The sequence below is a fragment of the Streptomyces sp. NPDC005195 genome, assembly GCF_040608315.1.
GTDB classification, from domain to species: Bacteria; Actinomycetota; Actinomycetes; order Streptomycetales; family Streptomycetaceae; genus Streptomyces; species Streptomyces kaempferi.
On record NZ_JBEXHZ010000042.1, the window covers coordinates 1 to 53,081 of the forward strand.

Annotated in this window: 51 protein-coding genes; 22 read left to right on the top strand and 29 right to left on the bottom strand. The window is 70.7% G+C overall.

Annotation, left to right across the window (positions count from 1 at the left end; genetic code table 11):
* Nucleotides 1–156, top strand: a 156-nt coding sequence (locus ABZV34_RS29205; protein ID WP_356283085.1) for a biotin/lipoyl-containing protein, incomplete at its 5' end; no start/stop codon positions are given.
* A 547-nt stretch (nucleotides 157–703) separates the two neighbouring features.
* On the opposite strand, the gene ABZV34_RS29210 is transcribed toward ABZV34_RS29205, so the two are convergent.
* Together ABZV34_RS29210 and ABZV34_RS29215 are read right to left on the bottom strand one after the other, a co-directional pair.
* Nucleotides 704–1,666 carry a DeoR/GlpR family DNA-binding transcription regulator gene (locus ABZV34_RS29210; protein WP_356282945.1) on the bottom strand — a complete coding sequence of 321 codons (963 nt, stop codon included), beginning with the start codon at nucleotides 1,664–1,666 and terminating at the stop codon, nucleotides 704–706.
* 167 nt (nucleotides 1,667–1,833) lie between these two features.
* Nucleotides 1,834–3,456 carry an NAD(P)H-quinone dehydrogenase gene (locus ABZV34_RS29215; protein WP_356282948.1) on the bottom strand — a complete coding sequence of 541 codons (1,623 nt, stop codon included), beginning with the start codon at nucleotides 3,454–3,456 and terminating at the stop codon, nucleotides 1,834–1,836.
* Here ABZV34_RS29215 and ABZV34_RS29220 point away from each other — a divergent pair.
* From ABZV34_RS29220 to ABZV34_RS29235, 4 genes are all read left to right on the top strand, one after another.
* Entirely contained in the window at nucleotides 3,391–3,828 is a 438-nt protein-coding gene (locus ABZV34_RS29220) for a gamma-glutamylcyclotransferase (RefSeq protein ID WP_356282950.1), read from the top strand. The genes ABZV34_RS29215 and ABZV34_RS29220 overlap by 66 nt on opposite strands.
* 98 nt (nucleotides 3,829–3,926) lie before the next feature.
* Nucleotides 3,927–4,751 (top strand): purine-nucleoside phosphorylase, encoded by an 825-nt coding sequence (locus ABZV34_RS29225; protein ID WP_356282953.1) that lies wholly within the window; start codon nucleotides 3,927–3,929, stop codon nucleotides 4,749–4,751.
* A 244-nt stretch (nucleotides 4,752–4,995) separates the two neighbouring features.
* A complete protein-coding gene (locus ABZV34_RS29230; RefSeq protein WP_356282956.1) occupies nucleotides 4,996–6,633 on the top strand; it encodes a phospho-sugar mutase in 1,638 nt (545 codons plus the stop codon).
* Between the two features lie 200 nt (nucleotides 6,634–6,833).
* The gene (locus ABZV34_RS29235; protein ID WP_356282958.1) at nucleotides 6,834–8,057 is read left to right on the top strand and encodes a hypothetical protein; all 1,224 of its coding nucleotides are present in this window, start codon (nucleotides 6,834–6,836) and stop codon (nucleotides 8,055–8,057) included.
* Nucleotides 8,058–8,483: 426 nt separating this feature from the next.
* On the opposite strand, the gene ABZV34_RS29240 is transcribed toward ABZV34_RS29235, so the two are convergent.
* The 7 genes from ABZV34_RS29240 to ABZV34_RS29270 all read right to left on the bottom strand — a co-directional run bounded on the left by ABZV34_RS29240 (nucleotide 8,484) and on the right by ABZV34_RS29270 (nucleotide 17,744).
* On the bottom strand, nucleotides 8,484–9,365 hold the full coding sequence (locus ABZV34_RS29240) for a phosphate ABC transporter ATP-binding protein (protein WP_356282961.1): 882 nt from the start codon (nucleotides 9,363–9,365) through the stop codon (nucleotides 8,484–8,486).
* 21 nt (nucleotides 9,366–9,386) lie between these two features.
* Nucleotides 9,387–10,319 carry a sortase gene (locus tag ABZV34_RS29245; RefSeq protein WP_356282964.1) on the bottom strand — a complete coding sequence of 311 codons (933 nt, stop codon included), beginning with the start codon at nucleotides 10,317–10,319 and terminating at the stop codon, nucleotides 9,387–9,389.
* A 140-nt stretch (nucleotides 10,320–10,459) separates the two neighbouring features.
* Nucleotides 10,460–11,893, bottom strand: a complete 1,434-nt coding sequence (locus ABZV34_RS29250; protein WP_356282967.1) for an Ig-like domain repeat protein — start codon at nucleotides 11,891–11,893, stop codon at nucleotides 10,460–10,462.
* Nucleotides 11,894–12,083: 190 nt separating this feature from the next.
* Entirely contained in the window at nucleotides 12,084–13,073 is a 990-nt protein-coding gene (locus tag ABZV34_RS29255; RefSeq protein ID WP_356282970.1) for a hypothetical protein, read from the bottom strand.
* Nucleotides 13,074–13,243: 170 nt separating this feature from the next.
* A complete protein-coding gene (locus ABZV34_RS29260) occupies nucleotides 13,244–15,733 on the bottom strand; it encodes a hypothetical protein (RefSeq protein WP_356282972.1) in 2,490 nt (829 codons plus the stop codon).
* The gene (pstS, locus tag ABZV34_RS29265) at nucleotides 15,730–17,472 is read right to left on the bottom strand and encodes a phosphate ABC transporter substrate-binding protein PstS (protein WP_356282974.1); all 1,743 of its coding nucleotides are present in this window, start codon (nucleotides 17,470–17,472) and stop codon (nucleotides 15,730–15,732) included. The genes ABZV34_RS29260 and pstS overlap by 4 nt, the downstream gene beginning before the upstream one ends.
* Nucleotides 17,469–17,744 (bottom strand): hypothetical protein, encoded by a 276-nt coding sequence (locus ABZV34_RS29270; protein WP_356282977.1) that lies wholly within the window; start codon nucleotides 17,742–17,744, stop codon nucleotides 17,469–17,471. Before ABZV34_RS29270 ends, pstS begins: the two co-directional genes overlap by 4 nt.
* A 383-nt stretch (nucleotides 17,745–18,127) precedes the next feature.
* Between ABZV34_RS29270 and ABZV34_RS29275 the strand changes: the two genes are divergently transcribed.
* Entirely contained in the window at nucleotides 18,128–18,889 is a 762-nt protein-coding gene (locus ABZV34_RS29275; RefSeq protein WP_356282980.1) for a DUF5707 domain-containing protein, read from the top strand.
* Between the two features lie 407 nt (nucleotides 18,890–19,296).
* On the opposite strand, the gene ABZV34_RS29280 is transcribed toward ABZV34_RS29275, so the two are convergent.
* Entirely contained in the window at nucleotides 19,297–19,938 is a 642-nt protein-coding gene (locus ABZV34_RS29280) for a PH domain-containing protein (protein WP_356282983.1), read from the bottom strand.
* Nucleotides 19,939–20,070: 132 nt separating this feature from the next.
* Here ABZV34_RS29280 and deoC point away from each other — a divergent pair, with 132 nt between their 5' ends.
* Genes deoC through ABZV34_RS29295 form a run of 3 tightly spaced genes read left to right on the top strand, consistent with a single transcriptional unit; the run spans nucleotide 20,071 to nucleotide 23,400 of the window.
* Nucleotides 20,071–21,066 (top strand): deoxyribose-phosphate aldolase, encoded by a 996-nt coding sequence (gene deoC, locus ABZV34_RS29285; protein ID WP_356282986.1) that lies wholly within the window; start codon nucleotides 20,071–20,073, stop codon nucleotides 21,064–21,066.
* Between the two features lie 5 nt (nucleotides 21,067–21,071).
* On the top strand, nucleotides 21,072–22,508 hold the full coding sequence (locus tag ABZV34_RS29290) for an aldehyde dehydrogenase family protein (protein ID WP_356282989.1): 1,437 nt from the start codon (nucleotides 21,072–21,074) through the stop codon (nucleotides 22,506–22,508).
* The gene (locus tag ABZV34_RS29295) at nucleotides 22,501–23,400 is read left to right on the top strand and encodes an aldehyde dehydrogenase family protein (protein ID WP_356282992.1); all 900 of its coding nucleotides are present in this window, start codon (nucleotides 22,501–22,503) and stop codon (nucleotides 23,398–23,400) included. The genes ABZV34_RS29290 and ABZV34_RS29295 overlap by 8 nt, the downstream gene beginning before the upstream one ends.
* A 36-nt stretch (nucleotides 23,401–23,436) precedes the next feature.
* On the opposite strand, the gene ABZV34_RS29300 is transcribed toward ABZV34_RS29295, so the two are convergent.
* Nucleotides 23,437–23,844 carry a hypothetical protein gene (locus tag ABZV34_RS29300; RefSeq protein WP_356282995.1) on the bottom strand — a complete coding sequence of 136 codons (408 nt, stop codon included), beginning with the start codon at nucleotides 23,842–23,844 and terminating at the stop codon, nucleotides 23,437–23,439.
* Between the two features lie 127 nt (nucleotides 23,845–23,971).
* On the opposite strand from ABZV34_RS29300, the gene ABZV34_RS29305 reads away from it, so the two are divergent.
* Nucleotides 23,972–24,604, top strand: a complete 633-nt coding sequence (locus ABZV34_RS29305) for a uridine kinase (RefSeq protein ID WP_356282998.1) — start codon at nucleotides 23,972–23,974, stop codon at nucleotides 24,602–24,604.
* 159 nt (nucleotides 24,605–24,763) lie between these two features.
* Here the strand turns inward: ABZV34_RS29305 and ABZV34_RS29310 are convergent, their stop codons facing one another.
* Nucleotides 24,764–25,537 (bottom strand): SigE family RNA polymerase sigma factor, encoded by a 774-nt coding sequence (locus ABZV34_RS29310; RefSeq protein ID WP_356283001.1) that lies wholly within the window; start codon nucleotides 25,535–25,537, stop codon nucleotides 24,764–24,766.
* Between the two features lie 307 nt (nucleotides 25,538–25,844).
* Here ABZV34_RS29310 and afsQ1 point away from each other — a divergent pair, with 307 nt between their 5' ends.
* From afsQ1 to ABZV34_RS29335, 5 genes are all read left to right on the top strand, one after another.
* On the top strand, nucleotides 25,845–26,522 hold the full coding sequence (gene afsQ1, locus ABZV34_RS29315; RefSeq protein WP_356283004.1) for a two-component system response regulator AfsQ1: 678 nt from the start codon (nucleotides 25,845–25,847) through the stop codon (nucleotides 26,520–26,522).
* A complete protein-coding gene (locus tag ABZV34_RS29320) occupies nucleotides 26,519–28,096 on the top strand; it encodes a HAMP domain-containing sensor histidine kinase (protein ID WP_356283007.1) in 1,578 nt (525 codons plus the stop codon). Before afsQ1 ends, ABZV34_RS29320 begins: the two co-directional genes overlap by 4 nt.
* Nucleotides 28,093–28,722, top strand: a complete 630-nt coding sequence (locus ABZV34_RS29325; protein WP_356283010.1) for a hypothetical protein — start codon at nucleotides 28,093–28,095, stop codon at nucleotides 28,720–28,722. The genes ABZV34_RS29320 and ABZV34_RS29325 overlap by 4 nt, the downstream gene beginning before the upstream one ends.
* Nucleotides 28,723–28,868: 146 nt before the next feature.
* Complete coding sequence (locus ABZV34_RS29330; protein ID WP_356283012.1) at nucleotides 28,869–29,420, top strand: VanZ family protein; 552 nt, start codon at nucleotides 28,869–28,871, stop codon at nucleotides 29,418–29,420.
* 93 nt (nucleotides 29,421–29,513) lie between these two features.
* On the top strand, nucleotides 29,514–29,714 hold the full coding sequence (locus tag ABZV34_RS29335; protein ID WP_266701008.1) for a PspC domain-containing protein: 201 nt from the start codon (nucleotides 29,514–29,516) through the stop codon (nucleotides 29,712–29,714).
* 115 nt (nucleotides 29,715–29,829) lie between these two features.
* On the opposite strand, the gene ABZV34_RS29340 is transcribed toward ABZV34_RS29335, so the two are convergent.
* A complete protein-coding gene (locus ABZV34_RS29340; RefSeq protein WP_356283017.1) occupies nucleotides 29,830–30,183 on the bottom strand; it encodes an ATP-binding protein in 354 nt (117 codons plus the stop codon).
* Nucleotides 30,184–30,324: 141 nt separating this feature from the next.
* Entirely contained in the window at nucleotides 30,325–31,479 is a 1,155-nt protein-coding gene (locus tag ABZV34_RS29345; protein WP_356283020.1) for an adenosine deaminase, read from the bottom strand.
* A 113-nt stretch (nucleotides 31,480–31,592) separates the two neighbouring features.
* Between ABZV34_RS29345 and ABZV34_RS29350 the strand changes: the two genes are divergently transcribed.
* The gene (locus ABZV34_RS29350) at nucleotides 31,593–32,354 is read left to right on the top strand and encodes a prolyl oligopeptidase family serine peptidase (protein WP_356283023.1); all 762 of its coding nucleotides are present in this window, start codon (nucleotides 31,593–31,595) and stop codon (nucleotides 32,352–32,354) included.
* On the opposite strand, the gene ABZV34_RS29355 is transcribed toward ABZV34_RS29350, so the two are convergent.
* Nucleotides 32,348–33,355, bottom strand: a complete 1,008-nt coding sequence (locus ABZV34_RS29355; RefSeq protein WP_356283026.1) for a LysR substrate-binding domain-containing protein — start codon at nucleotides 33,353–33,355, stop codon at nucleotides 32,348–32,350. The two genes, ABZV34_RS29350 and ABZV34_RS29355, sit on opposite strands and share 7 nt — an antisense overlap.
* A 62-nt stretch (nucleotides 33,356–33,417) precedes the next feature.
* Between ABZV34_RS29355 and ABZV34_RS29360 the strand changes: the two genes are divergently transcribed.
* Nucleotides 33,418–34,701, top strand: coding sequence for an MFS transporter (locus ABZV34_RS29360; protein WP_356283029.1), 1,284 nt, complete (start codon nucleotides 33,418–33,420; stop codon nucleotides 34,699–34,701).
* A 203-nt stretch (nucleotides 34,702–34,904) separates the two neighbouring features.
* Nucleotides 34,905–35,897, top strand: a complete 993-nt coding sequence (locus ABZV34_RS29365; RefSeq protein WP_356283032.1) for a sigma-70 family RNA polymerase sigma factor — start codon at nucleotides 34,905–34,907, stop codon at nucleotides 35,895–35,897.
* On the opposite strand, the gene ABZV34_RS29370 is transcribed toward ABZV34_RS29365, so the two are convergent.
* Nucleotides 35,799–36,185 (bottom strand): STAS domain-containing protein, encoded by a 387-nt coding sequence (locus ABZV34_RS29370; protein ID WP_356283035.1) that lies wholly within the window; start codon nucleotides 36,183–36,185, stop codon nucleotides 35,799–35,801. The genes ABZV34_RS29365 and ABZV34_RS29370 overlap by 99 nt on opposite strands.
* Nucleotides 36,186–36,332: 147 nt before the next feature.
* Between ABZV34_RS29370 and ABZV34_RS29375 the strand changes: the two genes are divergently transcribed.
* Nucleotides 36,333–37,253, top strand: a complete 921-nt coding sequence (locus tag ABZV34_RS29375) for an AEC family transporter (protein WP_356283038.1) — start codon at nucleotides 36,333–36,335, stop codon at nucleotides 37,251–37,253.
* A gap of 190 nt (nucleotides 37,254–37,443) precedes the next feature.
* On the opposite strand, the gene ABZV34_RS29380 is transcribed toward ABZV34_RS29375, so the two are convergent.
* The 6 genes from ABZV34_RS29380 to ABZV34_RS29405 all read right to left on the bottom strand — a co-directional run bounded on the left by ABZV34_RS29380 (nucleotide 37,444) and on the right by ABZV34_RS29405 (nucleotide 44,578).
* Nucleotides 37,444–38,727 (bottom strand): thymidine phosphorylase, encoded by a 1,284-nt coding sequence (locus ABZV34_RS29380; RefSeq protein WP_356283040.1) that lies wholly within the window; start codon nucleotides 38,725–38,727, stop codon nucleotides 37,444–37,446.
* A gap of 72 nt (nucleotides 38,728–38,799) precedes the next feature.
* Nucleotides 38,800–39,228 carry a cytidine deaminase gene (locus ABZV34_RS29385; RefSeq protein WP_356283043.1) on the bottom strand — a complete coding sequence of 143 codons (429 nt, stop codon included), beginning with the start codon at nucleotides 39,226–39,228 and terminating at the stop codon, nucleotides 38,800–38,802.
* Nucleotides 39,225–40,487, bottom strand: coding sequence for an ABC transporter permease (locus ABZV34_RS29390; protein ID WP_356283046.1), 1,263 nt, complete (start codon nucleotides 40,485–40,487; stop codon nucleotides 39,225–39,227). The genes ABZV34_RS29385 and ABZV34_RS29390 overlap by 4 nt, the downstream gene beginning before the upstream one ends.
* Nucleotides 40,484–41,614, bottom strand: a complete 1,131-nt coding sequence (locus ABZV34_RS29395) for an ABC transporter permease (RefSeq protein ID WP_356283049.1) — start codon at nucleotides 41,612–41,614, stop codon at nucleotides 40,484–40,486. Before ABZV34_RS29395 ends, ABZV34_RS29390 begins: the two co-directional genes overlap by 4 nt.
* The gene (locus ABZV34_RS29400; protein WP_356283087.1) at nucleotides 41,611–43,272 is read right to left on the bottom strand and encodes an ABC transporter ATP-binding protein; all 1,662 of its coding nucleotides are present in this window, start codon (nucleotides 43,270–43,272) and stop codon (nucleotides 41,611–41,613) included. Before ABZV34_RS29400 ends, ABZV34_RS29395 begins: the two co-directional genes overlap by 4 nt.
* A gap of 256 nt (nucleotides 43,273–43,528) precedes the next feature.
* On the bottom strand, nucleotides 43,529–44,578 hold the full coding sequence (locus ABZV34_RS29405) for a BMP family ABC transporter substrate-binding protein (RefSeq protein WP_356283052.1): 1,050 nt from the start codon (nucleotides 44,576–44,578) through the stop codon (nucleotides 43,529–43,531).
* A gap of 382 nt (nucleotides 44,579–44,960) precedes the next feature.
* Here ABZV34_RS29405 and ABZV34_RS29410 point away from each other — a divergent pair, with 382 nt between their 5' ends.
* Nucleotides 44,961–45,305, top strand: a complete 345-nt coding sequence (locus ABZV34_RS29410; protein ID WP_356283055.1) for a hypothetical protein — start codon at nucleotides 44,961–44,963, stop codon at nucleotides 45,303–45,305.
* A 149-nt stretch (nucleotides 45,306–45,454) separates the two neighbouring features.
* Here the strand turns inward: ABZV34_RS29410 and ABZV34_RS29415 are convergent, their stop codons facing one another.
* The 3 genes from ABZV34_RS29415 to ABZV34_RS29425 form a co-directional block, all read right to left on the bottom strand.
* Nucleotides 45,455–46,522: a BMP family ABC transporter substrate-binding protein gene (locus ABZV34_RS29415; protein ID WP_356283058.1), complete on the bottom strand. Its 1,068-nt coding sequence runs from the start codon at nucleotides 46,520–46,522 to the stop codon at nucleotides 45,455–45,457.
* A 394-nt stretch (nucleotides 46,523–46,916) separates the two neighbouring features.
* Nucleotides 46,917–48,167, bottom strand: coding sequence for a M20 family metallopeptidase (locus ABZV34_RS29420; RefSeq protein ID WP_356283061.1), 1,251 nt, complete (start codon nucleotides 48,165–48,167; stop codon nucleotides 46,917–46,919).
* A 576-nt stretch (nucleotides 48,168–48,743) separates the two neighbouring features.
* Nucleotides 48,744–49,184: an ATP-binding protein gene (locus ABZV34_RS29425; protein ID WP_356283064.1), complete on the bottom strand. Its 441-nt coding sequence runs from the start codon at nucleotides 49,182–49,184 to the stop codon at nucleotides 48,744–48,746.
* 240 nt (nucleotides 49,185–49,424) lie between these two features.
* Between ABZV34_RS29425 and ABZV34_RS29430 the strand changes: the two genes are divergently transcribed.
* Together ABZV34_RS29430 and ABZV34_RS29435 are read left to right on the top strand one after the other, a co-directional pair.
* The gene (locus ABZV34_RS29430; protein WP_356283067.1) at nucleotides 49,425–50,306 is read left to right on the top strand and encodes a DUF5753 domain-containing protein; all 882 of its coding nucleotides are present in this window, start codon (nucleotides 49,425–49,427) and stop codon (nucleotides 50,304–50,306) included.
* 3 nt (nucleotides 50,307–50,309) lie between these two features.
* Complete coding sequence (locus ABZV34_RS29435; protein WP_356283070.1) at nucleotides 50,310–50,507, top strand: DUF397 domain-containing protein; 198 nt, start codon at nucleotides 50,310–50,312, stop codon at nucleotides 50,505–50,507.
* On the opposite strand, the gene ABZV34_RS29440 is transcribed toward ABZV34_RS29435, so the two are convergent.
* Genes ABZV34_RS29440 through ABZV34_RS29455 form a run of 4 tightly spaced genes read right to left on the bottom strand, consistent with a single transcriptional unit; the run spans nucleotide 50,501 to nucleotide 52,875 of the window.
* A complete protein-coding gene (locus ABZV34_RS29440) occupies nucleotides 50,501–51,193 on the bottom strand; it encodes a contact-dependent growth inhibition system immunity protein (RefSeq protein WP_356283073.1) in 693 nt (230 codons plus the stop codon). The two genes, ABZV34_RS29435 and ABZV34_RS29440, sit on opposite strands and share 7 nt — an antisense overlap.
* A gap of 42 nt (nucleotides 51,194–51,235) precedes the next feature.
* Nucleotides 51,236–51,547: an RNase A-like domain-containing protein gene (locus ABZV34_RS29445; RefSeq protein WP_356283076.1), complete on the bottom strand. Its 312-nt coding sequence runs from the start codon at nucleotides 51,545–51,547 to the stop codon at nucleotides 51,236–51,238.
* Complete coding sequence (locus tag ABZV34_RS29450; RefSeq protein WP_356283079.1) at nucleotides 51,544–52,209, bottom strand: hypothetical protein; 666 nt, start codon at nucleotides 52,207–52,209, stop codon at nucleotides 51,544–51,546. The genes ABZV34_RS29445 and ABZV34_RS29450 overlap by 4 nt, the downstream gene beginning before the upstream one ends.
* A gap of 57 nt (nucleotides 52,210–52,266) precedes the next feature.
* The gene (locus ABZV34_RS29455; protein ID WP_356283082.1) at nucleotides 52,267–52,875 is read right to left on the bottom strand and encodes an RNase A-like domain-containing protein; all 609 of its coding nucleotides are present in this window, start codon (nucleotides 52,873–52,875) and stop codon (nucleotides 52,267–52,269) included.
* Between the last annotated feature and the right edge of the window lie 206 nt (nucleotides 52,876–53,081).

The window sequence follows — 53,081 nt, forward strand, 5'->3', positions numbered from 1 at the left end:
CAGGAGGTCCAGGAGGGCGACCTCATCGTGGTCCTGGAGGCCATGAAGATGGAACAGCCCCTCAACGCCCACCGCGCCGGCACCGTCAAGGGCCTGAGCGCGGAGGTCGGCGCGTCCATCACGTCGGGCGCCGCGATCTGCGAGATCAAGGACTGAGGCACCGTCGTGCGGACCGGTCCCGGTCCGCACGGCATCCGAAGCGCCCGGTGGACCGGAACGGTCGGTCTGCCGGGCGCTTTGCTGTGTACAGGTCCGGGTACAGGTCCGGGTACAGGTGGATGCCCGAGTCCCGGTGCGGGTCCGGATCCAGGTGCCGGTGCCGGTGCACGTGGTGGTCCCGGCCCGGTCCGATCCAGTCCGCGCGGACGGGTATCGCGCGGGTGAGTGGGGGCGCGGCGGAGAGGGTCGCCCGTTCGAGTGAACGCGCGCACCGGCGGGGCGTACCGCGCTCCCGGCGGGGGCCACGACGGGCCGCCAGGAACCGGCGGTCGGACGGGCGCAAGCGGTCACCTTCGGCCAACTGGGCCGCGCGTACCGTCGATGGTCACCACAGGCCGTCACGAACCGTCACGGCCGCGGTGGTCGATGCCTCGCTCGCTGCCGGACGGCGGCGGCTCGGCCTGCGCGTCGGAAAGCACCTCGGCCTGTACGTCAGCCTGTGCGTCAGCCCCTGCCTCGGGCTGTCCGTCGGTCCGCGCCTCGGTCAGCGGCGGCGTAAATCCGCCACCCGCGCCCGCTCTGCGGGGGACTGCTCCCCCAGGGAGGCCGCGCTGCGCAACTGGGGTCCGGCGCCCGGGACCTGACCGCGCCGCGGACCGGGGACAGGCACGTCCCGGCGCGGCTGACGCCCCGCCGGGGCCGTATCGCCTCCCGTACCACCGCCCGACTGCCCCGCCACCACGATCTGCACGCCCTGGTCCGCCAGCGCCTGCAGTTCGGTGACCGCGCGGTCGTCGTGCGCGGGCGGCTCGTCGGTCACCAGACGGGTGATCAGATCGGTCGGCACCGTCTGGAACATGGTGTCGGTGCCGAGCTTGGTGTGGTCGGCGAGGACCACGACCTCCGCGGCGGCCTGCACCAGCGCGCGGTCGACGGACGCCGACAGCATGTTGGAGGTGGACAGGCCGCGCTCGGCGGTGAGCCCACTGCCCGACAGGAAGGCCCGGGAGACCCGCAGCCCCTGGAGGGACTGCTCGGCACCGCTGCCCACCAGGGCGTAGTTGGAGCCGCGCAAGGTGCCACCGGTCATGACGACCTCGACACGATTGGCGTGGGCCAACGCCTGGGCCACCAGAAGGGAGTTGGTGACGACGGTCAGCCCGGGGACCCGCGCGAGCCGGCGAGCCAGCTCCTGCGTGGTGGTACCCGCGCCCACCACAATGGCCTCGCCCTCTTCGACGAGACCCGCGGCGAGATCGGCGATGGCCGTCTTCTCGGCGGTCGCGAGATGCGATTTCTGCGGAAAGCCGGACTCCCGCGTAAACCCGCCCGGCAATACCGCACCGCCATGCCGGCGGTCGAGGAGTCCTTCTGCCTCCAGTGCGCGCACGTCCCGCCGTACGGTCACTTCGGAGGTCTGGACGACACGGGCGAGCTCACGGAGCGACACGGCCCCGTTCGCTCGCACCATTTCGAGGATCAATTGGCGACGTTCTGCAGCGAACACGAAACTGACAGTAACCCCAACGACCGTCTGCTTTCAGCAGTTTGCGCCGAATAACAGAAGTTGTTCGCATCGCAGGGTACGAAGTGGTATACGCGTCTACTCGCGCCGCCTATGCCGCGGGAATGGGCGGCAACTCCCCGTGACCAGCGGGAAATCGCTTTCGCCCGTCAGCCCTCGTCGGTCAGCTTACGGGTGTGCAGCTGCCGGGCCACCTCGGCGATCGAGCCCGAAAGGGAGGGATACACGGTGAACGCGTTCGCGATCTGTTCGACCGTCAGATTGTTGTCGACCGCGATCGAGATGGGGTGGATCAGTTCCGAGGCACGCGGGGCGACGACCACACCGCCGACCACGATCCCGGTGCCCGGACGGCAGAAGATCTTCACGAAGCCGTCCCGGATGCCCTGCATCTTGGCGCGCGGGTTGCGCAGCAGGGGCAGCTTGACGACCCGGGCGTCGATCCTGCCCGCGTCGACGTCGGCCTGCGAGTAGCCCACGGTGGCGATCTCGGGGTCGGTGAAGACGTTGGAGGACACCGTCTTGAGGTTCAGCGGTGTGACCGCGTCGCCCAGGAAGTGGTACATGGCGATACGTCCCTGCATCGCCGCCACCGAGGCGAGGGCGAAGACGCCCGTCACGTCACCGGCCGCGTACACGCCCGGAGCCGTGGTCCTGGACACCTTGTCGGTCCAGATGTGCCCGGAGTCCCTGACCTTGACCCCGGCCTCCTCCAGGCCCATCCCGCTGCTGTTCGGAATGGCACCGACGGCCATCAGACAGTGCGAGCCGCTGATGACGCGGCCGTCGGAGAGGGTGACCTCCACCCGGTCGCCGACCCGCTTGGCGGACTCGGCGCGCGAGCGGGCCATGACGTTCATGCCACGGCGCCGGAAGACGTCCTCCAGCACCGCCGCCGCGTCCGGGTCCTCGCCCGGCAGCACACGGTCACGGCTGGAGACGAGGGTGACGCGCGAGCCGAGCGCCTGGTAGGCGCCGGCGAACTCGGCGCCGGTGACTCCGGACCCGACCACGATGAGCTCCTCGGGCAGCTCGTCCAGGTCGTACACCTGCGTCCAGTTCAGAATCCGCTCACCGTCCGGCTGGGCGTCGGCCAGCTCACGGGGGTGCCCGCCGGTGGCGATGAGGACCGCGTCGGCGACGAGCGTCTCCTCGGTGCCGTCCGCGGCGCGCACGACGACCTTGCGCGAGCCGTCCAGGGACTGCATGCCCTCCAGCCGGCCGCGGCCGCGCAGCACCCGCGCGCCTGCCCGGGTGACGGAGGCGGTGATGTCGTGCGACTGGGCCAGCGCCAGCCGCTTCACCCGGCGGTTGACCTTGCCGAGGTCGACCCCGACCACCCGCGCGGACCGCTCCGCCGGCGGGGTGTCGTCGGCGACGATGATGCCGAGTTCCTCGTACGACGAATCGAAGGTCGTCATCACCTCGGCCGTGGCGATGAGGGTCTTCGACGGTACGCAGTCGGTGAGCACCGACGCCCCGCCCAGACCGTCGCAGTCCACGACGGTCACCTCCGCGCCGAGCTGGGCGGCCACCAGGGCCGCCTCGTATCCGCCGGGTCCGCCACCGATGATCACGATCCGAGTCACGTACTCCATTGTCCCGCACGCTTCAAGGTGCTGGCGCCCCGGGGGCCGCCGACCGCGCATTCGAGCCGCTTCTGTTACGCGGGAGGCGCGCGTGTTCACTGCCGTACCCTCGACCACATGTCGCTCTACGCCGCGTACGCCGGCAATCTCGACCCGCGGCTCATGACGCGCCGCGCCCCGCACTCGCCGCTGCGCGCCACCGGCTGGCTGAACGGCTGGCGGCTGACCTTCGGGGGCGAGCACATGGGGTGGGAGGGTGCGCTCGTGACCCTCGTCGAGGCGCCCCGCTCGCAGGTCTTCGTGGCGCTGTACGACGTCGCCCCCCTGGACGAGGACTCCATGGACCGCTGGGAGGGCGTGGGTCTCGACATCTACCGCAGGATGCGGGTACGGGTGCACACGCTGGACGGCGAGGAACCCGCGTGGGTGTACGTGCTGAACGGGTACGAGGGCGGCCTCCCCTCCGCGCGCTACCTCGGTGAGATCGCCGACGCGGCGGAGTCGGCGGGAGCGCCGCACGACTACGTGATGGAGCTGCGCAAGCGCCCCTGCTGACGCGCGCGCGGCTTCGTTGGAAACGACAAGACAACGATCGCACGACCGTGAGCTCCGTCATCTACGCGCGTAGGCCCGGACCGGCTACGCTCATGCGCGTGAACGCATCTCTTCTTCCGGACGACATCCAGGGCGACCCCTACGCCGCTGCCGACGCCGCCGCCACCCGCCTGCGGGAGCTCACGGGCGCCGAGACCCACGACGTCGCGCTCGTGATGGGCTCCGGCTGGGCTCCGGCCGCGGACGCCCTCGGCACCCCCGAGGCCGAGTTCCAGGTCACCGAGCTGCCCGGGTTCCCCCCGCCGGCGGTCGAGGGCCACGGCGGCACGGTCCGCTCGTACCTGATCGGCGACAAGCGGGCCCTGGTCTTCCTGGGCCGCACCCACTACTACGAGGGCCGCGGGGTCGCCGCCGTCGCGCACGGTGTCCGTACGGCCGTCGCCGCCGGCTGCAAGACCCTCGTGCTCACCAACGGCTGCGGTGGCCTGCGCGCGGACATGCGTCCCGGTCAGCCGGTGCTGATCAGCGACCACATCAACCTGACGGCGACCTCCCCCATCGTCGGGGCGAACTTCGTCGACCTCACCGACCTCTACTCCCCGCGTCTGCGCGCCCTCTGCAAGGAGGTGGACGCCAGCCTGGAGGAGGGCGTCTACGCGCAGTTCACCGGGCCGCACTACGAGACGCCCGCCGAGATCCGGATGGCCCGCGCGATCGGGGCGGACCTCGTCGGCATGTCGACGGTGCTCGAGGCGATCGCCGCGCGCGAGGCCGGGGCGGAGGTGCTGGGCATCTCCCTCGTCACCAACCTCGCCGCCGGTATGACGGGCGAGCCGCTGAACCACGAGGAGGTCCTCCAGGCGGGCCGTGACTCCGCGACCCGCATGGGAGCGCTGCTCACCCAGGTCCTGGACCGGCTGTAGGAACCGCGCGCCCCGGTCCCCCCGTGCCGCCGTGCGACCGCGGGTGGACGGGGGCTGTCCGCGCGGTTCCCCGCGCCCGGATGTGACTCGGCCCGTCCGGCGTCCGAGGACGGCCGTCCGGGCGGAGGCGGGGTCCGGCGGCGGCAGTCCCGAGGAACGGGACCGGCAAGGGCGGCAGGGGCGCGGTAAGCCCACCGCGGCCGGGTATACAGCAAGGCACCACAGACAGAGAGGTACACCCGACGTGCAGGACGAACTCATCGCACGGGCCGAGGCGTGGCTGGCCGAGGACCCCGACGCGGAGACCCGTGAGGAACTCGCCAAGCTCATCGACGCCCGGGACGTCGCCGAGCTCACCGCACGCTTCAGCGGCACCCTCCAGTTCGGCACCGCGGGCCTGCGGGGCGAACTCGGCGCGGGGCCGATGCGCATGAACCGCGCGGTGGTCATCCGCGCCGCCGCCGGTCTGGCCGCGTACCTCAAGGCCAACGGCGAGGCCGGCGGTCTCGTCGTCATCGGCTACGACGCCCGCCACAAGTCCGCCGACTTCGCCCGCGACACCGCCGCGGTGATGACGGGCGCGGGCCTGCGGGCCGCCGTGCTCCCCCGCCCCCTGCCCACGCCCGTCCTGGCGTACGCCATCCGTCACCTCGGCGCCGTCGCGGGCGTCGAGGTCACCGCCAGCCACAACCCGCCCCGCGACAACGGCTACAAGGTGTACCTCGGCGACGGTTCCCAGATCGTCCCCCCGGCGGACGCCGGGATCGCGGCCGAGATCGACGCCGTCACCCGCCTGGACACCGTCCCGCGCCCGGACAGCGGCTGGGAGACCCTCGACGAGGGCGTCCTGAACGCCTACCTGGCCCGTACGGACGCCGTACTCGCCCAGGGCTCCCCGCGCACCGCCCGCACCGTCTACACGGCGATGCACGGCGTCGGCAAGGACGTCCTGCTCGCCGCGTTCGCCCGCGCCGGCTTCCCCGCCCCCGTGCTGGTCGCCGAACAGGCCGAGCCGGACCCGGACTTCCCCACCGTCGCCTTCCCGAACCCGGAAGAGCCCGGCGCGATGGACCTCGCGTTCGCGAAGGCCCGTGAGACGGACCCCGACCTGATCATCGCCAACGACCCCGACGCGGACCGCTGCGCGGTGGCCGTGAAGGGCCGCGACGGAGCGGACTGGCGGATGCTGCGCGGCGACGAGGTCGGCGCGCTGCTCGCCCGGCATCTGGTCGGCCGCGGAGTCCGCGGCACCTTCGCCGAGTCGATCGTCTCCTCCTCCCTCCTCGGCCGGATCGCCGAGAAGGCGGGTCTGGCGTACGAGGAGACCCTGACCGGCTTCAAGTGGATCGCCCGCGTGGAGGACCTGCGCTACGGCTACGAGGAGGCGCTCGGCTACTGCGTCGACCCCGAGGGGGTGCGCGACAAGGACGGCATCACCGCCGCCCTCCTGATCACGGAGCTCGCCTCCCTGCTCAAGGAGGACGGCCGCACCCTGCTGGACCTGCTCGACGACATCGCCGTGGAGCACGGCCTGCACGCCACGGACCAGCTCTCCGTCCGCGTCGAGGACCTCTCGGTGATCGCGAACGCCATGCGCGGCCTGCGCGAACAGCCGCCGACCCGGCTGGCGGGCCTTCCCATCACCAGGGCCGAGGACCTCACCCTGGGCACGGACAGGCTCCCGCCCACGGACGGTCTGCGCTACACGCTGGACGGCGCCCGCGTCATCGTCCGCCCCAGCGGCACCGAGCCGAAGCTGAAGTGCTACCTGGAGGTCGTGGTCCCGGTCGGCTCGCACGCCGGACTCGCCGCGGCCCACGCCAAGGCCGCCGAGCTGCTCACGGCCATCAAGCGCGACCTGTCGGCGGCGGCCGGCATCTGACACCCGCTCCGTGGGCCCGCCGGCGGGGACCGGTGGGCCCACGGAGCAGGACCGGGCAGGCCCACCGAGGCCCCCGCACCACCCCTCCATCGCCCTTACGGGTGATTTCCGCCCGGCACTTGACGCAGCGCTCCTGTGCGCCGCCACCCGACCGAGGAACGGTTACCGGTAGCGCACCGCCGAGTCCCAGGAGCCGCCGCGTGTCCCCGACCGCTTCCCGGCCGACATCCGCCCCGTCCCGGAGCTCCCCCGGCGGACTCCTCCCGGGCACCACCCCGGGTACCCGGCTCCGCGAGGCCGTGGCCGGCCCCGCGGCCTCTCTCCGCACCCAGTTGGGCCGGGCGGCCCCCGCTCTGCTCGCCTACGCGGCGGTGCGCCTGGCGGGGCTGCTCCTCCTCGCGCTCTGGGCGCACGCCGAACACCACGGCGTCCGGGCGATCCTGGCCACGCGGTGGGACGCGAACTGGTATCTGGGCATCGCACGGCACGGCTACGCACACCGGCTGGGCACGGCCTACGACGCCAACAACCTCGCCTTCTTCCCGCTCTACCCGTACCTGGTGAAGGCGGTCGCGGCGCTGACGCCGGGCACCCTCGCGACGGCGGGCCTGATGGTCACGGTGACCGCCTCCTTCCTCGCCGCGTGGGGAGTCTTCGCCGTCGGCCACCGTCTCCACGGACGCCGCGCCGCCGTGCTGCTGACCGTCCTGTGGGCGGCCCTCCCGGTCGGTCTGGTGCAGTGGATGGGCTACACGGAGTCCCTGTTCACGGCGTTCGCGGCATGGTCGCTGTACGCGGTGCTCAGTGAACGCTGGCTCTGGGCGGGCTGGCTGGCGGCGCTGTCCGGGCTGACCCGCCCCACCGGCATCGCGGTCGCGGCCGCCGTCACCGTCACGGCCCTGCTCGGCCTGCGCCACCGGTTCTCCTCCCGCGCCCTCGTGGCCGCCGCCCTCGCCCCCGCGGGCTGGCTCGCGTACGTCGGCTGGGTGGGATCGCGGCTGGGCCGCTGGGACGGCTACTTCGCCGTCCAGAGCCTGTGGCACAACGCGTGGGACGGCGGCGCCGAGACCCTGCGGCGGATGCGGGAGGTACTCGTCACCGACTCGACGCCCGAGCTGTTCCTGGTGATGGTGACGGTGACGCTCGTCGTCTCCACGGCCCTCTACGTCCTCTGCGTCTGGGACCGCCAGCCGCTCCCGCTGCTGCTCTACACCGGCGTCCTGCTGCTCATCGTGCTGGGCAGCGGCGGCGTCTACTTCCCCCGGGCCCGCCTCCTCCTGCCGGGCTTCCCGCTGCTGCTTCCGGTGGCCCTGCACCTGTCGCGGTCGTCACGCCGCTTCCTGATCTCGGCTCTGGGCACCGCGGTTCTGGGAGCGGCGTACTGCGGCGCGTACATGGTCCTGGTGTGGCCGAGCGCGCCCTGAACGGCCTCCGTGACGTCCACCTCCCCGATTCATGGGGAGTTGGGCTGCCGCATGCTCCTCGGCTGCCTGCTCCGTCCCCGCGCGCCCCACGCTGGAGGGGCTGCGGATGTGCTCCTCGCCCCCCCTTGGACGCATCCGCCCGCCAGGTGTCCCGAGCCCCCCTCGCCCCGCGAGGCGGGATGCCGCGCACGGGCCGGACGCGGGGTCCGGCCGGCCCCCCAGGCAACCGGACCCCGTGTCGGGTCACCCGTGGAGGGACCCGTGACCAGGACCCATGACCGGGAGCCGTGACCAGGACCCGTGACCAAGACCCGTCACGGGGACCCGTCACGGGGGCTCGTCACGGGGGCTCGGAGGCGGCGGCGCCTGACCAGGAAGCGGCCGTGCGACGCCCCGCGGCCGGCCGGCCTCGCCCCCGGGCCCGCCCTATCCGAAGCGTCCGTTCACGTAGTCCGTCGTGCGCGGGTCCCTCGGATCGCCGAACATCGCGTCCGTGGCGCCGTGTTCGACGATGCCGCCGGGGGTGCCCTGCTCGGCGAGGAAGAACGCGCACTGGTCGGAGACGCGGGCGGCCTGCTGCATGTTGTGGGTGACGATCACGATGGTGACCTCTTCGGACAGCTCGTGGATCGTCTCCTCGATGCGCCGGGTCGAGGTCGGGTCCAGCGCCGAGCACGGCTCGTCCATGAGCAGCACCCGGGGCCGTACGGCCAGCGACCGCGCGATGCACAGACGTTGCTGCTGGCCGCCGGAGAGCGCGCCGCCGGGCTGCCGGAGCCGGTCCCGGACCTCCTTCCACAGGCCCGCCTTCGTCAGGCACTCCTCGACGAGCCGGTCCTTGTTCTCACGCCCGGCCTTGATGCCGCCGAGCTTCAGACCGGCCGTGACGTTGTCGTAGATCGACATCGCCGGGAAGGGGTTCGGCTTCTGGAAGACCATGCCGATCTGGCGACGGGCGTGGGTGATGCGGCGGCCTCGGTCGTAGATGTCCTCGCCGTCCAGGAGCACCCGGCCCGCGAGGGAGGCGGAACCGATCAGTTCGTGCATGCGGTTGAGGATCCGCAGGAACGTGGACTTGCCGCAGCCGGATGGGCCGATCAGCGCGGTGACCTTGCGGGCGGGCATGGTCAGCGACACCTGCTCCAGGACCTTGTGGTCGCCGAACCAGGCCGAGATGGAGTCGGCCTCCAGGGTGGCCGGGTCGCTCTCGCCGGGGCCGGCGACCGATGGACCGGGCGCTGTCGCGCGCCGTGTCCGCACCGTCGGATCGAGGATCTCGTCGACGAGCGTCGGGTTCGTGTCGGACATGGTGGTGGGACTCCTCGTCGGTCAGAGCAGGTTGGGCAGCAGACGGGTGGCGGCGCCGGAGACGGCGAGGCCGAGGGCGGCCAGGACGGGCACACCGACGACCCAGGTCTGCCAGCGGCCCCACACGCGGTACGCCGCCATGGTGAGCAGGGCCGCTCCGAGCAGCGCCTGCGACCAGAGGAAGACCGGGAGCCAGGCGGCGTTCTCGGTGCCCAGGGCCTGCTCGGACCCGTCGATCCAGCCGGACGCCGGGCGGGGCGGGGCGGGCTGTACGTCACTCGTCAGGGTCGCGTCCACCCGGAGGGTGCCGGCAGGGGTGTACGGCGCGCCGTCGGCGGTGATGAGCGTGAGCCGGCCCTCGCCCTCCCTGAGCGGGGACGGCAGCGGGTCGCCCTCGTGGCGGAGCGCGGAGACCTCGTAGACGGCCGTGCCCTGACCGGTCGTCAGCCGTATCTCGGTGCCTGCGGGCAACTGGCGCAGGCCGTTGAAGGGACTGCCGTAGCCCCACTGGCGGCCCATGATCACGCTGGTGCCGGCCTGTCCCGGCAGCGGGGTGTCCCGGCGGTGGCCGGGGCCCGACATCAGCACCCCGGACGTGGTGCCCTCGCCCACGACCTCCTTCAGGCCCAGGGCCGGGATGCGCAGCAGGGCGACGGGCGCGCCCGGTTCCAGCGTCTTTCCGTCGTACGTCCGCGGGCCCACCGGCGCGATGCCGAGGGCGAGTTGACGGCGGAACTCGTCGTAGGCGGTCTGCTGGTCGCGGGCGTGCTGGAGGTGACCCACGAGGGTGAGGTCGGCGGCGAAGCCGAGCAGCAGCGCGGCGAGCACGCACAGTGCGGCCCCGGCGAACGCGAAGCCGGGGCGCTCGGGCCGCTGTGGCCGCGGGGCGGACCCGGGCGCGGGCGCCGGTACCGGCGGCGCACCGGCCGGCGAGGGCGGGGACAACACGGTCACGGGGAGCGCTCCTGTGGAGAGGTGTGGGGTCGGGAAACGGAGGCGCGAGCGGCGGGGTGGGGCCCGCCGCCCGTGCTCCCGGGCCGCCGGGTCGAGGTCCGCCTCCTCCCGCCGGGTGCGCGGGAGGTGCCGGACCCGCTCTAGGCGCGGGGGGCGCCGAACTTCAGCAGTCCCTCGCGGCGGCCGAACCGCACGGCGAGGACACCGGCCGTGACGAGGACGACGGCGCCGATGCCGGAGAACAGCGCGACCTGGCTGCCGGTGGAGGCGAGGCCGCCGGTGGGTGAGGTCCCGCCGGTGGTGGAGCCTCCGCCGGTGCCGCCGCTGCCGCCGCCGCTGCTGCCGCCACCGTCACCCCCGCCGGTGACGCCGGACGTGTCGCCGGAGGAGCCGTCGGTCGGTTCGTCGGAGGGACCGTCCGTGGGTTCGTCGGAGGGCCCGTCGGTCGGGGAGTCGCTCGGGGTCGCCGACGGGGATCCGGAGGGCTCGGGAACGGTGAAGTCCACCGCGCCCACGGCACCCACGCCGGTGCAGTCCGGGCTGTAGTCCCATCGGGTCTGCCCGGCCACCGCGTCGTCCGGCACGGTCAGCGCGGGCCAGGTCACCGTTCCGTCCGTGTCCGCCGTGGCGTCGGGGAACACGGTGTCGTCGTGGAAGAGGGCCATCGTGTACTTGGTGCCGGGCACGCATCCGCGGATGATGACCTTGACGGTCTGACCGCGTTGCAACTCGGGGTTGTACGCCAGCAGTTGGCCGGTCGCGTCGTGCATCTCGTACCTCGGCGACTGCACGGTCACCTGGAAGGACGCGGATTCCGAGGCCCCCCACTTCGTGGTGTCCGCCGGAGTGAAGCGGGCCGTGACGGCGTGCTGCCCCTCGGGCAGGTCCGACGTCTTCAGCTCGGCCTTCCCGCCGGTGACGGTGGCCTGGCCCAGGGTCGTCCCGCCCTCCAGGAAGGTGACGGAGCCGGCCGCCTCGGCCGGGGACATCGTCGCGGTGAGCGTCGTCTCCTGGTGGGGCTCGATCACGGAGGGGGCGGCGGTCAGCGTGGTCTGGGTGGCCTTCGCGCCCTCGCCGGCCACCCAGGTGTCACCGGTGACCGTGATCTTCTGGGTCCAGTAGTTGCCGTCGGGGTGCGCGCCGCCGAAGTCGTCGAGGCAGACCAGCCGGAGTTCGTACGTGCCGTCGGAGGTGAAGACCTCCGACGGGTTCTTGAGCCCCAGATCCGGATTGTCCGCCGCTGCCAGCGAGGCCGGCTTCGCCGCGTCGTAGGGCGAGGCGCTCGTGATCGAGGCCATCACGGTGTCCGAGCCGCCGCCCGGCTGCGCCACCGCGAGGCTGAGGGTGTAGTTGATGGGGATCGACTCGACCACGTTGCCGTTCTCGTCCTTGACCTCGTAGTCGGGACACGCGGCCGGCGTCGAGAGGGACGGGCCGAACGGCTCCGCGTCACTGAACCTGCCGCTGCTGGAGGCGAAGGTGAACGCCCCCATGGACGCCGCCGCCCGGGCGGGCTGGGACTGGGTCACGACCGCGGCCACGAGGCCCAGGGCGACCAGGGCGCAGGCGGCCACGACGGCACCCGCTCTTCGGAATGGTTCGAGCACTGTCACAGCGATGCCCCCGGGGGACGGTTGACGGATTGATGGACTGCCGGACTGACGAACTGACGGACGGAGGAGGTCGGATGACACGGACAGCACGTGGGGCCGGGCACCTGGAAGGTGCCCGGCCGTCACGCGGGGATCAGACGACGATCACGGGTTACCGCTCGCCCGTGACAGTGGTGACGCCGCAGTTGGACACAGTGCCGAAGCCGTAGCTGGAGATGGTGGTGCCGGAGGCGCAGACCTTCGAGCCCGAGCCGACGAAGGTCTCGGCGATGACCGGGTTGGTGAGCCTGGCGGTCGGGACGACGTTGTAGACGTCACGGAGGAAGCCCGCGTCGAAGGCCGTGTTCAGCGCCAGCGCGGCGCCCGAACCCGTGGTGGGGCTCGTGCTGTTGATGCTGCGCAGACGCGACTCGCCGCGCCGGTTCGGGACGTCCGAGAAGCCCTTGCCCTGGGCGATCCACTGGGCGATCGAGTACGGCATGAGCTGGTTGCCGTTGGCGATGGCCACGCCGTTGTGCTCCTGGATGGTCTGGTCGACGCAGGAGCCGACCTGCGACTCGGTGATCCCGATGGCCGCCAGCCAGAAGGTACGGGTGCCCGAGCCGGACTGCGGCAGCAGCGGCTTCGCGTTCGGGAACTCGGTGGAGGTGCACTGGTAGATCGCGGCCAGCTGCGCCTTCGTCAGGTTCGTCGGCAGCGTGCTGCCCAGGTCGGTGGCGTAGGTGACACCGTCCTTGGCGTAGGGGATGAACGTGAGGTCCGTGGTGCTGGTGTCCGCCGGGCCACGCGACGAGCGGGCGAAGTCGATGCAGTTGGTGCCGGCGGTGAGGTCGGCGTTCAGCGCGTTGATGCCGGCCGAGGAGCCGTCCGGGCGGGCGACGCTGTCACAGCCGGTCGCCCTGGTCTTCACGGAGGCGGTGCCGGTGGCGTTCCACGAGGCGATGATCTTGCCGTTGGCGTTCGTGACGGCGTCGCCGATGCCGTTGATGACGTACTGCGTGGTGTCCGAACCGACACCCGCCAGCTGACGGTAGTCAGTGATCGGGTTCGGGTCCGCCGAAGCCGGGGTGGCCAGGATGCCGAGACCGAGAGCCGCGACACCGAAAGCAGCGCCGACCTTGGCGCGAGACTTGACGTTCACTTCTGAACCCCTTGTTTTCTGGATTTCGAAGGATGGACGTTCAAGCAAAATCCGGATCTTTTTTCTGCCGACCCGTCGGTCGACCACCGCATACAATTCCAGGCTCTCCGTGCGATGACCAGCCAATTTCCCGTGAGGGAAAGGTTACGGGCAGGCTTCCTAGGTGTCTCCTAGGGAGTCCGGCGCCGCGCGAGATGCAGCATTATCGGACCCGAGAGTCCGGCCGCTCCGCCCACGAAAAGAACTGCGAGAAGGACCCAGCGAATAATTCCGAGAATCTCGCCGGGAGTGAATCCCACCTTCGCTTCCGCGATATTCCGCCGGGGCGCCGGGGACGGTGGCGCGGAGCCGTGCACGGCGGCGGCGGATTCCGTCGCCGACGGACCGGCGCCGGCGCCGCCCGCCGCGCCCGTGCCGCCCTGGGCCGCTCCGCCGGTGTCCGCGCCGCCGGAGGTCCCTCCGTCGCCGGCTCCGGGGGCGGTCCCTCCGGTGCCGCCCTGGTCGGCCCCGTCCGACGGGGGATCGCTGACGCTCCGGCCGCGCTCCAGGACGTCGGCCGCGGTCTCGGCCTGCTCACGCTGCCGCGCCGGCAACGGCGCGTAGCCGGGGGGAAGCTGCCCCGCCGACAGCCCCGGGGTCTGTCCCTGTCCCGCGGCGTACCTGATGAACTCCGCGTACGCCTTGCGGGCCTTCGCGTCCTGGTTCACCGAGGCCGCGGCGTAGGCCACGGCCGTCAGCGGGTACGCCTGGCCCTTGGCCCGCGCCGGGTCGGGCTTGAGCACCGAGGGGTCCCCCGAGTCCGGCCGCATGGTCGCGACGTCGGCCGCGAGGGTGTCGGCCGAGGGCTTCACGAACTGCCCGCCCGCGTTGCGCAGGGCCGCTGTCGTCAGTCCGTACCGTTGCGCCGACGCGGTGTCGACGATCGCCATCACGGCGCGCTGGCCCGACATGGGCGCGTCGTTGATGAGCTTGGCCGGCGACTGGGTGGTCTCCCCCGGCTGCCACTGGATGGTCCGGTTGTTGTTGCCCCGCCGGGTCCGCACCGCCCCGTCGTGCAGATCGGCGGTGAACGGGTCCAGGTCGGTGATCGTGTAGTCGAGCGGGGGTGTTCCGTTGCCGAGGGCCGGCGTGGTCGTCGGGTCCACCTTGGGGTAGTCGGTCAGCGAGGTGTCCGTCGCCAGTTTCAGGTCCTGGAAGTAGGAATTCACCCGCATACCCCAGGGATCCTTCGTACCGGAGAGGAATTCTCCGGCCTCCTTGTCCGACTGGAGCCAGTTCCAGACGACGCGTGTGGTGTCGGAGGTCTGCAAGGGGACCATGAGGCTTCTCAGCTGGCGGCCGCTCAGTTCGGGGAAATCGGGATTCAGATCCTTGAATTCCGGGTCCTTGGTGAGGGAAGGGCTGTTCCCGTTCAAATAGTCGGGGGTGGCGCCCAGTGTCACGTCGTCCACATAGGAATGGGTGAGCATCTTCGCCACGAGCCGTGGAGTCAGTCTCATTCCCTGCACCACGCCGGACGGGCCTTCTATGAAGAACGCGATCGCCAGTCCGGACACCGCCACCGGCGCGTGGACGACCTCCGGTCCGTCTTCCGGCCGGGCGACCGGGTCGACGGTGAAGCCCAGCAGAGGGGAGTCGTCCGTCGTGCCCAGGACCTGGTTCCTGGCCTCCTCCTCCCCGCCCTGGGTGAAGGCGAACGTGCTTCCCGTGGACGAGCACAGTTTCGGCTGCCACGAGGTGACGGCGTCCGTCACCAGTTCGGAGCCGGCCGTGGGCCGCTCCGGCTGGCCCTGCGGGCAGTAGTCCTCGCTCGGCAGGAAGTCCAGCCGTACGACCATCCGCTGGGCCCAGTTCGTCGCCGACAGCGGCGAGCTCGTGAGGTTGTGGGAGCGGCTGCCGCCCGGCTCCAGGACGTTCGTGCCGTCGGCGTCATGGGTGCCGCGCGGCACGATCACCAGCCAGCACGACCGTGGGGTGGGGGTGCTGCCGGCGGGCGCCCTGTTCACGCCGCATCCGAGGTGAGGCGCCTCCAGCGCGTCCTGCACCTCGAAGGTCACCTCGCCCCTGCCGTCGGCGAACGTACGGCTCGCGACCTGTTCGTTGGTGTCCAGCGGACCGAAGTAGGTCGGGTCCTTGAGGGACGTGGTGGGCGGGAGACCACCGACGGGCCGGAAGGGGACGAACGCGTTCGCGCCGGTGTACTGCGTCTCGCCCGGGTCGGCGGCGTACGACCCGGTCCGGGTGTCGACCCCCCGGGACGTGGTGAAGTAGCCCGGGACCACGGCGTCGCTCGTGTCCGTGGCACCGAGGACGCACTGCTCGCGGGTGGGACCGGCCGGGTCGTCGCCCCAGCACTGCATGATCTGCAGGTAGTTGTACGCGAAGTTGCCCGCGGACGTCGGCGCCCCGCCCTCCCAGCCGATCCGCACGCCCTGCGACCGCAGGTTCCTCGTCTGGTGGACGGTCACCTTCAGCCCGGAGAAGTCGTCGTTCGCGCCCTTCCTCCCCGTCACCGTGACCGCGGAGTCCTCCGCCGTTCCGTCCGCCGCCGCGGCGGACGTGGTGGCCGGCGGCAGGGGGAGCAGGGCCAGTACGAGCGCGGCCAGCAGCGCGCTCACCGCGGCGACGACACGGCGCCCGGACCGGATCGCGGCGGTCACGCCGAACCCTCCCGACGGCGCGTGCGGTTGGTCATCACGCGTCCGATCAGGGGTGGTCCGACGACGACGCCGATCAGGAGCACGGCCGACAGGACCATCAGCGCGGTGCGCAGCCCGAGGGCGTCGCCGGTGCCCAGGGCGACCGGACTGGCGACGACCGAGGTGTCGCCGGTGCCGCCGCCGGCGTCGAGGACCTGACCGGTGTCGGGGTCCACGACGGTCCCCGCCGTCGTCCCGCCCGTACCGCCCGTCGTGCCGCTGCCGCCGGTGGTGGTCCCCGTCGTGCCTGTCGTGCCTGTAGTGCCCGTGGTGCCCGAACCGCCCGGCGTACCGGAGCCGCCGGACGCGCCCGAGCCGCCGGACGTGCCGGAGCCGCCCGAGGCCGAGCCGCCGCCGGACGTGCCCGAGCCGCTCGGCGAGGTGGGCTGCTTGGCGCCGCCGGTGCCGGTGGCGCACTGGTCCGAGCCCTTCTGGTCGCACGCCGCGGGGTACGGGGCGTTCTTGGCCAGGAGGTTCTTGCCGTCACTGGAGAACGTCGGGTTGTTGCAGTTCTTGATGTTGATGTTCTCCGCCACGGCGCCGGGGATCCTGCGCACCTGTTCCATGGCCGCCTGCACGAGGTTGATGGGCAGCGGCGAGTAGCCGAGCCGGTCGGCCAGTTGCTGGCCCTCGCAGAGGAAGTAGTTGTCGAACGCGCTCAGCGTGACGCCCTTGGCCTTGGTGAAGCCCATCTCCTCCTTGGTCGGGACGATCATGTAGCTGTAGCTCGACAGCGGGTAGGTGCGCCGGTCGCCGTACGTGTAGACCCCGTCCAGGTTCTGGGTGAGGTAGTTCGCGGAGCGCGAGTCCTCGTTGATCCGCGCCTGGGTCAGGGCGACGGCCACGCTGGAGGCGGTCGGCTCGACGTAGTAACCGGACTTGTTGAGGACCTTGACGACCGGGAAGCCCGCGTTCCGGGCGTACGAGTACTCGACGTAGGTGATGGCGCCCTCGGCCTGGGGCTGCTTGGTGTAGCCCGCGACCCCCAGCGAACCGGACTGGGCGACGAAGCCGGAGCCGGGGATGTTCGGGAAGTACGACGTCAGACCGCAGGGTGTGGGCTTGCCCGCCCGCCGGCAGTAGTCGTTCCACAGGGAGCCGTGCTGCTTGGACATCCAGAGGGTGAACTGCGCGGTGGTGCCGGAGCCGTCGGAGCGGATGACCGGGACGATCCGGCGGGCCGGGAGGGTCAGTTTGGGGTTGTCCGACTTGATCTCCGGCGCGTTCCACATCGTGAGCCTGCCGGTGAAGATCTTGGTGAGGACGTCTCCCGACAGCCGCAGGTTCGTGACCCGGTTGCCGCCGATCCTCAGGTTGTACATGAACGACGTACCGCCGGCCACGATCGGCATGTAGGCGTACTTGCGCTGCGGCGGGGTGTCCGTCGTCCCGAACTCCTTGAGGCCGTAGGGGATCTCGGAGACACCGAAGTCGGACGTGCCGTTGGCGAACTGGGTACGGCCGACCGACGAGCCCACCGACGCGTAGTTCACGGTCATGCCCTGCTGGCGTACGTTGCGCCGCCACTGTTCGATGGCGTTGGCGCTCCAGGTCGAGCCGGAACCGCTGATCTTCACGTAGGTGACCGCGAAGGCGCCCGGCGGGTGGACGGCCATGACCGCGCAGACCAGCGCGACGACCAGCGCCAGCGCCTGGTACACGCGCACGCTGCGTGGACGACGGACGGGTGCGGATATCACGGGGTGCTCCTCGTCGATGCGGGACTGGTCGAGGCGGGGCCGGCCGGCGTCCGGCCGGTGGTCGCGTACGGGGCGAAGCGCCGCGCGTCACGGCGTGACGCCCTGACCCGGCGGTGTTCCTGACGGCGGGTCAGTTTGCCCGGCCCGCGGCCGCCGACGACCCGGGCCGCGACGAACAGGACGAGCACCAGCACCAGAAGCACCGCCGCGGTGCCGAAGCCGCGGGCGATGTAGGTGGGTTCGGGGGACTCCACGAGCTTGAAGGCCGCCATGTGGAACATGTTTCATGTGAAGGTTGCCCCTCGTTCACATGGTCGACCAAGGGGTCACCTGGAGGGGACGAACCCCGCGCCACCCCGGACGGACGTCCTCTCCGGGGCGCCGGTGCGCCCGGCCCGGCCCCGGGCGGGCCGGTGCGTGGAAGTGGCCGTCAGGTCCGCTGAAATTCGAATCGAATTTCCCCTTCGGTTTTCCATGGAATCGGCGCACCAGATATTCGCACGCATTCTCTTCGAGGGGAAAAATAGGCCCGTTCCACCTCGATACGAAAGCGTTCCTAAAACGCCCGCCGCCGAGTACGCTGCACACGTCAATTCAGGCCTGCCGGTGGGAAATTGACAGGCCGCGGCATTCACATTGGGGAATTCTCATGCGTATGAGCTCAGCTGTCGCCGCTGCGTGTGGCGTCGTTGCCCTGTCCGCTCTCACCGTTCCGGCCGCGCACGCGGACGAGAGGTTCGGCGACACCGACATCACCGCCGTGGTCGTCAACCACGGCGCTCCCGTCGTCGTCGGCACCGGCGCGAGAACCGCCACGGTCGAGGTCACCGCGACCGACCCGTCCGGTCTCCAGCAGGTCGACGCCACGCTGTACCACGGTTCCTTCGCCGCCCCGGACAGCACGGTGGCCTCGACGGCGGCCTGCGGCCCGACGTCCGCCGCCACGACCACCTGCACCCTGACCTTCACCCTGACCCCCGGCACCGCCCCGGCCGACGACTCGCTGGCCGGCGCATGGAACGTCAGCGCCTACGCGATCGCCCCCGACAGCGACGCCGTGTTCCTGGACAGCGCGGCCACCGTCAGCGTGCTGCGCGACAGCCAGGTGACCGTCGCCACCAGCCCCAAGCAGGTGCGGCGGGGCCGTGTCCTGACCGTCACGGGCGGCGTGCGCCACTCGGACTGGGCGACCGGCGCGTCCGTCGGCGCCGAGGCCGGCCGGCCCGTGGCCCTGCAGTTCCGCCCGAAGGGCAGCGGTACGTACTGCACGCTCAAGACCGTGCGGACCGCCGCCGACGGCGCCCTCTCCACCACCGTCCGCGCCGACGCCGACGGTTACTACCGCTGGTCCTACGCCGGCACGGCCGACACCGCGGCGGCGGTCTCCGCGGGCGCCTTCGTCGACGTGGTGGGCTGACCCCCGGTCGTCCGGCGCCGGGCACACCCCCTCACGGGAGGCCCGGCGCCGGACGCGACCGGCCCTTCGCGTCGGGTCGGCGTCGGGGCAGCCCGCAGGGCCCGGTGCGGTACTTCCGGTCAGCGTCGGGACGGCCCGCGATACCCCTCACCCGGCCGTGGACCGCACGCGGCCTCACCCTCACGGGAGCACGGACGGCCGCGCGCGGCGACACCGGGCCGCACCGCCGTCCTTCACCCACCCCGGTGAACACGGGCACGGACCTTCACCCGTCCCGGCGATACCGGCGCAGCCCTTCACCCACTCCCGTGGAGCGGACGTCAGCCTTCCACCACCCGGGCGAACGGACTCCGCCCTCGCCCACCCCGAACGGCCGCCGGTTCACCCGTCGCGCCGCTGTGGCGTCGTCACCCCACCGCGAGCAGGATCGCCAGCACCACGGCGCCCGCGAGCGCGGGGCCCATGACCTCGTACGCCCAGCGCACGCTGACCGTGTCCTGCACCCCTTCCGTGGCCGGGTGCGCCTCGGAGAGCTCGCGCAGGTCGTCCATGGCCTGGTCGGCCTGGGAGCGCGCGGGCGCGGGTGCGGCCGGGGTCAGGCGCCCGCGCCTGTCGGCCGCGCCTCCCCGCGCCTGCCGCCTGGCCACACGCTTGCGGGAGCGCAGCGAGACGGGGATCGCCCACAGCTGGTACTTGGCGCCGTCCGTGGTGACGACCTCGTTGGAGTAGCCGGAGCTCAGCGAGGCGATCGCCCCCCAGGGCAGCACGATCACGCGGAAGGGGTTGCGGACACGCAGCCGGTCATCGTTCGCGTGGACGGCCGGGCGCAGCGTGAAGGCGCTCACCAGGGGAACCAGCAGGATCATCGCGGCGAGCGTCAGCCACGGTGTGCGCCCGTGTCCCGAGACCAGCGCGTCGATGCCGAGCCAGCCGATGATGGCGAGCAGCAGCACGCCGCCCGCGAGGCCGGCGGGTGACCGGTAGACCCGGTCCCTCGACTCGGGGCGCGAGGCGTCCGGCGGGGGTGGCTGGTGATCGGGCGTCGTCATGCCCCCGATTCTGCCCGACGGCCCGCGCCGTCCTCTCCCGCCCCCGGCGCCTCGCCGGTTCCTGCCGTCCCTTCCGCACCCACCCCGGGGCTGTACAGCCGCTACGCGCGTAGATATGCTCGGGTGGTGACCATGCCCACCACTGCATCCTCCCCCAAGCACTCGGCATCGCTCGAGCAGGGTGGTGCCCCCACCCACGCACTCGGCGATGTGACCGCGTCCGACAGCACCCTGCGCCGCTTCCTGCACGGGTTGCCCGGCGTCGACGCGGTCGGCCTGGAGGCGCGCGCCGCCTCGCTCGGCACCCGTTCCATCAAGACGACCGCGAAGGCGTACGCGATCGACCTCGCCATCTCGATGGTCGACCTGACGACGCTGGAAGGCGCGGACACCCCGGGCAAGGTCCGGGCGCTCGGCGCCAAGGCGGTGCTCCCGGACCCGACGGACCGCACCGCGCCCACCACGGCCGCCGTCTGTGTCTACCCCGACATGGTGGCCGTCGCGAAGGAGGCCGTCGCCGGTTCCGGCGTGAAGGTCGCCTCCGTGGCCACCGCCTTCCCGGCGGGCCGCGCCGCGCTCGGCGTGAAGCTGGCCGACGTGCGGGACGCCGTCGCCGCGGGCGCCGACGAGATCGACATGGTCATCGACCGCGGAGCGTTCCTCGCGGGCCACTACCTGAAGGTGTACGACGAGATCGTCGCGGTGAAGGAGGCTTCGGGCGCCGCCCGCCTGAAGGTCATCTTCGAGACCGGCGAGCTGTCGACGTACGACAACATCCGGCGGGCCTCCTGGCTCGGCATGCTGGCCGGCGCGGACTTCATCAAGACCTCCACCGGCAAGGTGGCCGTCAACGCGACGCCGTCGAACACGCTGCTCATGCTGGAGGCGGTCCGCGACTTCCGCGCGCAGACCGGCATCCAGGTCGGCGTGAAGCCGGCCGGCGGTATCCGCACCACCAAGGACGCCGTCAAGTTCCTGGTCCTGGTGAACGAGACCGCGGGCGAGGACTGGCTGGACAACCACTGGTTCCGCTTCGGCGCGTCCTCGCTCCTGAACGACCTGCTGATGCAGCGTCAGAAGCTGGCCACCGGCCGCTACTCCGGCCCCGACTACGTGACGGTGGACTGATCACCATGGCATCTGCATTCGAGTACGCACCGGCGCCCGAGTCCCGCTCGGTCGTCGACATCGCCCCCTCGTACGGCCTGTTCATCGACGGCGAGTTCACCGAGGCGGCGGACGGCAAGGTCTTCAAGACCGTCAGCCCCAGCACGGAGGAAGTCCTCTCCGAGGTCGCCCGGGCGGGCGCCGAGGACGTCGACCGCGCCGTGAAGGCGGCCCGCAGGGCCTTCGTGAAGTGGTCGGCGCTGCCCGGTTCCGAGCGCGGCAAATACCTCTTCCGCATCGCCCGCATCATCCAGGAGCGCTCACGCGAGCTCGCCGTCCTGGAGACGCTGGACAACGGGAAGCCCATCAAGGAGACCCGCGACGCGGACCTCCCCCTGGTCGCCGCGCACTTCTTCTACTACGCGGGCTGGGCCGACAAGCTCGACCACGCCGGCTTCGGCGCGAACCCGCGTCCGCTGGGCGTGGCAGGCCAGGTCATCCCCTGGAACTTCCCGCTGCTGATGCTGGCGTGGAAGATCGCCCCGGCGCTGGCGACCGGCAACACGGTCGTCCTCAAACCCGCCGAGACCACTCCCCTGTCGGCGCTGTTCTTCGCGGACATCTGCCGCCAGGCCGGCCTGCCCAAGGGCGTCGTCAACATCCTTCCCGGGTACGGCGACGCGGGCGCGGCCCTCGTCGAGCACCCGGACGTGAACAAGGTGGCGTTCACCGGCTCCACCGCCGTCGGCAAGGCGATCGCCCGCCAGGTGGCCGGTACCGACAAGAAGGTCACGCTCGAACTGGGCGGCAAGGGCGCGAACATCGTCTTCGACGACGCCCCCATCGACCAGGCGGTGGAGGGGATCGTCACCGGGATCTTCTTCAACCAGGGCCAGGTCTGCTGCGCGGGCAGCCGGCTCCTCGTCCAGGAATCGATCCAGGACGAGCTGCTGGACTCCCTGAAGCGCAGGCTCTCCACCCTGCGGCTGGGCGACCCGCTCGACAAGAACACCGACATCGGCGCGATCAACTCCGCCGAGCAGCTGGCCCGTATCACCTCGCTCGTCGAGCAGGGCGCGGCCGAGGGCGCCGAGCGCTGGTCCCCGGCGTGCGAACTGCCCTCCTCCGGATACTGGTTCGCCCCGACGCTGTTCACCAACGTCACCCAGGCGCACACCATCGCCCGCGACGAGATCTTCGGCCCGGTGCTGTCCGTCCTCACCTTCCGCACCCCGGACGAGGCCGTCGCCAAGGCCAACAACTCCCAGTACGGCCTCTCGGCGGGCATCTGGACCGAGAAGGGTTCCCGGATCCTGGCCGTCGCCGGCAAGCTGCGCGCGGGCGTCATCTGGTCCAACACGTTCAACAAGTTCGACCCGACCTCGCCGTTCGGCGGGTACAAGGAGTCGGGCTTCGGCCGCGAGGGCGGTCGCCACGGCCTGGAGGCGTACCTCGATGTCTGACAAGTCCGAAGAGCAGCGTCTGAGTGTCTTCAAGACCTACAAGCTGTACGTGGGCGGGAAGTTCCCGCGTTCCGAGAGCGGCCGGGTGTACGAGGTGACGGACTCGAAGGGCAAGTGGCTGGCGAACGCCCCGCAGTCGAGCCGCAAGGACGCCCGCGACGCGGTGGTCGCCGCGCGCAAGGCGTTCGGCGGCTGGTCCGGCGCGACCGCGTACAACCGCGGCCAGATCCTCTACCGCGTCGCCGAGATGCTGGAGGGCCGCCGCGACCAGTTCGCGCGCGAGGTCGCGGACGCGGAGGGCCTGTCGAAGCCGAAGGCGGCCGCCCAGGTCGACGCGGCCGTCGACCGCTGGGTCTGGTACGCGGGCTGGACCGACAAGATCGCCCAGGTCCTGGGCGGGGCCAACCCGGTCGCGGGCCCGTTCTTCAACCTGTCGACCCCGGAGCCGACCGGCGTCGTCACCGTCCTCGCGCCCCAGGAGTCCTCGTTCCTGGGTCTGATCTCGGTGATCGCCCCGGTGATCGCGACCGGTAACACGGCCGTGGTGATCGCGAGCGAGAGGTCCCCCTTGCCCGCGCTGTCGCTCGGCGAGGTGCTGGCGACCTCCGACCTCCCGGGCGGTGTCGTCAACGTCCTCTCCGGCAGGACGGCGGAGATCGCCGCCCCCCTCGCCGCACACCAGGACGTCAACGCGATCGACCTCGCGGGCGCGGACGAGGTGCTGGCGAAGGAGCTGGAGATCGCCGCGGCCGACAACCTGAAGCGGGTTCTGCGTCCACAGCCTGTGGACTACGCGGCGACCCCCGGTATCGAGCGCCTCACGGCCTTCCTCGAGACGAAGACCGTCTGGCACCCGACCGGTTCACTGGGCGCGTCGGGCTCGTCGTACTGAGAGGGTTCCCCGCGCCCCCGAGGGGCGCGGGGAAGCTCACACACTCCCCAGCGACCCCAGCGCCTGCCCCACCACCGGCACGCTGCCGAGCGACGGCGCCTGCGCCAGCGGCCGCGTCAGGGACTGCGAGCTCAGCGGCTTGAAGTCGGCCAGCTGGGCGCCGATCCCGTTGTCGAGCGGGTCGACACCGGTGCCCGCGAGAGGGTTGGGCTTGAGGCCCGCGAGGGGACCCGTGATGTAGCCGAGCGTGCCGTACAGCGCCTGCGTGCCCGCCTGCGGGTCGAGGCTGCCCGTCGACGCGGGGTGGGAGCGCATCCCGTCGACGGCCGGGGCCGTGTCCGCGGCGGCCGCGCCCGCGCCCGCCCCCAGCGCCGCCCCCGCGGTCGCCAGGGCGACCAGCGCGCGCCGCGCGGTCGGGTTCTTGCCTGCTGCGTGTCGTGCCATGACGGGTGCCACCTTCTGCCGCGCAAAGTAATCAGGTCGACACGAAGGGTAGTTGAGGTGTGATGTGCGCTCCAACGACGACCCGCAGGGTCGGCACCGCGCGCGCGATGCGTCAGACTGGTGTCTCGTGAGTCTCCCTCCCCCGATACCGACCCGTGTCGCGCTGCTCTGTGGCCCCTCCGGCTCGGGCAAGTCCCTCGTCGCCGCCCGTTCCGGCCTGCCCGTGCTGCGCTTGGACGACTTCTACAAGGAGGGCGACGACCCGACACTCCCGCTGGTGGAGGGGAGTTCCGACATCGACTGGGACCACCCGCGGTCGTGGGACGCGGAGAAGGCCGTCGCCGCGATCGAGGAACTCTGCCGTACGGGACGTACGACCGTTCCCGTGTACGACATCTCGCTGAGCGCCCGTACCGGCGCGGAGGCGCTGCGCATCGAACGGACACCGCTGTTCATCGCGGAGGGCATCTTCGCCGCCGAGATCGTCGAGCACTGCCGTGAACTGGGGCTGCTGGGCGACGCGCTGTGCCTGTCCCGCGGTCCGGTGACCACGTTCCGCCGGCGTTTCGTGCGGGATCTCAAGGAGGGCCGCAAGTCGGTCCCGTTCCTGCTCCGTCGCGGCTGGCGCCTGATGCGCGCCGAACGCTCGATCGTGGCGCGCCAGACCGCGCTGGGCGCGCACCCCTGCGACAAGGACGAGGCCCTGGGCCGGCTGGCCACGGCGGCCGGTACCGCGGAGCGCTGTACGACAGTGGCGTAGGGCCACGGCGACACGCCGGGCCCGCACACGAAAAGAGGTCCAGGCGGACCCCCCGTCCGCCCGGACCTTTTCCGCTTCCCCCGTGGTTCTCAGCGGTCCCCCGTCGGCTCCCCCCCCGGAACCGTTCCCCGCTCGAACCGCTTTTCCCCCCGCTGACCTTCAGGCGACGAGCTCCCCGAAGGACTCCTCCTCGTCACGGCCGAAGCTGAGGACCTCGTCCTCGCGCATCCGGCGCAGCGACCGCCAGATGCTCGACTTCACCGTGCCGACACTGATGTCGAGGATCTGCGCGATCTCCGGGTCCGTGCGGCCCTCGTAGTAACGCAGGACCAGCATGGTGCGCTGGAGTTCGGGCAGCCGGGCGAGCGCCTGCCACAGCACGGCGCGCAGCTCGGTGCCGCGCATCGCGTCCGTGTCACCGGCGGTCTCCGGCAGTTCCTCGGTCGGGTACTCGTTCAGCTTGCGGCGGCGCCACGCGCTGATGTGCAGATTGGTCATGGTGCGGCGGAGGTAACCCCCGACCGCGGCTTTGTCACTGATCCGCTCCCAGGCCCGGTACGTCGAGAACAGCGCGCTCTGCAGCAGGTCCTCGGCCTCGAACCGATCCCCCGTCAGGTGGTAGGCGGTTGCGTACAGGGAGGCGCGGCGCTCCTGGACGTAGGCGGTGAACTCCGCCTCCGACAGCGAGCGACGCTCCCCCGTGACCTCCCCGTACGCGGCTCCCCCGTGAGCTCCGCCGGCCGTTCCCGCGGCGGCCGCCGCGGGGCTCTCCCCCGTGAACCCGTCAACCACCGTCATGTACGCGGTGTGCTGACGCCCGGTGCCGCGAGCGCACCCCCGCGGGCTCACGGCACCGGACTTCTCCGTGCTCCGGGTGACGTCGTGGAGCCGCGTGACAACTGCGCTCGTAGTGGTGCTGTGCAGCGTGTCCATCTCGCGCCCCCCGTCGTGGAGTCCCGGTTTCTTCCGTACGCGCCCGGTGCCCGTCGTGCCTCGGCCCCGCGCTCGCTCCGTGCTTCCCTGCTTGTGTCGAAAAGCTTGCCCGGGACACTTCATGGCCGTGTCCGCCGACTGTCACAGACCTGTCACAGGGGCCCTCCACGGGCGCGTCACAGCGCGATCACGGAGAAGAGCGGCAGGGCTTCCCGGACCCCCTCCGATGCGCCCCTTCTGTGCGAGAGATGGGTGGGAGCGCTCCAACTGTCGAAAGACCCCCTCACCATGGGCCAGAATGACAACCGTGCCTTCCCTGTTGCTGATCGAGGACGACGACGCCATCCGTACGGCCCTGGAGCTCTCTTTGACGCGCCAGGGACACCGTGTGGCCACCGCTGCCACCGGCGAGGACGGTCTGAAGCTGCTGCGCGAGCAGCGGCCGGATCTGATCGTGCTGGATGTGATGCTGCCCGGCATCGACGGGTTCGAGGTGTGCCGGCGTATCCGGCGCACGGACCAGTTGCCCATCATTCTGCTGACCGCGCGCAGCGACGACATCGACGTGGTGGTCGGGCTGGAGTCCGGCGCCGACGACTATGTCGTCAAGCCGGTGCAGGGGCGGGTGCTCGACGCCCGTATCAGGGCCGTGCTGCGGCGCGGTGAGCGCGAGGCCACCGACTCGGCGACCTTCGGCTCCCTCGTCATCGACCGGGCGGCGATGACGGTCACCAAGAACGGCGAGGACCTGCAACTGACGCCCACCGAGCTGCGGCTGCTCCTGGAGCTGAGCCGTCGTCCCGGACAGGCGCTGTCCCGCCAGCAGTTGCTGCGGCTGGTCTGGGAGCACGACTACCTGGGCGACTCGCGTCTGGTGGACGCGTGCGTGCAGCGGCTGCGCGCCAAGGTCGAGGACGTGCCGTCCTCCCCGACGCTCATCCGTACGGTCCGCGGGGTCGGCTACCGGCTGGACAACCCTCAGTGACCCCACCGCAGGACGGGCTCCGCGGCTGGGCCGCGGCGCGCAGGGCGATACTGGCGGGTCTGCGCTTCACCAGTCTGCGGCTGCGGCTGGTCGTGGTCTTCGGACTCGTCGCGCTCACCGCCGCCGTGTCGGCGTCCGGCATCGCGTACTGGCTCAACCGCGAGGCGGTGCTGACGCGCACTCAGGACGCGGTGCTGCGTGACTTCCAGCAGGAGATGCGCAACCACGCGAGCCTGCTGCCGGTGCGTCCGGCACAGGACGAACTGCAGAACGCCGCGGGGCTGATGGCCAACAGCAGCCAGCGCTTCAGCGTGCTGCTCGTGGCCCAGGACAACAACGACAAGACCGTGGTGGGCAATTCGGAGCTGGACACCTTCACGCTGGAGGACGTGCCCGCGTCCCTCCAGAAGGCGGTGAACAAGGAGCAGTCGCTCTCCTCGAACAACAAGTCGACCTATCACCTGTACTGGCAGCGCGTCACCGACCACGACAAGCCGTACCTGGTGGGCGGTGCGAAGGTGATCGGCGGGACCACGACCGGCTACATGCTCAAGTCGCTGGAACCGGAGGCCAAGGACCTCAACTCGCTGGCCTGGTCGCTCGGTATCGCCACCGGCCTCGCCCTGATCGGCTCGGCGCTCCTCGCCCAGGCCGCCGCGACGACGGTCCTCAAGCCGGTGCACCGCCTCGGTATCGCCGCCCGCCGCCTCGGCGAGGGCAAGCTCGACACCCGGCTGCGCGTGTCGGGGACGGACGAACTCGCCGATCTGTCACGGACGTTCAACCACACGGCGGAGGCGCTCGAGAAACGCGTCGAGGACATGAGCGCCCGGGACGAGGCGTCCCGCCGCTTCGTGGCGGACATGTCCCACGAACTCCGTACTCCCCTGACCGCGATCACCGCCGTGACGGAGATCCTGGAGGAGGAGCTGGACGCGGAGACCGGCAGTGTCGATCCGATGATCGAGCCCGCCGTGCGTCTGGTCGTCAGTGAGACACGCCGTCTGAACGACCTGGTCGAGAACCTCATGGAGGTCACCCGCTTCGACGCGGGCACCGCCCGGCTCGTCCTCGACGACGTGGACATCGCCGACCAGATCACCGCCTGCATCGACGCCCGCGCCTGGCTGGACGCGGTGGACCTGGACGCGGAGCGCGGCATCATGGCGCGTCTCGACCCGCGCCGCCTGGACGTGATCCTGGCCAACCTGATCGGCAACGCGCTCAAGCACGGCGGCAGTCCGGTGCGTGTCTCGGTCCGCGAGGAGGCCGACGACCTGCTGATCGAGGTCCAGGACCACGGTCCGGGCATCCCCGAGGACGTCCTGCCGCACGTCTTCGACCGCTTCTACAAGGCGAGCGCGTCGCGCCCGCGCTCCGAGGGCAGCGGCCTGGGGCTGTCGATCGCCCTGGAGAACGCGCACATCCACGGCGGCGAGATCACCGCCGCGAACGCGCCCGAGGGGGGAGCGGTCTTCACGCTCCGGCTCCCGCAGGACGCCTCGGAGCTGCTCGCCGACGACGAACGCGAGCGGAACCGGAACGGGAACGCCACGAAGGGCAGCGCCGGATGACGACCGTACGACGTCGAGGCGCGCTCCGGTGGCCGGCCGTCCCGCTCCTCGCGCTGCTGCTCGCGGGCTGCGGCATCCGTTCCACGCAGGTCCCCACGGACTTCGGCCCGGCGCCCTCCCGGGTCCCGTGCACCCTGTCCGGCCCGGACGTCTCCACCCAGGCCTCCCACGGCATCCCGGTGCAGGTGTTCCTGCTCTGCTCGGGGCAACTGGTGACGGTCGACCGTTCCGTGCGGGTGCCCGACGGCGCGACGGAGGGCGCGCGGCGCGTCCTGGTGGCGCAGGGGCTCCTCGACGAGCTCGCGGGGTCGCCCTCCACTCCGGAGCAGCAGGCGGGGTACACGACGGACGTGCGCGGCGGTATGACCGTGAGCGGTCCCCGTCCCCGGGCCACCGGGGAGCCGGAGGACACGCTCCGGCTGAGCACCCCGCCCCGGGAGCTGACGCCGGCGGCCCTGGCCCAGATCGTCTGCACCTTCTCCGACTCCGCCGCGGCGGAGGACGACGGTTCGGTCGTCCTCGGCGCCCCCGACGCGACCGCGCCGCGCCGTTACCAGTGCACCTCGGACGTCCGCTCCGGTCCCGGCACGAAGGCCCCGCCCTCCACGGCGGTCGACGGCGCCTGACCGTCGGCCAGGGGGTGCCCCCGGCCGCCGCGGAGAGCCGGGAGACCGGCCCGGGGACCCGTGGGTGTGGCGCACGCCTCACCCCTGGACGCCAAGCCCGCCGCCGACCCGGAACCGATCCGGCCGGCCGCCGCGTCTTGGGAGGCGTGCAACGTCAAGGCGAAGACGGCGGCAGCGCCGTGATCCGCGTCCGTGCGGCAGGAGCTCTCCTCCTCGTCGCGCATCTCGCGCTCGTCGCCTGGATCACGCTGCGTCCGCTGGACGTCCCCTGGGTGAGCCCCGCGAATCTGCGCCCGTTCGCCGGCATCAGGGCCGACCTCGCCCTGGGCCCCGCGCTTGCCGCCCGCCGTATCGGCGAGGGACTGGGACTGCTCGCCCCGCTCGGTGTTCTGCTCCCGTTGGCGGGCGGCAGACCGAGCGCCTCCCCCCTCGGGTCCCTGGTCCGCACGGTCGCCGCCGGCGCCCTGATCTCGCTGGGCATCGAGCTGCTGCAGACCGGCGTTCCCGGGCAGGTCGTGGACGTCGACTCGCTGCTGCTCAACACCGTCGGTGTGGCACTGGCCCATGCCGCGGTCGTGCCCGCCGCCAGGGTGGGTCTCCGCCGCCGGGCCGAGACCAGACGCCGTGCGGCCCTCCCCCGGGAGGACACGGCTCAGGGTCGGACCCCGACGATTCCCAGGGTCGGCATCGCACCGTAGAGCGACGCTTCGTCCGCTTCGTCACCGTAGCGTTGAAGACATCGAGGCCGGGTATCCGGCACACGGTCAGGCACGGTTCACGAAGGAGTCCTCATGAGCGCCCTCGCCCGCCCCACCAACGGCCGCATGATCGGCGGAGTGTGCGCAGCGCTCGCACGGCGCTTCGGCACCTCCGCGACGACGATGCGGGTGATCTTCGTACTCTCCTGCCTGCTGCCCGGCCCGCAGTTCCTGCTCTACATAGCGCTGTGGATCCTGTTCCCGTCCGAGGACAAGGTCCGCACCGCCTGGTAGTCACGCGTCGGCGAGGTCCTCGCCGCGCGGCACGACGCGCCGGTGGGGCGCATCCGAGTCGGGTGCGCCCCACCGGCGTTGTCGCGTGTGCGGGCCTGAGCCCGGACGGCGTGGGTCAGCCGAGCGGCAGGCCGTTCAGCGGCAGGCCGTGCGTCGGCAGGCCCTGCAGCGGCAGACCGCCGAGCAGTCCGGCCACCGGCGCGGTGGGGCCGTTCGCGAGCACGTTCGCGGCGGCGGGCTGGGCGGCCGTCACACCCGCTCCGAGCGCGCTCTGACCCTGGGCAAGCGCCTGGCCCGCGCCCGGCAGCACACCGGTCAGGTTCTGCGTGGGCAGCGCCTGGGTGACGGTGCCCAGCGCCGACGAGGCGTCCGGCAAGGCCGGTGCCGCGTTCGCGGCACCGGCGCCCGCGGCGGCGAAAGCGGCACCGAGAGCGGCGACACCGAGGGTCTTGGCAGCAGACTGCTTCATATGGAATGCGTCCTTGGATCCGTGTGACGGGGAGGTGAGCGGTCTAAAACCGTAAACACGCAAAGCGGCACTCCGCAAACATCGAAAACCGGTCGAGTCATGGAGAATGAGTGAAGACCCGACCGTCCCCGGCCACTCAGATCAGGCCTGCTTCTCCAAGGAACCCCTGGTGGAAGAGGTCTGCTGGAACAGCCATTCGGACTTCAGCTCGGCATATCCCGGCTTGATCACGTCATTGATCATCGCGAGTCGTTCATCGAAAGGAATGAATGCTGACTTCATAGCATTGACCGAGAACCACTGCAGATCATCGAGCGAATAACCGAACGCGTCGACAAGGTGCTCGAATTCGCGGCTCATGCTCGTCCCGGACATGAGCCGGTTGTCCGTGTTCACCGTGGCCCGGAAGTGCAACCGCCGCAACAACCCGATCGGGTGCTCGGCGTAGGAGTCCGCGGCCCCGGTCTGGAGGTTGGAGCTGGGGCACAGCTCCAGCGGGATTCGCTTGTCACGGACGTACGACGCGAGGCGTCCGAGCGTCACCGTGCCGTCCTCCGCGACCTCGATGTCGTCGATGATCCGGACGCCGTGGCCGAGCCGGTCCGCGCCGCACCACTGGAGCGCCTGCCAGATGGACGGCAGCCCGAAGGCCTCGCCCGCGTGGATGGTGAAGTGGTTGTTCTCGCGCTTGAGGTACTCGAACGCGTCGAGATGCCGGGTGGGCGGGAAGCCGGCCTCGGCGCCCGCGATGTCGAAGCCGACGACCCCCGAATCCCGGTAGCGGTTGGCCAGTTCGGCGATCTCCAGGGAACGGGCCGCGTGCCGCATCGCGGTGAGCAGCGCGCCCACCCGGATGCGGTGGCCGTTCTCCCGCGCCCGGCGCTCGCCCTCCCGGAAGCCCTCGTTGACCGCCTCCACGACCTCTTCGAGGGTGAGCCCGCGCTCCAGATGCTGCTCGGGGGCGTAACGCACCTCGGCGTAGACGACCCCGTCCTCGGCGAGGTCCTCGGCGCACTCGGCGGCGACCCGCACCAGCGCCTCACGGGTCTGCATGACGGCGCAGGTGTGCGCGAAGGTCTCCAGGTACCGCTCGAGGGAGCCGGAGTCGGCGGCCTCCCTGAACCAGACGCCGAGTGTGCCGGGGTCGGTCTCGGGGAGGCCGGAATAGCCGGTCTCCCGGGCGAGTTCGACGATCGTCCCAGGGCGCAGGCCCCCGTCGAGGTGATCGTGCAGCAGGACCTTGGGCGCCCGGCGGATCTGTTCCGAGCTCGGGGTGTTCCGGATCTGGCTCGTCATTCGCGCACTGTAGCCCCTACGCGCGTAGACATTCCGTCGTCCCGATCCGTCGATATGTAACGGTGACCCGGCGGACGGGTGGCGTACACCGTCACTTCTGACACTGTTCTGTCATGGCACAGCAAGCGACACCGGTGCGCAGCGCCCGTCTGGGGAGGGCACTGGGCCCGGAGCCGACCGCGGTCAGCGGAGTGGTTCTGCTGCTCCCGGGCGGCGACGAGACCTCCGGCCGCAGGCCTTCCCCCATGTGGGCTAGCGCCTCCGTACGCGCGTTGGGCCGTCGCCTCACGCGCGCGGGGCAGACGGAGGGACTGGCCGCCCACGTCGTGCACTACCGCTTCCGCGGCTGGAACGGCAGCGAGGCGCATCTCGCGGGCGACGCGTCCTGGGCGGCCGACGAGGTCGTACGCCGGTACGGCGACGTTCCCGTCTGCCTCGCCGGGGTCGACATGGGAGGCCGGGCGGCGCTGCGCGCGGCCGGTCACACCGCCGTCAACTCCGTGCTGGCGCTGGCACCCTGGCTGCCCGAGGAGGACATGGCGGCGCCACCCGAACCGGTGAGACAGCTCAGCGGGCGGCGCGTGCTGATCGTGCACGGCACCAACGACGAGCGCACCGACCCGGAACTGTCCTTCCGGCTCGCGGCCCGCGCCAAGAAGTCCAACCGTGACGTCTGCCGCTTCGAGGTCCACTCCGACGGGCACGGGTTGCACCAGCACCGGACCGAAGTCCACGCGCTGGCCGAGGACTTCGTGATGGGGGCGCTGTTCGGGCGCGGGCTGTCCCGCCCGCTGGAGGACGCGCTCGCGGCGCCACCGCCGCTGGGCCTGCGGATGCCGCTCGCCTCGGGCTTCGGGAAGGCGCTGCGTCACTGACGGCTGTCCCGCGCCCTGGAGGGCTGCTCCCGGTGCTCCCCGTACCCCTGGTCCGGGAGCAGGCGGCCCCGTCGTGACAGCAGGAACTTCTTGAAGGCCGCCACGGGCGGGGTGTCCGGGTGGCCGTCCAGCCACGCCACCGCGATCTCGCGGACCGCGCGCGGAGCGGTGACCGTCAGTTCGACGACTCCCGGGCGGGGCACCGCCGGTGGCGGCAGCAGGGCGACGCCGAGACCGGCGGCGACGAGACCGCGGAGCGTCTCGGTCTCCTCGCCCTCGAAGGCGATCCGCGGCCTGAATCCCGCCTCCTGGCAGAGGTCGTCGGCGATGCGCCGCATGCCGTAGCCGGGTTCGAGGGTCACGAAGGTCTCGTCGGCGGCCTCGGCCAGCCGGACGCGCCGGCGGGCCGCGAGCCGGTGGTCGGCGGGGACGACGAGCCGCAGTTTCTGCTCGTCGAGGAGGCGGCCGACCAGGTCGGGCGCGTCGGGCACGGGCGAGGTGAGGCACAGGTCCAGCTCGCCCGAGCGCAGTCGCTCCAGCATCGCCTCGCCGTAGTTCTGGACGAGGCTGAAGCGGACCCGGGGATGGTCGGCGCGGAAGGCACGGATGAGCCCGGGGACGGTCTCCGACCCCATCGTGTGCAGGAAGCCGAAGGCGACCTTGCCGGTGGCCGGGTCGGCGTCCGCGCGCACCTCGTCGGCGGCGCGCCCGATCTCGGCGAGGGCCCGCTCGACGGACGAGAGGAACGTACGGCCGGCGGGGGTGAGGGCGACCGTACGGCCGCGGCGCGCGAACAGGTCGACGCCCAGATCCTGCTCGAGCCGGACCATGGCCCGCGACAGGGTCGACTGCGGGACCCGCATCTCCTGCGCGGCCCTCGTCACATGCTCGGTGCGGGCGACCCCGGCGAAGTGCGCGAGCCGCGGGACGAGGACCGTGACGATGTCTTCTGTGTCACTGGACGGTGACAGGTGACTCTGTGACCTCTGCTGATGCGCCATGGGAACGATTATGGCGATTCCATGCATTGGACGGATGAATGGTGGGACCTTACGTTCGAAACATGCCTTCCGCCAGTACCGGGGCGTCCACCACCGTGGACGCCGCCGCAGCCGCCGTCCCCGCGTCCGCCGACTCCCGTCTGGCCCCGGGCGGGCCCGGCTACCGCCGGATGAGCTTCGCCCTGTTCCTCGCCGGTGTCGCGACCTTCGCGCTCCTCTACTCCACGCAGGCCCTCCTCCCGCTGATCTCCACGGACCTCGGCGTGACCGCGAGCCAGGCGAGCTGGACGGTCTCGGCCGCGACGGGCGGCCTCGCGCTCTTCGTCCTCCCGATGAGCGCGCTCTCGGAGCGTTACGGACGGCGTACGTTGATGACGGCGTCGCTGGTGGTCGCGGTGGCGGTCGGGCTGCTCGTACCCTTCGCGCCGTCGATCGGCGCGCTGGTGGCGCTGCGCGCGCTCCAGGGCGCGGCGCTGGCGGGGCTGCCCGCCTCGGCGACGGCGTACCTGGCGGAGGAGGTCCGTCCCAAGGCCCTGATCACGGCGATCGGCCTCTTCGTGGCGGGCAACAGCGTCGGCGGGATGAGCGGCCGGGTCATCACCGGCTGGGTCGCGCAGGAATGGGGCTGGCGGATCGCCGTCGCCACGATCGGCGTGATCGCGGTGGCGTGCGCGGTGGCCTTCCGGCTGCTGCTGCCCGCGCCCCGGCACTTCACCCCGGGCTCGCCGCGGCCGCGGGCGCTGGTCCGCACGGTCCGCGACCACCTCGCCAACCCGCTGCTGTGCCGGCTGTACGCGATCGGCGCGCTGTTCATGATGGTCTTCGGCGGGGTCTACACGGTGATCGGCTACCGCCTGACCGACGCCCCGTTCTCACTCCCCCAGGGCGTCATCGGCTCCATCTTCCTCGTCTACCTGGTCGGTACGGTGTCGGCGTCGACGGCGGGCCGGCTGGTCGACCGCGTGGGCCGGCGCGGCTCCCTCTACCTGGCGGGCGGCACGACCACCGCCGGGCTCCTCCTCTCGCTGGCCGACTCCCTCCCGCTGGTCCTGCTCGGTCTTGTCCTGATCACCGCGGGCTTCTTCGCGGGCCACGCGGTGGCGTCCTCGTCGGTGAGCCACACCGCCAAGGAGGGCCGCGCCCAGGCGTCCGCCCTCTACCAGTCCGCGTACTACATCGGCTCCAGCGCCGGCAGCACCCTCGGCGCCGTCGCCTTCCACGCGGGGGGCTGGGCCGGCACGGTGGTGCTCGGGCTGCTCGCGGTGCTCGGCGTCGTGTCGATCACCCTCCTCGGCTCGCACGCGGCGCGGGTCCAGGCGGCCCGCAAGCCGGTCCTGGCCCACTGAGCCGGCTCGCCCGAGGCCGTCCGGCGCGGCGTCGTCGAACGCGTGGGCGAAGGGAGTCGGCGTCCGTTCAGGTCCGGGGCAACCGGTCCGACCTGCTCCTTTTCCCACTTCGTGGGCCATTGTCAGTGGGCTGCGGTAGCTTCCGAGGTGCCGGCGCAGCGAAGCGGCGGCACGACGGGAACAGCCACAGGGGTGGGTTGGCCATGAGCGAGGGCACGGCGACGACGACAGACCTGGACGTCCGGCTGGAGAAGCACCGGGTCGAGCTGACCGGGTACTGCTACCGGATGCTCGGCTCCTCCTTCGAGGCGGAGGACGCGGTGCAGGACACGATGGTCCGCGCCTGGCGGAGCTACGACAAGTTCGAGGGCCGCTCGTCGATACGCTCCTGGCTGTACCGGATCGCCACGAACGTGTGCCTGGACATGCTGAACGCCGGCAACAGAAGGGCCCGGCCCATGGATCTCACCGGCCCCTCGCCGCTCGCCCAGGCGGCGCTCACCCCGCGCCCGGACAACACCTGGCTGGAGCCGGTGCCCGACGCCCGCGTGCTGCCCACCATCAGCGACCCGGCCGAGGCGGCGGTGGCCAAGGAGTCGGTGCGGCTCGCCTTCATGGCCGCGCTCCAGCAGTTGCCGCCCAAGCAGCGGGCCGTGCTCATCCTGCGCGAGGTCCTCGCGTGGAAGGCGAGCGAGGTCGCCGAGCTGCTCGGCACCACGGTCGCCTCCGTCAACAGCGCGCTGCAGCGGGCCCGCGCCACCCTCGCGGAGCGGGAAAGCACCCCGGGCGCCGTCTCCGACCCGCTCGACGAGGAGCAGCAGAAGCTCCTGGAGCGCTATGTCGCCGCGTTCGAGGGCTATGACATGACGGCCCTGACCGCGCTGCTCCACGAGGACGCGATCATGACGATGCCGCCGTTCGACCTGTGGCTGCGCGGCCCCGGCGACATCACGGGCTTCATGACGACGCTCGGCGCCTCCTGCGCGGGTTCGCGCCTGCTCCCGGTCTCGGTGAACGGTCTGCCGGGCTTCGCGCACTACAAGCCGGACCCGGAGAAGGGCGGCTTCGGCGCCTGGGCGATCCAGGCCCTGGAGATCTCAGACGGCCGGATCACCGGGTTCCACTGCTTCCTCGACACCGAGCGCTGGTTCCCGCTCTTCGGACTCCCCCTCCAGCTCGAAGCGGAGGCCCACTAGATCGAGGAGGGCGCGCAGCGGCGGGGCCGGATCGCGCAGACGTATGCGTCCGCCGGCCCGGCGCGCGGCGAGCTCCATCCGGGCCAGGGCCTCGACGGTGGCGAGCCCGGGAGGCCCGAGCCCGGCGACGTCACAGACGACCACTCCGCCGCCCGTCGCCGCCAGCCGCGCGCGCACGTCGTCGCAGAGCCGCGGCACCTCGTCGCGGGTGACGGGCGCGGGCAGCACGAGTACGGCGGGTGTCATGGCGTCCACGGGCGGTAGACCGGCCGGAGGCGGCGAACTCATCGGGGCCCGGCAGCCGCCCTCGCCCGCCCGCGTGCCGTAAGGATCACATTGACCCGCGCCCGGCCTTCCCCGGAGGGTTGGGTGTATGCCCCACGAACCCGTGCCCGACCGTCCGCCAGGCCGCCTCCCGTCCCACAAGGAGGTGCCGTGCAGGGGGTGCTGACCGGGTTCGCGGTGATCGCCGTCGTCATCGGCGTCGGCTGGCTGATCGGCCGCCGGGGCTACCTCGGGGAGAACGGCAGGGAGGTGCTGACCAAGCTCGCCTTCCATGTGGCCTCACCCGCGCTGCTGTTCACCACGCTCGCCCGCGCCGACCTGTCGGTGATCTTCTCCAGCCGGCTGCTGGTCACCGCCCTGAGCACGGCCGCGGCGGCAGGCGCCTTCGTCGTGGTGGGTGCCCTACGCGGCTGGGGTGTGGGCCGGACGACGATCGGCGCCCTGTGCTCCAGCTACGTCAACTCGGGCAACCTCGGCATCCCGATCGCGGTGTACGTGCTCGGTGACGCCTCGCTGGTCGCGCCGGTGCTGCTGTTCCAGCAGATCGTGGTCACGCCCCTCGCACTGACCGTCCTGGACCTGTCGGGGCCGGGCGAGAAGGGTTCGGTGTGGCTGCGGCTCGTCACACCCCTGCGCAACCCCATCGCCGTCGGCTCGCTCGCCGGGGTCGCCGTGTCGGCGAGCGGTCTGAGAGTGCCGGGGCCGGTCATGGACCCGCTCACCCTGATCGGGAACATGTCGGTGCCCGCGGTGCTGCTGGCGTTCGGCATCTCGCTGTGCGGCAGCGCGCTGCCCGGCCGTGGCGCGGACCGGCACCCGGTGCTGCTGTCCGTCGCGCTGAAGGCGGTCGGCCAGCCCGCGGTGGCCTGGGCGCTCGCGGCCGGCGTGTTCGGGCTGCACGGCGCGCCCCTGCTCGACGTCGTGGTCACCTCGGCGCTGCCCGCCGCCCAGAACCTCTTCACCTACGCCTCGCGCTACCGCGTCGGCGAGACCCTGGCCCGCGAGTCGATCCTGCTGTCGACGATCCTGTCCGTCCCGGCCCTGGTGGTGATCGCGGCCGTACTGGGCTGACGCAAAGTGCCCCGCCCGACCAGGGTTGCGCCCTCACGGCGGCGGTGCCCGACACCGCCCCGGCCAAGGACAGCCCCACTCTGCCGCACCCGCACCCGGCAGAGGCACGCACCGAACCGAGCCTGGTTGCATGCGAGGAGGGGCCGGCGCACCAGGCGCCGACCCCTCCCAGGACGTGTGCGACGGAGCGTCAGGCGATCCGGTCCAACACGATCGGACTCGGCTTGAACTCCGTACCCGCGGCCGCGATGTCGTACGAACCCTCGACCGACTCCAGCGCGTACGCGAACCGCTCGGGGGTGTCGGTGTGGAGGGTCAGCAGGGGCTGGCCCGCGGTGACGGTGTCACCGGGCTTGGCGTGCAGCTCGACGCCGGCGGCGGCCTGCACCGGGTCCTCCTTGCGCGCACGCCCGGCGCCCAGCCGCCAGGCGGCGATGCCGATGTCGTACGCGTCGAGGCGGGTCAGCACGCCCGAGGACGCCGCCGTCACCACGTGCTGCTCGCGCGAGGTGGGGAGTTCGGCGTCCGGGTCACCGCCCTGCGCGGCGATCATGCGGCGCCAGACGTCCATCGCGGAACCGTCGGCGAGGGCCTTCGCCGGGTCCGCGTCCTTCACGCCCGCGGCGTCCAGCATCTCGCGCGCCAGGGCGATGGTGAGCTCGACGACGTCCGAGGGACCGCCGCCGGCCAGCACCTCGACGGACTCCCGTACCTCGAGCGCGTTGCCGGCCGTCAGGCCCAGCGGGGTCGACATGTCGGTCAGCAGCGCGACCGTGCGCACTCCATGGTCGGTGCCCAGGCCGACCATCGTGGAGGCCAGCTCCCGGGCGTCCTCGATGGTCTTCATGAAGGCGCCGGTGCCCACCTTCACGTCCAGCACGAGCGAACCCGTACCCTCGGCGATCTTCTTCGACATGATCGAGGACGCGATCAGCGGGATCGCCTCCACCGTGCCCGTGACGTCACGGAGTGCGTAGAGCTTCTTGTCGGCGGGGGCCAGACCGTCGCCCGCCGCGCAGATCACCGCGCCCGTGGTGTCGAGGACGTGCAGCATCTCCTCGTTGGAGAGCAGGGCCCGCCAGCCGGGGATCGACTCCAGCTTGTCGAGCGTGCCGCCGGTGTGGCCGAGGCCGCGCCCGGACAGCTGCGGCACCGCGGCACCGCAGGCCGCGACCAGCGGAGCCAGCGGGAGCGTGATCTTGTCACCGACGCCGCCCGTGGAGTGCTTGTCGGCGGTCGGACGGGACAGCGAGGAGAACTCCATGCGCTCGCCCGACGCGATCATCGCGGCGGTCCAGCGGGCGATCTCGCGGCGGTTCATGCCGTTGAGCAGGATCGCCATGTTGAGGGCGGCCATCTGGTAGTCGGCGACCTCGCCGCGGGTGTACGCGTCGATGACCCAGTCGATCTGTGTGTCGCTGAGCTCACCGCGGTCCCGCTTGGTGCGGATGACGGAGACGGCGTCCATGGCCATGACTTTCCTTCCGAAGACTTCCGAACATCCGCGGCCCCTCCCGACCGGTCGTCGGGAGGGGCCGCGGAGGCGTTACTTGGTGAGATTCTCCGGCCCGAAGGCCTGCGGCAGCATCTCGGAGAGCGGCAGGATCCCGGCCGGCGTCTCCACGAGCAGGCCGGGGCCGCCGAACTCGTACAGCAGCTGGCGGCAGCGTCCGCACGGGACAAGGATCTCGCCCCGCCCGTCGACGCAGGTGAAGTGCGTCAGCCGGCCGCCCCCGCTGTTCTGCAGCTGGGAGACGAGACCGCACTCGGCGCACAGCCCGAGCCCGTACGAGGCGTTCTCGACGTTGCAGCCGGTGACGGTCCGGCCGTCGTCGACGAGCGCCGCGGCACCCACCGGGAACTCCGAGTAGGGGGCGTAGGCACGGGACATGGCGTCCCGCGCGAGCTCCCGCAGGGCCTCCCAGTCGGCTTCCCGGGATCCGGGCTCCACGGATCCTGCCTCCGGGGAGGTCACTTGCCCTGTCCTCTCCGGTACGGCAGGCCGTCCGCCTTCGGCATCCGCAGATGCTGGGCGGAGAGCGAGAGCACGAGCAGGGTCACGACGTACGGAGTGGCGCTCACGAACTGCTGCGGGACCTCGTCGGTGGCGAGGTACCAGACGAACATCAGCGCCGAGACCACGGCGGTGACGACCGCAGGCACGACCCGCTTCTTCCAGGCCAGGTAGGCCACGGCGAACACCAGCAGGATCGCGATGAGCAGGATCAGCGCGTGCACGTTGGTGCCGCCGCCGCGCAGGTTGAGGCTGTCGGTGTAGCCGAACAGGCCCGCGCCGAGGGCGAGGCCGCCCGGCATCCAGTTACCGAAGATCATCGCGGCGAGACCGATGTAGCCGCGCCCGGCCGTCTGACCGTCGAGGTAGACGTTGGACGCCACGATGGACAGGAAGGCACCGCCGAGGCCGGCGAAGCCGCCCGAGATGATCACGGCGATGTACTTGTACTTGTAGACGTTGACGCCGAGGGACTCGGCGGCCACCGGGTTCTCACCGCAGGAGCGCAGGCGCAGGCCGAAGGCCGTGCGCCACAGCACCCACCAGGTCGCCGGGACGAGGGCCACCGCGACGAGGGTGAGCGGCGACAGGTCGGTGACCAGTCCGCCGAGCAGGCCCGCGATGTCCGAGACCAGGAACCAGTGCTTCCCGTTGAGGGTGGACAGCCAGCTCGACAGCCCTGGGATGTCGAAGGTGCCGAGCGAGTCGATCGGCGGGGACTGCTTGGAGGAGCCCTGCGGCGCGTTCTCGAAGGTGAACTTGGAGAGATAGCGGGTGGTGCCGAGCGCCAGGATGTTGATGGCCACACCGGAGACGATGTGGTTGACGTTGAACGTCACGGTGGCGATGGCGTGCAGGACGCCGCCGAGGCAGCCGCCGATGATGCCGAAGGCGACACCGGTCCACGGGCCCCACTGGTAACCCGCCCAGGCACCGAACCAGGTGCCGAGGATCATCATGCCCTCGAGGCCGATGTTGACGACGCCCGCACGCTCGGCCCACAGACCGCCGAGACCCGCGAGGCCGATCGGCACCGCGAGGCGCAGCGCCGTGGACATCTGTCCGGTGGAGGTGATGCCCTCGGCGCCGGTGATCAGGCGGACGATCGAGGTCAGGATCAGTACACCCGCGATGACGAGCAGGAGTACCGGCAGGGACATTCGGCGGCTGCCCTTGCCGGGCTGCTTCGCCTGCGGCTTGGCGACGGTCGCGGTGCTCATCGGGCAGCCACCTCCTTCGGGGAGTTGTTGTTGGCGGCGGCCGCGGCGGCCAGTTCCTCACCGACCCGCTTCTGCTGGCGGCGCAGGCCCCAGACACGTACGGCCTCGTACGAGATGACGACCGCGAAGACGATCAGGCCCTGCATGATCGTGGCGATCTCCTTCTCGTACGCCACCGGGGTCGCGTAGTCGAGAGCCGGGGACGCCTTGTCGAGGAAGGCCCACAGGAGTGCGGCGAGGGCGATGCCGCCCGGGTTGTTGCGGCCGAGCAGCGCGATGCCGATGGCGGTGAAGCCGAGGCCGGCGGGGAAGCTCAGGCTGTAGGTGTGGGCGTCGCCGAGGAGCAGCGGCAGCCCCGAGAGACCGGCGATCGCGCCGGAGATCAGCATCGCGGTGAGCACCATCCGCTTGGCGTCGACACCGGAGGCGGCGGCGGCCTCCTCGGAGGCGCCGGTGGCGCGCAGGTCGAAGCCGAAGCGGGTGCGGTTGAGGACGAGCCAGTACAGGACGCCCAGGAGCACCGCGAGGAAGACCATGCCGTAGATCTCGCCGACGTCCGAGCCCAGGTCGATGCCGGGGAACCAGCCGGACTTCTTCATGATGCCGGTCGTGTTGTTGTTGCCGACCTGCACACCCCAGATGTTCTCCGCGGTGAGGTAGCCGATGAGGCTGGTGGCGATCGCGTTGAGCATGATCGTCGCGACGACCTCGCTCACTCCGCGGGTGACCTTCAGGAGGCCCGCGATGCCGGCCCAGAAGGCGCCGGTGCACATGGCGACGATCATCAGCACGGGGATCTGCAGGAAGGACGGCAGCGCGAGGTGCGCGCCGACCACCGCGGTCATCATCGCGCCGAGGCGGTACTGGCCGTCCACACCGATGTTGAACAGGTTCATGCGGAAGCCGATGGCCACGCCGAGTGCCGCGATGTAGTACAGCGACGCCTGGTTGACGATCAGTACCTGGGTGTCGGAGTACGTCGCCTGCTGAAGCATCAGGGAGTACGGCTCGAACGCGCTCTTGCCCGAGGCGAGCAGCACGACCGAGGTCAGTGCGATCGCCGTGACGAGCGCGATGACCGGGCCGGCCACCGCGAGGAGCACGCGCTCCTTGTCGAACTTCTTCATCGGGCCTCGTCCTCCGGGGCGGCGCTTTCCGCTACGTGCTCCAGGTGTCCGGAGGCGGCGCCGGTCATGGCCGAGCCGAGTTCCTCCGGGGTGACGGTCGCCGGGTCGGCGTCCGCCACGAGCCTGCCGTTGTAGATCACCCTGAGGGTGTCGGACAGGCCGATCAGCTCGTCCAGGTCGGCCGAGATCAGCAGCACGGCCAGGCCTTCGCGGCGGGCCTCGCGGATCTGGTCCCAGATCGCGGCCTGCGCGCCGACGTCCACACCGCGGGTGGGGTGGGCGGCGATCAGGAAGCGCGGCTTGTGGCTCATCTCGCGGCCGACGATCAGCTTCTGCTGGTTGCCGCCGGAGAGCGAGGCGGCGGTGACGTCGATGCCGGGGGTGCGGACGTCGTACTCCTCGACGATCCGCCGGGTGTCCTCCTGGGCGCCCTTGATGTCGAGCCAGAAGCCCTTGGCGTTGGGGCGCTCGGTGACATGGCCGAGGATGCGGTTCTCCCAGAGCGGGAAGTCCAGCAGCAGGCCGTGGCGGTGGCGGTCCTCGGGGATGTAGCCGATGCCCTGCTCGCGGCGCTTGCGGGTGGGCCAGCCGGTGATCTCCTCGCCGAGGAAGGCGACGGAGCCCGCGTCGGCGTGCTTGAGGCCGATCAGCGCGTCGATGAGCTCGGTCTGGCCGTTGCCCTCGACACCGGCGATGCCCATGACCTCGCCCGCGTGGATGGTGAAGGTGACGTCGTCGAGAACGCGTCGCACCGCGCCGGCGGTCTCGGCCTTCTCCTCCGTGACCAGACCGGCGCCCGTCGGCTCGGCGAGCTCGCCGAGCGAGGCGCCGCCTTCGGCGTAGGCGGTGAGGCCCTCGACCTCGATCACCGGCTTGTCCGTGACGGTCGACTCGGCGGTCTCCGGGGTCGGCAGCTCACTGCCGACCATCATCTCGGCGAGCTGGCGGGGGGTCGTCTCGGCCGGAACGGCGGTACCGACCGTCGTACCGCGCCGGATGACCGTGATCTCGTCGGCGACCGACAGGACCTCGCCCAGCTTGTGCGAGATGAAGATGACGGCCAGGCCCTCGGACTTGAGCTCGCGCAGGTTGTCGAAGAGTGCGTCGACCTCCTGCGGCACCAGTACGGCGGTGGGCTCGTCCAGGATGAGGGTGCGGGCGCCGCGGAAGAGGACCTTGAGGATCTCGACGCGCTGGCGCTCGGCGACACCGAGGCTCTCGACGAGCACGTCCGGGCGGACGTTCAGCCCGTACCGGTCCGAGATCTCCTTGATCTTCTTACGGGCGCCGCCGCCGATGCCGTACAGCTTCTCGCTGCCCAGGACGACGTTCTCCAGGACGGTGAGGTTGTCGGCGAGCATGAAGTGCTGGTGGACCATGCCGATGCCGCGGGTGATGGCGTCGGCGGGCGACGAGAAGGTGACCTGCTCGCCGTCGACGGCGATCGTGCCCTCGTCCGGCTTCTGCATGCCGTAGAGGATCTTCATCAGCGTCGACTTGCCGGCACCGTTCTCGCCGACGAGGGCGTGGACGGTGCCTTTTCGGACGCTCAGATGGATGTCGTGGTTGGCCACCACACCCGGGAACCGCTTGGTGATCCCCGCCAGCTCGACCGCGGTCGACTGCGCGGTGAGGGGAGGGCTGCTGGACGCGTCGATGGCGCACTCTCCTTGGAAAAGGGGCCATCTACGCGCGTAGCGCCCCTGCTTTAAATAGTGCCCGGACCGACCGAAGGTGATCTGCTGTCGATCACTTCAGATGCTGTCCGAGCATTTTGCCGCGCGAACGGGGCATGAGGAGTCATCCTCCCCACACCCCGTTCCGTGGCCGTAACGCTGCCATTTCAGCGTCGCCGTGGCCATGGTTTCGACGTCTGGTGATGACGTCGTGACCTGGCGGGGACCGGGACTCGGATCAGGAGGTCTTGACCGTGATCGAGCCGTCCTTGATGCCGGCCTCGGCCTTCTTCAGCGCGGCCTGCAGGGCGGCGTTGTTCTTGAACACCGGGTTCGAGTCGGCGAGGCCGACACCGCCGGTGGCGAGGCTCGCACGGACGACGCCGGTCGCGGGCTTGCCGTCCTGGACCGACTTCGCGAGGTTGTAGACAGCCCCGGCGACGTCCTTGGTGGCCGAGGTCAGGATGTAGTCCTTGTACTTGGCCAGCGCGTCCTGGCTGTACTGGTCCGAGTCGACACCGATGGCCCACACCTTGTGCGAGGCGGCGGACTGGATGACACCCTGGCCCGACAGGCCCGCGGCGGCGTAGAGCACGTCGGCGCCGGCGTCGATCTGGCCCTCGGCGGCGTCCTTGCCCTTGTCGGGGCTGGCGAAGCCACCCTCCTGGGGGGTCTGCGTCAGGTACTGCGACTCGATCTTGATGCTCGGGTTGACCGACTTGGCGCCCTGGACGTAGCCGGCCTGGAACTTGTGGATCAGCGGGATGTCGACGCCGCCGATGAAGCCGATGTGGTCCTTCTTGGTGGACTTGGCCGCGGCCACGCCCGCCAGGTAGGAGGCCTCCTCCTCGTGGAAGACCATGTCGGCGACGTTCTTCGCCTGGACCTTGTCGTCGTCGATGATGCCGAAGGTGATCTTCGGGTACTTCGCCGCGACCTCCTTGACGGCCGGCGCGTACACGAACCCGACACCGATGATCGGGTTGTAGCCCGACTTGGCCAGCTGCTCCAGACGCTGCACCTTGTCGGCGTCGGACTCGCCGTCCTGCGGCTCGATGTCCCGGCCGCCGATCTTGAGGTCCGTCTCGGCCTTCTGGAAACCGGTGAACGCGGCATCGTTGAAGGACTGGTCGCCCTTGCCACCGATGTCGTACGCGAGACCGATGCCCTTACCCTTGGCCGAGCCGCCACTGTGGGCGTCGGTGGAAGAGCCGCCACAGGCGGAGAGAGCAACGGCGAGGGATGCGGTTGCAACGCCCGCAACCGCGATTCGGGACACCCGGCGCATGAACGTGACTCCTTTTGTGCAGGCGCCCAGACCAGGCGCTGATTCCGCCGCAGCGTAACGCGCGTAGACATAGCAGAGAACCCACCTTGCCAGAGTGTTATGCGACCGTTTTGAACCTTCGGGGAACGGCTGTCGAACACATGGGACGTGTCCGGTCGGCAAACCGGTCCGGCCATCCGCCCGGCCTCGGGACCCGGCGCCCGCCCCTCGCGTGTCATGTACCAGACCGTGACACAGTCCAAGATCCTTCCCAGGTCGGATCTTTTCGGCAGGTACCCCCCGGAAGAATCGCTGTTCGAGATGCGCATCTCCGCGGGCCGGACCAGCCTGCGGCAGCGGGCCGGACCAGCCCGCGGCAATCGCTTCTGATCCAAGGGGGATCGTGAAACTCAACAAGTTCACCGCCACCGCGATAGGTGTCGGTGTCGTGCTGTCGGGCACCGTGGTCGGTGTCGCGACACCCGCCTCGGCCGCGTCGACCTGCTCCACCTGGATCTCCAGGGACCAGTCGACCGGGTACGGCAAGTGCACCGGGGGAAACACCCGCCTGAGCAAGCACCGCGTGAAGGTGGTCTGCATCGGGCCTCGCGGCGACACGGCCAACGTGTACGGCAAGTGGGTCAGCACCCGCCACGGCGAGACGTCGAAGGCCGTGTGCACCATCAATCCGGTGAAGTCCGGCGTCGGCGTGTACAGGATCAGCATCGAGACGGACGAACCGATCTAGTCAGCCCGTCCCGACGAGCGCACAGCGCTCACAGAGGTGTGACCGCGAACGAAGGAGCCCCCTCCGGCCCTGCGGGCCGGAGGGGGCTCCTTCGTCGGTGATCGCTGATCAGTGATCAGTGATCAGTGATCAGCGTTCACAGGCACGGTTCACGGGGTCTTGACGGTGACCTTGCCGTCGATGATGTCCTGCTTCGCCTTGTCGACGGCGGCGACGACGTCCTTCATCGCCTGGTACTTCGGGTTGGTGTCGGCGAAACCGACGCCGCCCGACTTCAGGTCGCCGCGCACGACACCGTTCAGCGGCTTGCCGTCGACGACGGACTTGGTCAGGTCGTACACGGCGCCGCCGACGTTCTTCAGGGCCGAGCCGAGGATCCAGTCCTTGTACTTGGCCAGAGAACTCTGCGCGTACTGGTCGGAGTCGACGCCGATGGCCCACACCTTGTGCGAGGCGGCGGACTGGATGACACCCTGACCGGACAGGCCGGCCGCGTGGTAGAGCACGTCGGCGCCCGCGTCGATCTGACCGTCGGCGGCGGCCTTGCCCTTGTCGGGGCTGGCGAAGCCACCCTCCTGGGGGGTCTGCGTCAGGTACTGCGACTCGATCTTGATACTCGGGTTGACCGACTTGGCGCCCTGGTCGAAGCCCGCCTCGAACTTGTGGATCAGCGGGATGTCCACGCCGCCGATGAAGCCGATGTGGTTCTTCTTGGTGGCCTTCGCCGCCGCGACGCCCGCGAGGTAGGACGACTGCTCCTCGTGGAAGACCAGGTCGGCGACGTTCTTCGCCTGGTCCTTGTCGTCGTCGATGACGCCGAAGGAGATCTTCGGGTACTTCGCCGCGACCTCCTTGACGGCCGGCGCGTACACGAACCCGACACCGATGATCGGGTTGTAGCCGGCCTTGGCCAGCTGCTCCAGACGCTGCACCTTGTCGGCGTCGGACTCGCCGTCCTGCGGCTCGATGTCCCGGCCGCCGATCTTGAACTCGGTCTCGGCCTTCTGGAAACCGGCGAACGCGGCGTCGTTGAACGACTGGTCGCCCTTGCCACCGATGTCGTACGCGAGGCCTATGCCCTTGCCCGAGTAACCCGACGAGCTCTTGTCCGAACCGCCACCGGACGACTCGGTGCTGGACTTACCGCAACCCACGGCGGCGAGGGCGATGACCGAGACGGCCACCGCTGCTTGGGAGAACCTGGTCCTCCGAGACATCAGACGCACAGCAAGCACCCTTCATCCCCACGGCCGTCACCGGTCCGCTTCCCCAACACGCCGCACCGCAGCGGTTTCGGCGCACAGTAACGCGCGTAGAAGGGCAGGGGAACGGAATTCCTCCTGGCCGTTATCGAACCGTGCCGCCACCGGGTTACGTTCGCGCGCCACCCGTTACGACAGGGTGACGCAAGGGGACGAAGGGGCAGCGATAGGGGCATCGGACGCTCCGGCGGCCCGGGTACCCCCTGCGTCACCTGGGGCCCGGGGGCCCTTTCGCGCCATCCTCGCGTGCACGGCTCACGCGCACGGGACGGCGTGCAAGCCTCACGTGCATGGGACGGCGCGTCCGGGTCCTGGAGCCCGGGGACCTCGCAGGGCTAGTACCGCGGCACTAGCGGATCGCGTCCAGCAGGGCCGCCGCGGTGAAGAGCTCGACTCCCGCCGTGATGGCCGACTCGTCCGCGTCGAAGTCGCCGCGGTGCAGGTCACGGGTGGTGCGCTCGCCCGGTGTACGAACTCCGAGGCGGGCCATGGCACCGGGCACGTGCTCCAGGTACCAGGAGAAGTCCTCGCCGCCGAGGCTCTGCTCGGTGTCCTCGACGGAGTACGGGCCCCGCCGAGAGGTCATGGCGTCGTGGAGGAGCTCCGTGACCGCCGGGTCGTTGACGACCGGCGGGACACCCCGGATGTAGTTGATCTCGGACTTGGCGCGGTACAGGTTCGCGATCTCGTCGATGGCCTCGTGCACCAGGTCGGGCGCCTGCCGCCAGGCCTCCAGGTCGAGGCACCGTACGGTTCCGGAGAGTTCGGCGTGCTGCGGGATGACGTTGCACGCGTGCCCGGACTCGATCCGTCCCCAGGTCACCGCGAGCCCGCTGCGGGCGTCCACACGCCGGGCCACGAGGGAGGGCACGTCGGTGACGACGCGCGCCGCGGCGGTGACGAGGTCGGTCGTGAGGTGGGGGCGCGCGGTGTGGCCACCGGCGCCGTCGAGTGAGACCTCCAGCCGGTCACAGGCGGAGGTGATGGGGCCGTGGCGCAGTCCGATCCGCCCGGCGTCGACCTTCGGGTCGCAGTGCACACCGATGATCCGCCCCACGCCGTCCAGTACTCCGGAGTCGATGGCGTCGGGCGCGCCCCCGGGCAGGACCTCCTCGGCGGGCTGGAAGATCAGCCGGACGGGGTGTGGCAGCAGCCCCTGGCGGTGCAGCTCGGCGAGGACGAGCCCGGCGCCCAGGACGACGGTCGTGTGCACGTCGTGGCCGCAGGCGTGCGCGCGGTCGGGCACGGTCGAGCGGTACGCGCAGTCACTCTTCGTGTCCGGGATGGGCAGCGCGTCGATGTCGGCGCGCAGGGCGAGCATGCCGCGTCCGCCGTCGACCGCACCGTCCCCCACGCCTTCGGTGCCGTCGATCCCGATGTCACAGATGAGCCCGGTCCCGATGTCGAGCACGCGGGGCTTGAGGCCCGCCTGCTCCAGGCGTTCCTTGAGCGCCGCGGTGGTGCGGAACTCCTGGTTGCCGAGCTCCGGGTGCATGTGCATGTCGCGGCGGAACGCGATCAGCTCGGCACGCAGGGCGTCGGGCAGGGTGCCGGGGAGCGCCGCTCCCCCGGGAACATCGGCCTCGTACTCTCGGGACATCAATGGGTTCACCCTTTGAAGGGTAGGGCGACGGGGCGGCCAACTGACTCACGATCAACAAAAGTTCAGCCCGTTAGGGGAAAACACTTAGCCGCGCGACGCATAGGTTTCAGGTGGGATGGGTACGCTCGCCCGTCTTTACGGACGATGGGATCGTGAGCCAGACGGTATGCGCGCCCTGGGCGGGCCGCATCCCGGCCGGGGGCCGACTGCTGCCGCGTCCGAGCCGGTGACCGACTGCGGTGACGGTCCGTGACCACGGGGTGGCGTGAACCCTTGGTGCGGGCCGCCGACCCTCTCTCGATCCAGTCCGCAAGGGCTGCTCGCGGACTCCCATAGGGGAACGCTCGGGGTGTCCGAGCTCATTCCCGTGCTCTACGGTCCCACAGACCTGACCAAGATCATGCGCATGGCTGCCGGGACACCACTCTTTGTCGACCAGGGTGCGAGTGCCGTGTCGGCCAGGGTGATCGCGACGGTGCCTTGGCCGGTTCCCACGTGGTCCCGTGCGCGTGACCCCGTGGACGCCGACGCGCAGCCGCCGCACGCCGGTGTCGGCGGTGACGCCTCAGCAGGTCAGGCATCGGGGTCCCCGCGCATGTCCAGTTCCGCCCACACGGTCTTGCCGACGGTGAGTTTCTCCACGGCCCAGCGGTTCGCGAGCGTGCGGACGATGAGGAGGCCGCGGCCGAACTGGTCGTCCGCGACGGGCGCGCCGGGATGCGGAAGCCGCTCACCTCTCGGATCGGTCACCGCGACGCGCAGCGCGGTGCCGGTCAGCGACGTCTCGACACGGAACAGACGGTCCCGTAAGCACCCGTGGAGCAGGGCGTTCGTACACAACTCGCTCGCCAGCAGGGCCGCGTCGCCGGCGACGCCGGGGTGGCCCCAGTCGACGGCGAGTCGGGCGACGCGTCTGCGGGCGCGGGAGATGTTGCTCGGGTACGGGGTGTAACTGACGGCGTCGTAACGGTCGTTGCCCTTGGCGGGTCGAGGGGGAGGGCAGGAGTTGGTCACGGGGTGCGTCTCCTTGCGCGAGGGCGGGCGCCGGGTGGGGTGGGTCTGCCGCGCGGTGCCGGTTCGATTGGGGCAGCACGGCGCGCTTCCTCCGACCGGTGTCACCGAGTGGTCGACTGAACACCGAAGGTAGTGGAGAGGTCGCATTCCAGGCAAGAAGTCTCAGGGAAATATGTCTCCAGACTTGGCGACCCTGCTCGCCGACCTGCACACTGGCCGCGACCCAGGAGGTAATCCGACGTGACCGCAGTCCCGTTCACGCGCGGCAACCGCGTATCCACCGTCCTCGCGCGCAAGTTGGGTGGTGAACTGCTGACGCTGCGCGACACGGCCGGCCTGACACAGCCACAAGCCGCGGAGGCACTTTCGGCAACCGCGGCCAAGGTCGCCAAGATGGAACGAGGCTGGGTACCCTTCCGCGATCCCGACATCCAGATCCTGTGCGACTTGTACGGCGTCACCGATCCGAAGGCCGTGGAACGGCTGCTGAATCTCGCCAAGACCGACCGGGAGCGCCGCAAGGCCAAGGGGTGGTGGAACCAATACCCCGAGCTTCGCTCTCTCGTTGAGTACGTGGCCCTCGAGGACATCGCGACCGGCATCCGTACCTGGCAAGGGGCCTTCGTCCCCGGCCTCCTGCAGACTCCGGACTACGCCCGGGCTCTCGCGATCGGCAACGCCGACTGGGACGACCCCGACGACATCGAGCGCTTCGTCGAAGCGAAGATCGCGCGGCAGGCACGCTTGACGGACACGAACCCACTCAGCCTGTGGGCTGTCGTGGGCGAGGGCACACTGCGCCAGCTCGTTGGCGGCCAAGAGGTCATGCGCGCACAACTGGCGCACCTGGCGGAGGCGTCCCGTCTGCCCCATGTCAGGCTTCAGGTCCTCCCCTTCTTCGCCGGTTCCCATCCCGGGATGACCAGCGCCTTCAGCGTCGTCTCGTTCGCCGAACCCGGCGCGATGGACGTGGTCTACATGGACACCACCTCGTCTACCCTTTGGCTGGAGAGCGAGGCCGACGCCGCGCGCCACAACGCCACATTCGAACGGATTGCCCGGAGCGGACTCGCGCTTCGCGATTCCACCGCACTGATCGAACGTATCCGCAAGGAGCTGTGAGCCGTGTCGCACTTCGAGTTCGCCAAGTCCAGCCACAGCAGCGGCAACGGCGAATGCGTCGAAGTCGCCCGCAACATACCCGGCACCGTCGCGGTCCGTGACTCGAAGGACGTGGGCGGCCCCGTCGTCGTGGTCGCCCCGTCCGCCTGGGCGGCCTTCGCGGTGCACGTGGGGCGGGGAACGGGACGCGCGCCTCACTGAGCGGTGTCCGGCCCGTAGTCCGCGTCCGCGCGCGGCGACTCGAGTCGTTCGGCGACGAGGGTGAGCCAGGCGCCGGGGCTGTAGGGGGCGGGTGGGTCGACCTCCATGCCCAGTTCGGCGACGGCCAGGGCGGAGTCGGACTCGGCCAGGTCGAGGGCGAGGAGTTCGCGCACTTCGCCGACGAGGCGGGCGACGAGCTGTGGGTGGGTGCCCGTGACGTAGTCGTCGACGGCGGCGTCATGGTCGTCGAACTCGTCCGGCATGTCCTGGGAGAACCAGCCGCCGAGGAACTGGGCGAGTTCGGGGAAGCGGGCGTGCCATTCCCAGTGGGTGGCGGGGGTGGCCGGCGGCGGGGCCTCGCCGGTCTCGACGCTGTGCTTGATGTGGTCGGCGAGGCAGGACAGCCACTGCTGGATGTCCTGCTCGGGAAGCCCGACGTCCGGGATCGCGTAGAACTCGCCGAGACGCAGGCGGAGCCGGCCGGGCGGGTTGCGGGCGTACTCCCTCAGCTGGACCTCCGCCGTGGCCAGTGCCCAGGGGCGGGTGTGCCAGGTGTGACGGAGGTACGCCGTCAGGGCCTGGCTGGGCTTGTCCGGGGTGTCGTCGGCGGGCTGCCCGGCGTAGGCGCGGATCACCTGGTCCAGTTCGCCGTGGCGGCGGTCGTGTTCGAGGGGGCTCAGGGGCACGGTGATCAGCCTCTACTGGTCTCTGCGGGGTTCTACGGGGCTCTACAGGTAGACGGGAAGCGTGGCGTGCACGACGAAGCCGTGGGGGCGGGTCGCGTCGCGCCTGAGCACCACGCGGGCCGCGCGTACGTCCACGGGCTCGCGGCCGGCCAGCATCATCGCCTGCAGCAGCACCCGGCCGACCGGCTCGGTGCGCGACGGCCACGACGCCTCGATCGTCAGACGGGGGCGGGTGGCCTGGGCGAGCCAGCGGTGAATGAGCTGCTCGTTGGCGGTGACGACCTGCTGGGTGGCCCATTGGGCGGTTTCGCGGTCGGGGTAGGTGGCGGCTCTGTTGGCGTTCGGCGCCGTCATCGTCCTGAGATTCCGTGCAACTCGGTGAGGTGTTCATTTCCCATCCGGACGATCTCCCGCAAGACACTGCTGGACACCCACGGAATGCTCTGCGAAAGCGTCGAGCGCAGAACATCCGGATCCGGAAAGAGGAGCAGGGCTTCTTGCGCCTGCGCTATGAGAGCCGTTGCCCTGCTCGCGCATTCTCCGGGATGCATGCTGTCGAACCCGGCCGACAGACACGCGTCGAGTTTCTCGAACTCGTCGGTCTCCACCCAGTATTTGAAGTCGATCACTTCCGGAAACGCGAGGCGGGCCTCCCACGGAGCCATGGCAAGCTCCCCGTAACCGGGAACGGTCACGCCATCGAGCTTACGGATGGTGGAGGCCGCGTCCGACAGATACTCCCGCACCGGACGGCCGCGGGCCGCGAGAGTCAGCCTCTCCTCGAAACCTGCCGGAAGTCGCGTTCGCAAGGAGCTCGCCAGCACTTCCGCGACAAGATCCACCGTGCCCGCGGCTGTGGCCAGCGGCAGCGCCCAGGAAGCACGCTGCATGCTCCGGCAGAGGCGGGTGATCTCGTGCTCGAAGTCCTCGTTCTCCGTGGTGTTCGCGTCGAGGGACACGTCGAGCAACCGCGAAACGAATCCGTTGTTGAACACTGCCCCGATGTATGTGGTCAACGCTGGCTGCACCTTTCTCGCTTCTTCTTGCACGCTCACGGAACCGGCACTTCCGGCTCATGGCGTCGTGGGCATGGAGGTGAGGACCACGAACTTCGGTTCCACGGCTTGTTTGTAGCGCAGCACAACCTCGACGCTGTGTGCGTCGACGCCCCGCGCGCTCAGAGCTTTCTGATCGTACTCGCTCCGCAGGACCGTCCGGCCGGTCACATCGTTGAATGAAAGAGACAGGTTGAGTGTCGACCTTTCATTCGGGTGGTTCTCGAGTCTCTTCAACCAGTTCTCGATCTTCTCCGCGTTCCCGACGTCATCCATTGCTTCCTGGGTGAACCGCTGAGCGGAGGCCATGTTCGTGAAGCTGGACGCGGCTACGGGTCTCACTGAACCGTCACGAAGTATCTGCTGATCCCTCAGGCGCTGCGCGAGCTGCTCGTCCGTCTTGCCGACGTGTTTGTCGATGACGTGGCTGCCGTGGATCCCCTCCTGGCTCGCCAAGTCCAGTGCGTAGAAGTGGTTCTCCTCATCCCCGTCCCGGATGTATTTGTGCTCCGACTTGAATTCGTTCAGCGATCGCGCACCGAACGCCTCAGCCCGTGCCTCCTCAGCGGCATATATGGGCACGCTTCGCCTGGCCTCTTCGAGTGCGCCCTTGAGACGCAATGCCACTTAGCTTGCGTTGATCTTGACCAGCGGGGCTGGTGAGCGGGGGCTATCGTCCTGCGCATGCCGGAGGTTGAGGGTGGGGCGGGTGTCGGGCTGGCCGAGTGGGTGTCGCTCGGGGTGCTGGCCGAGGCGGTGCCGCGGGACGTGGTGGACGAGGTGGTGCTGGCGCAGGGGCGGCAGTCCCGGCGGGCCGGCGGGAAGCTACCGCC

Excerpts from the sequence above, each read along its gene's own strand:
- ABZV34_RS29445 (WP_356283076.1), bottom strand. The coding sequence starts at position 51,547 with ATGACGGCGCCGAACGCCAACAGAGCCGCCACCTACCCCGACCGCGAA.
- ABZV34_RS29270 (WP_356282977.1), bottom strand. The coding sequence starts at position 17,744 with ATGGCGGCCTTCAAGCTCGTGGAGTCCCCCGAACCCACCTACATCGCC.
- ABZV34_RS29325 (WP_356283010.1), top strand. The coding sequence starts at position 28,093 with ATGACGACCGTACGACGTCGAGGCGCGCTCCGGTGGCCGGCCGTCCCG.
- ABZV34_RS29350 (WP_356283023.1), top strand. The coding sequence starts at position 31,593 with ATGGCACAGCAAGCGACACCGGTGCGCAGCGCCCGTCTGGGGAGGGCA.
- ABZV34_RS29390 (WP_356283046.1), bottom strand. The coding sequence starts at position 40,487 with ATGAGCACCGCGACCGTCGCCAAGCCGCAGGCGAAGCAGCCCGGCAAG.
- ABZV34_RS29365 (WP_356283032.1), top strand. The coding sequence starts at position 34,905 with ATGAGCGAGGGCACGGCGACGACGACAGACCTGGACGTCCGGCTGGAG.
- ABZV34_RS29275 (WP_356282980.1), top strand. The coding sequence starts at position 18,128 with ATGAGCTCAGCTGTCGCCGCTGCGTGTGGCGTCGTTGCCCTGTCCGCT.
- ABZV34_RS29300 (WP_356282995.1), bottom strand. The coding sequence starts at position 23,844 with ATGGCACGACACGCAGCAGGCAAGAACCCGACCGCGCGGCGCGCGCTG.
- ABZV34_RS29360 (WP_356283029.1), top strand. The coding sequence starts at position 33,418 with ATGCCTTCCGCCAGTACCGGGGCGTCCACCACCGTGGACGCCGCCGCA.
- ABZV34_RS29355 (WP_356283026.1), bottom strand. The coding sequence starts at position 33,355 with ATGGCGCATCAGCAGAGGTCACAGAGTCACCTGTCACCGTCCAGTGAC.
- ABZV34_RS29290 (WP_356282989.1), top strand. The coding sequence starts at position 21,072 with ATGGCATCTGCATTCGAGTACGCACCGGCGCCCGAGTCCCGCTCGGTC.
- ABZV34_RS29380 (WP_356283040.1), bottom strand. The coding sequence starts at position 38,727 with ATGGCCATGGACGCCGTCTCCGTCATCCGCACCAAGCGGGACCGCGGT.
- deoC (WP_356282986.1), top strand. The coding sequence starts at position 20,071 with ATGCCCACCACTGCATCCTCCCCCAAGCACTCGGCATCGCTCGAGCAG.
- ABZV34_RS29420 (WP_356283061.1), bottom strand. The coding sequence starts at position 48,167 with ATGTCCCGAGAGTACGAGGCCGATGTTCCCGGGGGAGCGGCGCTCCCC.
- ABZV34_RS29220 (WP_356282950.1), top strand. The coding sequence starts at position 3,391 with ATGTCGCTCTACGCCGCGTACGCCGGCAATCTCGACCCGCGGCTCATG.
- ABZV34_RS29395 (WP_356283049.1), bottom strand. The coding sequence starts at position 41,614 with ATGAAGAAGTTCGACAAGGAGCGCGTGCTCCTCGCGGTGGCCGGCCCG.
- ABZV34_RS29370 (WP_356283035.1), bottom strand. The coding sequence starts at position 36,185 with ATGAGTTCGCCGCCTCCGGCCGGTCTACCGCCCGTGGACGCCATGACA.
- ABZV34_RS29280 (WP_356282983.1), bottom strand. The coding sequence starts at position 19,938 with ATGACGACGCCCGATCACCAGCCACCCCCGCCGGACGCCTCGCGCCCC.
- ABZV34_RS29310 (WP_356283001.1), bottom strand. The coding sequence starts at position 25,537 with ATGGACACGCTGCACAGCACCACTACGAGCGCAGTTGTCACGCGGCTC.
- ABZV34_RS29335 (WP_266701008.1), top strand. The coding sequence starts at position 29,514 with ATGAGCGCCCTCGCCCGCCCCACCAACGGCCGCATGATCGGCGGAGTG.
- ABZV34_RS29405 (WP_356283052.1), bottom strand. The coding sequence starts at position 44,578 with ATGCGCCGGGTGTCCCGAATCGCGGTTGCGGGCGTTGCAACCGCATCC.
- ABZV34_RS29240 (WP_356282961.1), bottom strand. The coding sequence starts at position 9,365 with ATGTCCGACACGAACCCGACGCTCGTCGACGAGATCCTCGATCCGACG.
- ABZV34_RS29415 (WP_356283058.1), bottom strand. The coding sequence starts at position 46,522 with ATGTCTCGGAGGACCAGGTTCTCCCAAGCAGCGGTGGCCGTCTCGGTC.
- ABZV34_RS29345 (WP_356283020.1), bottom strand. The coding sequence starts at position 31,479 with ATGACGAGCCAGATCCGGAACACCCCGAGCTCGGAACAGATCCGCCGG.
- ABZV34_RS29340 (WP_356283017.1), bottom strand. The coding sequence starts at position 30,183 with ATGAAGCAGTCTGCTGCCAAGACCCTCGGTGTCGCCGCTCTCGGTGCC.
- ABZV34_RS29295 (WP_356282992.1), top strand. The coding sequence starts at position 22,501 with ATGTCTGACAAGTCCGAAGAGCAGCGTCTGAGTGTCTTCAAGACCTAC.